Source organism: Pseudomonas saliphila (assembly GCF_008638345.1).
In the GTDB taxonomy this organism is placed as follows: Bacteria; Pseudomonadota; Gammaproteobacteria; order Pseudomonadales; family Pseudomonadaceae; genus Halopseudomonas; species Halopseudomonas saliphila.
The window spans coordinates 56,756-114,426 of sequence record NZ_VTVA01000012.1 but is presented as its reverse complement, the minus strand read 5'-3'; the positions used below and the strand labels follow the sequence as shown (position 1 = coordinate 114,426).

The 57,671-nt window shown below is 59.5% G+C and carries 49 protein-coding genes, 2 pseudogenes and 1 other annotated feature (2 of these 52 running past the window's edge); of the genes and pseudogenes, 27 read left to right on the top strand and 24 right to left on the bottom strand.

Annotation, left to right across the window (positions count from 1 at the left end):
• The 6 genes from FHK95_RS13855 to FHK95_RS13830 form a co-directional block, all read right to left on the bottom strand.
• Positions 1 to 882: the 5' portion of an acetyl-CoA C-acetyltransferase gene (locus tag FHK95_RS13855; protein ID WP_150305223.1), read on the bottom strand. The gene continues 297 nt to the left of window position 1, outside the view; the window shows 882 of its 1,179 coding nt (coding positions 1–882); the start codon lies at positions 880 to 882; the stop codon falls past the left edge of the window.
• A gap of 44 nt (positions 883 to 926) precedes the next feature.
• Positions 927 to 1,709: an SDR family NAD(P)-dependent oxidoreductase gene (locus FHK95_RS13850; protein WP_150305222.1), complete on the bottom strand. Its 783-nt coding sequence runs from the start codon at positions 1,707 to 1,709 to the stop codon at positions 927 to 929.
• 41 nt (positions 1,710 to 1,750) lie between these two features.
• Positions 1,751 to 3,901, bottom strand: a complete 2,151-nt coding sequence (gene fadB, locus FHK95_RS13845) for a fatty acid oxidation complex subunit alpha FadB (RefSeq protein ID WP_150305221.1) — start codon at positions 3,899 to 3,901, stop codon at positions 1,751 to 1,753.
• Positions 3,902 to 4,007: 106 nt separating this feature from the next.
• Positions 4,008 to 5,264: an acetyl-CoA hydrolase/transferase family protein gene (locus FHK95_RS13840; RefSeq protein ID WP_150305220.1), complete on the bottom strand. Its 1,257-nt coding sequence runs from the start codon at positions 5,262 to 5,264 to the stop codon at positions 4,008 to 4,010.
• 28 nt (positions 5,265 to 5,292) lie between these two features.
• Complete coding sequence (locus tag FHK95_RS13835; protein ID WP_150305219.1) at positions 5,293 to 6,498, bottom strand: acetyl-CoA acetyltransferase; 1,206 nt, start codon at positions 6,496 to 6,498, stop codon at positions 5,293 to 5,295.
• A gap of 14 nt (positions 6,499 to 6,512) precedes the next feature.
• Positions 6,513 to 7,970, bottom strand: a complete 1,458-nt coding sequence (locus tag FHK95_RS13830; protein WP_150305218.1) for a 3-oxoacyl-[acyl-carrier-protein] synthase III C-terminal domain-containing protein — start codon at positions 7,968 to 7,970, stop codon at positions 6,513 to 6,515.
• A gap of 174 nt (positions 7,971 to 8,144) precedes the next feature.
• Here FHK95_RS13830 and FHK95_RS13825 point away from each other — a divergent pair, with 174 nt between their 5' ends.
• From FHK95_RS13825 to FHK95_RS13720, 22 genes are all read left to right on the top strand, one after another.
• On the top strand, positions 8,145 to 8,960 hold the full coding sequence (locus tag FHK95_RS13825) for an SDR family NAD(P)-dependent oxidoreductase (RefSeq protein WP_235906786.1): 816 nt from the start codon (positions 8,145 to 8,147) through the stop codon (positions 8,958 to 8,960).
• A 19-nt stretch (positions 8,961 to 8,979) separates the two neighbouring features.
• Positions 8,980 to 9,789 (top strand): enoyl-CoA hydratase/isomerase family protein, encoded by an 810-nt coding sequence (locus FHK95_RS13820; protein ID WP_150305217.1) that lies wholly within the window; start codon positions 8,980 to 8,982, stop codon positions 9,787 to 9,789.
• A gap of 149 nt (positions 9,790 to 9,938) precedes the next feature.
• Complete coding sequence (locus FHK95_RS13815; RefSeq protein WP_150305216.1) at positions 9,939 to 10,817, top strand: SDR family oxidoreductase; 879 nt, start codon at positions 9,939 to 9,941, stop codon at positions 10,815 to 10,817.
• Positions 10,818 to 10,846: 29 nt separating this feature from the next.
• Entirely contained in the window at positions 10,847 to 11,620 is a 774-nt protein-coding gene (locus tag FHK95_RS13810; RefSeq protein ID WP_150305215.1) for an SDR family NAD(P)-dependent oxidoreductase, read from the top strand.
• Positions 11,621 to 11,633: 13 nt separating this feature from the next.
• A complete protein-coding gene (locus FHK95_RS13805) occupies positions 11,634 to 12,485 on the top strand; it encodes a MaoC/PaaZ C-terminal domain-containing protein (RefSeq protein ID WP_150305214.1) in 852 nt (283 codons plus the stop codon).
• A gap of 39 nt (positions 12,486 to 12,524) precedes the next feature.
• Positions 12,525 to 14,333, top strand: a complete 1,809-nt coding sequence (locus tag FHK95_RS13800) for an acyclic terpene utilization AtuA family protein (protein ID WP_150305213.1) — start codon at positions 12,525 to 12,527, stop codon at positions 14,331 to 14,333.
• A gap of 43 nt (positions 14,334 to 14,376) precedes the next feature.
• Positions 14,377 to 15,537 carry an acyl-CoA dehydrogenase family protein gene (locus FHK95_RS13795; RefSeq protein ID WP_150305212.1) on the top strand — a complete coding sequence of 387 codons (1,161 nt, stop codon included), beginning with the start codon at positions 14,377 to 14,379 and terminating at the stop codon, positions 15,535 to 15,537.
• A gap of 24 nt (positions 15,538 to 15,561) precedes the next feature.
• Positions 15,562 to 16,128, top strand: a complete 567-nt coding sequence (locus tag FHK95_RS13790; RefSeq protein WP_150305211.1) for a DUF2889 domain-containing protein — start codon at positions 15,562 to 15,564, stop codon at positions 16,126 to 16,128.
• 135 nt (positions 16,129 to 16,263) lie between these two features.
• Positions 16,264 to 17,043 (top strand): crotonase/enoyl-CoA hydratase family protein, encoded by a 780-nt coding sequence (locus FHK95_RS13785; protein WP_150305210.1) that lies wholly within the window; start codon positions 16,264 to 16,266, stop codon positions 17,041 to 17,043.
• A 2-nt stretch (positions 17,044 to 17,045) separates the two neighbouring features.
• On the top strand, positions 17,046 to 18,218 hold the full coding sequence (locus FHK95_RS13780) for an acyl-CoA dehydrogenase family protein (protein WP_150305209.1): 1,173 nt from the start codon (positions 17,046 to 17,048) through the stop codon (positions 18,216 to 18,218).
• 14 nt (positions 18,219 to 18,232) lie between these two features.
• Positions 18,233 to 19,312, top strand: a complete 1,080-nt coding sequence (locus FHK95_RS13775; RefSeq protein WP_178114794.1) for an acyl-CoA dehydrogenase family protein — start codon at positions 18,233 to 18,235, stop codon at positions 19,310 to 19,312.
• Between the two features lie 68 nt (positions 19,313 to 19,380).
• Entirely contained in the window at positions 19,381 to 20,181 is an 801-nt protein-coding gene (locus FHK95_RS13770; protein ID WP_150305207.1) for an enoyl-CoA hydratase-related protein, read from the top strand.
• Between the two features lie 124 nt (positions 20,182 to 20,305).
• Positions 20,306 to 22,129: an AMP-dependent synthetase/ligase gene (locus FHK95_RS13765; protein WP_150305206.1), complete on the top strand. Its 1,824-nt coding sequence runs from the start codon at positions 20,306 to 20,308 to the stop codon at positions 22,127 to 22,129.
• Positions 22,130 to 23,308, top strand: coding sequence for an acyl-CoA dehydrogenase family protein (locus FHK95_RS13760; RefSeq protein ID WP_150305205.1), 1,179 nt, complete (start codon positions 22,130 to 22,132; stop codon positions 23,306 to 23,308).
• Between the two features lie 45 nt (positions 23,309 to 23,353).
• A complete protein-coding gene (locus FHK95_RS13755) occupies positions 23,354 to 24,370 on the top strand; it encodes an NADP-dependent oxidoreductase (protein WP_150305204.1) in 1,017 nt (338 codons plus the stop codon).
• 56 nt (positions 24,371 to 24,426) lie between these two features.
• Entirely contained in the window at positions 24,427 to 25,839 is a 1,413-nt protein-coding gene (locus FHK95_RS13750; protein ID WP_206668578.1) for an MmgE/PrpD family protein, read from the top strand.
• Between the two features lie 28 nt (positions 25,840 to 25,867).
• Entirely contained in the window at positions 25,868 to 26,668 is an 801-nt protein-coding gene (locus FHK95_RS13745) for an enoyl-CoA hydratase-related protein (protein ID WP_150305203.1), read from the top strand.
• Positions 26,669 to 26,707: 39 nt separating this feature from the next.
• Positions 26,708 to 27,598 carry an SDR family oxidoreductase gene (locus FHK95_RS13740; protein ID WP_150305202.1) on the top strand — a complete coding sequence of 297 codons (891 nt, stop codon included), beginning with the start codon at positions 26,708 to 26,710 and terminating at the stop codon, positions 27,596 to 27,598.
• A 32-nt stretch (positions 27,599 to 27,630) separates the two neighbouring features.
• On the top strand, positions 27,631 to 28,431 hold the full coding sequence (locus FHK95_RS13735; RefSeq protein ID WP_150305201.1) for an enoyl-CoA hydratase/isomerase family protein: 801 nt from the start codon (positions 27,631 to 27,633) through the stop codon (positions 28,429 to 28,431).
• A 111-nt stretch (positions 28,432 to 28,542) separates the two neighbouring features.
• Complete coding sequence (locus FHK95_RS13730) at positions 28,543 to 29,541, top strand: VOC family protein (protein WP_150305200.1); 999 nt, start codon at positions 28,543 to 28,545, stop codon at positions 29,539 to 29,541.
• Positions 29,542 to 29,552: 11 nt separating this feature from the next.
• A complete protein-coding gene (locus FHK95_RS13725; protein ID WP_150305199.1) occupies positions 29,553 to 30,011 on the top strand; it encodes a MaoC family dehydratase N-terminal domain-containing protein in 459 nt (152 codons plus the stop codon).
• Positions 30,008 to 30,439, top strand: a complete 432-nt coding sequence (locus FHK95_RS13720; RefSeq protein ID WP_150305198.1) for a MaoC/PaaZ C-terminal domain-containing protein — start codon at positions 30,008 to 30,010, stop codon at positions 30,437 to 30,439. Before FHK95_RS13725 ends, FHK95_RS13720 begins: the two co-directional genes overlap by 4 nt.
• 19 nt (positions 30,440 to 30,458) lie before the next feature.
• Here FHK95_RS13720 and FHK95_RS13715 read toward each other — a convergent pair whose 3' ends face one another.
• The 15 genes from FHK95_RS13715 to FHK95_RS13645 all read right to left on the bottom strand — a co-directional run bounded on the left by FHK95_RS13715 (position 30,459) and on the right by FHK95_RS13645 (position 46,623).
• Positions 30,459 to 31,259, bottom strand: coding sequence for a hypothetical protein (locus FHK95_RS13715; RefSeq protein WP_235906785.1), 801 nt, complete (start codon positions 31,257 to 31,259; stop codon positions 30,459 to 30,461).
• 141 nt (positions 31,260 to 31,400) lie between these two features.
• Positions 31,401 to 32,102: a nitroreductase gene (locus FHK95_RS13710; RefSeq protein WP_150305197.1), complete on the bottom strand. Its 702-nt coding sequence runs from the start codon at positions 32,100 to 32,102 to the stop codon at positions 31,401 to 31,403.
• Positions 32,103 to 32,200: 98 nt separating this feature from the next.
• Positions 32,201 to 33,265 carry a phosphotransferase family protein gene (locus tag FHK95_RS13705; RefSeq protein WP_150305196.1) on the bottom strand — a complete coding sequence of 355 codons (1,065 nt, stop codon included), beginning with the start codon at positions 33,263 to 33,265 and terminating at the stop codon, positions 32,201 to 32,203.
• 30 nt (positions 33,266 to 33,295) lie between these two features.
• Positions 33,296 to 34,456 (bottom strand): CaiB/BaiF CoA transferase family protein, encoded by a 1,161-nt coding sequence (locus FHK95_RS13700; protein ID WP_150305195.1) that lies wholly within the window; start codon positions 34,454 to 34,456, stop codon positions 33,296 to 33,298.
• A complete protein-coding gene (locus FHK95_RS13695; protein ID WP_150305194.1) occupies positions 34,453 to 35,721 on the bottom strand; it encodes an acyl-CoA dehydrogenase family protein in 1,269 nt (422 codons plus the stop codon). The genes FHK95_RS13700 and FHK95_RS13695 overlap by 4 nt, the downstream gene beginning before the upstream one ends.
• Positions 35,722 to 35,791: 70 nt before the next feature.
• Positions 35,792 to 36,577, bottom strand: coding sequence for an SDR family NAD(P)-dependent oxidoreductase (locus FHK95_RS13690; protein WP_150305193.1), 786 nt, complete (start codon positions 36,575 to 36,577; stop codon positions 35,792 to 35,794).
• A 29-nt stretch (positions 36,578 to 36,606) separates the two neighbouring features.
• Positions 36,607 to 37,377 carry an SDR family NAD(P)-dependent oxidoreductase gene (locus tag FHK95_RS13685; protein WP_150305192.1) on the bottom strand — a complete coding sequence of 257 codons (771 nt, stop codon included), beginning with the start codon at positions 37,375 to 37,377 and terminating at the stop codon, positions 36,607 to 36,609.
• Positions 37,378 to 37,392: 15 nt separating this feature from the next.
• Positions 37,393 to 38,625, bottom strand: coding sequence for an MFS transporter (locus tag FHK95_RS13680; protein ID WP_178114793.1), 1,233 nt, complete (start codon positions 38,623 to 38,625; stop codon positions 37,393 to 37,395).
• 141 nt (positions 38,626 to 38,766) lie between these two features.
• Positions 38,767 to 39,945 carry an MFS transporter gene (locus FHK95_RS13675; protein WP_150305190.1) on the bottom strand — a complete coding sequence of 393 codons (1,179 nt, stop codon included), beginning with the start codon at positions 39,943 to 39,945 and terminating at the stop codon, positions 38,767 to 38,769.
• A 68-nt stretch (positions 39,946 to 40,013) separates the two neighbouring features.
• A complete protein-coding gene (locus FHK95_RS13670; RefSeq protein WP_150305242.1) occupies positions 40,014 to 41,273 on the bottom strand; it encodes an IS256 family transposase in 1,260 nt (419 codons plus the stop codon).
• 226 nt (positions 41,274 to 41,499) lie between these two features.
• Entirely contained in the window at positions 41,500 to 42,378 is an 879-nt protein-coding gene (locus tag FHK95_RS13665; protein ID WP_150305189.1) for an enoyl-CoA hydratase/isomerase family protein, read from the bottom strand.
• A 78-nt stretch (positions 42,379 to 42,456) separates the two neighbouring features.
• Positions 42,457 to 43,680, bottom strand: a complete 1,224-nt coding sequence (locus FHK95_RS13660; protein ID WP_150305188.1) for an acyl-CoA dehydrogenase family protein — start codon at positions 43,678 to 43,680, stop codon at positions 42,457 to 42,459.
• 32 nt (positions 43,681 to 43,712) lie between these two features.
• Entirely contained in the window at positions 43,713 to 44,756 is a 1,044-nt protein-coding gene (locus FHK95_RS13655; RefSeq protein WP_150305187.1) for an alcohol dehydrogenase catalytic domain-containing protein, read from the bottom strand.
• 59 nt (positions 44,757 to 44,815) lie between these two features.
• The gene (locus FHK95_RS13650) at positions 44,816 to 45,868 is read right to left on the bottom strand and encodes a phosphotransferase family protein (RefSeq protein WP_235906784.1); all 1,053 of its coding nucleotides are present in this window, start codon (positions 45,866 to 45,868) and stop codon (positions 44,816 to 44,818) included.
• Between the two features lie 14 nt (positions 45,869 to 45,882).
• Positions 45,883 to 46,623 carry an SDR family NAD(P)-dependent oxidoreductase gene (locus tag FHK95_RS13645; RefSeq protein ID WP_150305186.1) on the bottom strand — a complete coding sequence of 247 codons (741 nt, stop codon included), beginning with the start codon at positions 46,621 to 46,623 and terminating at the stop codon, positions 45,883 to 45,885.
• A 335-nt stretch (positions 46,624 to 46,958) separates the two neighbouring features.
• On the opposite strand from FHK95_RS13645, the gene FHK95_RS13640 reads away from it, so the two are divergent.
• The gene (locus FHK95_RS13640; RefSeq protein ID WP_178114792.1) at positions 46,959 to 49,712 is read left to right on the top strand and encodes a LuxR C-terminal-related transcriptional regulator; all 2,754 of its coding nucleotides are present in this window, start codon (positions 46,959 to 46,961) and stop codon (positions 49,710 to 49,712) included.
• Between the two features lie 121 nt (positions 49,713 to 49,833).
• Here FHK95_RS13640 and FHK95_RS13635 read toward each other — a convergent pair whose 3' ends face one another.
• Together FHK95_RS13635 and FHK95_RS13630 are read right to left on the bottom strand one after the other, a co-directional pair.
• The gene (locus FHK95_RS13635; protein WP_206668577.1) at positions 49,834 to 50,706 is read right to left on the bottom strand and encodes an SDR family NAD(P)-dependent oxidoreductase; all 873 of its coding nucleotides are present in this window, start codon (positions 50,704 to 50,706) and stop codon (positions 49,834 to 49,836) included.
• Between the two features lie 116 nt (positions 50,707 to 50,822).
• Positions 50,823 to 51,965, bottom strand: a complete 1,143-nt coding sequence (locus tag FHK95_RS13630) for a CaiB/BaiF CoA transferase family protein (protein ID WP_150305184.1) — start codon at positions 51,963 to 51,965, stop codon at positions 50,823 to 50,825.
• Between the two features lie 238 nt (positions 51,966 to 52,203).
• On the opposite strand from FHK95_RS13630, the gene FHK95_RS13625 reads away from it, so the two are divergent.
• The 4 genes and pseudogenes from FHK95_RS13625 to FHK95_RS13610 form a co-directional block, all read left to right on the top strand.
• A complete protein-coding gene (locus tag FHK95_RS13625) occupies positions 52,204 to 52,953 on the top strand; it encodes an electron transfer flavoprotein subunit beta/FixA family protein (RefSeq protein WP_150305183.1) in 750 nt (249 codons plus the stop codon).
• Between the two features lies 1 nt (position 52,954).
• On the top strand, positions 52,955 to 53,896 hold the full coding sequence (locus FHK95_RS13620) for an electron transfer flavoprotein subunit alpha/FixB family protein (RefSeq protein WP_150305182.1): 942 nt from the start codon (positions 52,955 to 52,957) through the stop codon (positions 53,894 to 53,896).
• A 130-nt stretch (positions 53,897 to 54,026) separates the two neighbouring features.
• A complete protein-coding gene (locus FHK95_RS13615; protein WP_150305181.1) occupies positions 54,027 to 55,805 on the top strand; it encodes an acyl-CoA dehydrogenase C-terminal domain-containing protein in 1,779 nt (592 codons plus the stop codon).
• Positions 55,806 to 55,957: 152 nt separating this feature from the next.
• Positions 55,958 to 56,943: pseudogene (locus tag FHK95_RS13610) on the top strand (IS3 family transposase); the annotation flags it as partial.
• Positions 56,944 to 56,949: 6 nt separating this feature from the next.
• Here the strand turns inward: FHK95_RS13610 and FHK95_RS13605 are convergent.
• Positions 56,950 to 57,671, bottom strand: a pseudogene (locus tag FHK95_RS13605) (IS3 family transposase) (its annotated part continues 135 nt past the right edge of the window); the annotation flags it as partial.
• Positions 57,463 to 57,579, bottom strand: a sequence feature (AL1L pseudoknot). Its footprint overlaps the pseudogene before it by 117 nt.

The window sequence follows — 57,671 nt, the reverse complement described above, 5'->3', positions numbered from 1 at the left end:
CGCCAGCGGCACGTCGAGCATTACCCAGGGGTCGCCGCCCAGCACGCTCATATGGTGCACTCGGGCCAGGGGAGTCAGACCCAGGGTCTTGAGGGCGCGTTCGCTGACCACCATGACGCCGCTGGCGCCATCGCAGATCTGGCTGGCGGTAGCGGCGGAAATGCTGCCGCCTTCGTTCAGCAGCTTGACCGCCTGGATGCTTTCCAGCGTTGTCTCGAAACGGATGCCTTCGTCCACCGTATGCAGTTCGCCGGGGCGGGTGCCGTCGGCGAGGCGCACTTCGACGGGGAGGATCTCCTTGGCGAAGCGCCCCGCTTGGGTCGCTTCAATCGCCCGCTGGGTGGTGGCGAAGGCGAAGCGTTCCAGGTCCTCGCGGGAGAAGCCGTGCCGTTGGGCGATGATCTCCGCACCGATGAACTGGCTGAAATCACCAGCGGGATAGCGCCGGCGGATTTCCGGGCTCATGTATTCGCCGAGGCCATTTTGCTGGGCGAGTTTTTGTGGAACGAACATCGGCACGCGGCTCATGGACTCCACCCCCGCCGCGATCACCACGTCCATGCTGCCGGACATGACCGCCTGGGCGGCAAAGTGCAGGGCCTGCTGCGATGAGCCGCACTGCCGGTCCAGGGTGGTGGCCGGCACGGATTCCGGCAAGCGCGAGGCGAGCACCGCATTGCGGCCGATATTGTTGGACTGTTCGCCGGCCTGCTGCACGCAGCCCATGATGACATCCTCGACCGTGGCCGGGTCGATCCCGCTACGGTCGAGCAGGGCATCGAGCACCTGCGCCGCCAATTCGACCGGGTGCCATCCGGACAGGCGTCCTCCGCGGCGGCCGCCGGCGGTGCGTACCGCGGCAACGATATAAGCTTCAGCCATGTGTGTTTCTCCTGTGGGTGGAAAGAAGGGGAGCGAGGGCCGGCTCAGCGAGGCGGCATGCGAATCGCGCCGTCGAGGCGCACCGATTCGCCGTTGAAATAGGTGGTGGTGATCATGGTTTCGGCGAGCGCGGCGAATTCGTCGGGCTGGCCAAAACGTTTCGGGAAGGGTACCGATGCTGCCAGTGCCTCCTTCACATTGTCCGGAACGTTCTGCATCAGCGGCGTGTCGAAAATCCCCGGCATGATGGTATTGATGCGAATGCCATCATTCATCAGGTCGCGGGCAACAGGCAAGGTCAGGCCGACGATGGCTGCCTTTGAGGCCGCATAGGCGGCCTGACCCATCTGGCCATCCCGGGCGGCTACGGAGGAGGTATTGATGATCACGCCCCGTTCGCCATCCTCGCGGGGTTCCAGGTTGAGCATGCCGGCTGAGGATCTGGCAATGCAGCGAAACGCGCCGATGAGATTGACCTGGATTACCCGTTCGAAGATATCCAGCGGGAAATGCCGGCCTTCGCCGCTGGCCTTGTCTCGGCTGGCGGTTTTCGCCGCGCCGCCGATACCGGCGCAGTTGACCAGGATGCGCTCCTGTCCGTGGATGGCGCGGGCTTTGGCGAAGGCGTCGGCCACCTGCTGGTCCTCGGTGACATTGACCTGGCAGAACAGGCCGTCGATTTCCTTGGCCAGGGCTTCGCCAAGCGACTCGTTGAGATCGAACAAAGTGACCTTGACGCCTCGGGCGGCGAGCCGGCGTGCTACTGCGGCTCCCAGACCGGAGGCGCCGCCGGTTACGATGGCCGATATGCTGGAATCAAGTTTCATTGCAGGGTTCCTTTCTGATATTTGCCGTTCTGCCCAGGCAGTCAGGCGCCATGGAATGTTTGTCGGGAAGCGGCCAGCGCCCGCATGGACCCGGTGGGCGCATAGTGCTGGCCAAGCGGCATGTAGCGTTCGCAGCGATGGAGCAGATTGTCCAGGCCCAGCCAGTCCGCATACTTCAAGGGGCCGCCGAGGTAGGCGGGAAAGCCCAGACCGAGGATCATGGCCATGTCCAGCTCGGCGGCGCTTGCCACCACCCCTTCTTCCAGGGCATGGGCGGCCTCGACGATCATCGGCAGCATCATGCGCTCGATGATCTCGCTGTCCGCGAAGGAGCGCTGGCCATCGGGTTGTATGGTCGATAGCAGGGCATAGGTCTCAGCCGTTGCGGACTTGCGCGTCTTGCCGGTCGCGTCGGCCTCATACCGGTAAAAACCGCTACCGCTTTTCTGGCCATAGCGTTGGTGTTCCACCAGCAGACGCACGGCATCATGCTCGGGCAGGGCCATGCGCTGCGGATAACCGGCGCTGATGACCTGCCAGACGTGGGCGCCGGTGTCCATGCCGATCACGTCCTGCAGATGAGCTGGCCCCATGGGCCAGCCGAAGTCCTCCATCACCCGGTCGATCTGGGCGAAATCGGCTCCTTCGGCAAGCAGTTGCAGGAAGGCGATGACATAGGGAGTCAGGATACGGTTGACCAGGAAGCCGGGGCAGTCCTTGACCACGATCGGCGTCTTGCCCAGCGCCAGGGCGTAGGCGACCGCCGTGGACACCGTTTGCTCATGGGTTCGGCTGCCCCGGATGATTTCGACCAGGGCCATGGCCGGCACCGGATTGAAGAAATGCATGCCGACAAGATTCCCCGGACGTGCCAGGGAGTCGGCGATGTCATCGATCAGCAGGCTCGAGGTATTGCTGGCGATGACGGTGTCGTCGGATAGCCGGGTTTCCAGCGCGGCCAGCACCTGGCGCTTGATTTCCAGGCGTTCGACGATGGCCTCGACCACTATGTCCAGGGTATCGAAACCCGCCTCGTCCTGCTGCGGGATGAGTGAATCACGCACGCTTTGCGCCCGGCGGGCGTCGATCCGGCCACTGCTGATCTGGCGTGACAGTTGCTTGTCGGCCTCGGCCATACCGAGATCGAGCTGGGCCGGGGCCAGGTCTTTCAGTCGGGTCGGGATACCATGCAGGGCGCTGGTGAAGGCAATGCCGCTGCCCATGATGCCGGCTCCCAGCACCGCTGCCCGCTGTACCGGGCGTCCGTCGCGGCTGTGCTGGCGGAACAGCTTCTTCAGCGCCTGGTCATTATGAAAGGTCTGGATCAGCGCGTCCGCGGCCTGGGTTTTCGCCACCAGCGCGAAGCTCTCGGCTTCCAGCACCAGCGCGACTTCGCGGCTTTGGGTCGCCGCCTGGGTCATCAGATCAATCGCGACCAGCGCCGCCGGCTGGTGTTTCAGGCTACGTGCGCTGACCTCTTCGCGGTGGGCCCGGAATACTGTCTGCTGACGGGCGGCTTCATCGGCCGGCAGGTGCCGCTTGCGAGCCTGGCGCTGACGCCAGTCGATCCCGCCGTCGCAGGCCTGGCGCAGCAGGTCGAGGGCCGTTGCTCGCAGCTCTTCGGTGGCGCAGACCGCATCGACCAGGTGCAGGGATTCCGCCTCGGATGCGGTCAGCGACTTGCCGCCGGTGATCAGTCGCAGCGCCACCTCGGCACCGGCCACGCGGGGTGTTCGTAGCGTTCCGCCGAGGCCGGGGATCAACCCCAGGGTGACTTCCGGCAGGCCGATTCTGGCCCCGTTCGCCATCACTCGAAGCGCCGCCGCCAGTGTGAGTTCCATGCCGCCGCCAAGGGCAATGCCGTTGATCGCCACCACGCTGGGAACAGGGAGATCCTCCAGGCCGATGACGCCATGATTGAGCCTCAGGTTGCGTGACGCGAGGTCGGCCTCCGACAGGCGAAACGCCGCGGCGAATTCATTGATATCGGCGCCGACCACGAACGTCTGCTTGGCGCTGGTGACCAGAACGCCGCTGACAGTAGCCGCAGCGGCGATCAATTCGACTGCCTCGGCCAACTCCTTCAGTGTATGTTCGTCGAGTTTGTTGATGGAACTGTCGCGGCGATCAAAGCAAAGCTCGATAAAGCCATCTTCGATCCGCTGCACGGTGATGCTCTTTCCCTGAAACACAAGCGATCCTCCTGCTTGGGGCAAATGCCGGAGCAAAGCTCCAGTGCTGGGGTGGACAACAGTCTAGGTTGGCCGCCCGCCGTTCGGCACCGTCGAAAACGACGATTCACAGATCTCGTGCAATGTTTTCCCAGGCTGTCTGAAGGGATGGACGAAATTCCGGCGCGGCGACACCGATTAGTGCCTGGGCGCGTTCATGTACGCTGGCGCCGCGCAGGTCGGCGATGCCGAACTCGGTGACGACCTGGTCGACGTCTATACGCGACAGGGATGAAATAGACGAGCTATTCAGGCAAGGCACAATGCGCGAAACGCTGCCGCGTTTGTAGGTGGCGTTGAGCGCGATAATGCTGCGCCCTTCCGGGGCAAGCCGAGCCGCCCGGGCGAAGTCTGGGGCGCCGCCGGCGCCGCTGACCGCCCGGCCTTCGGCGTGTTCCAGATTGCATTGGCCGAACAGGTCGACTTCAAGGGCCGAGTTGACGGCGGTGAAGCGCTTCAGACTTGCCAGAGTGCTGGCGTCGTGGGTCACTTCGCAGCCGAGCACCCGCAGCGGCTCGAATTCGCTGGACCAGGAGTAGAGGTCTCGACTGCCGGCGACGACGCAGCCAGTGTGGGCAAAATCCAGATCCAGGGCTCCAGCCTCGGCGAGATCGCGCAGGCCGTCGGAGAGCATGCCGGAAAACAGCCGAAGGCCACGATGATTGCGCAAAGCATTGGCCAATGCCGTAGGCACCTTGCCCAATCCCATCTGCAGGGTGCTGCCGTCGGCTATGAGGCTTGCGATATGGAGGGCGATGGCAAGCGTCGGCTCATCGATATCGGTGCGGTATTCGGGCAGCGGCGAGTCGATTTCGCAGAGATGATCGAAACGTTCGTAAGGTAGACTGACGGCACCGGGGATACGTGGCAGCGACGGATTGATCAACGCCAGCAGGCGCTGACTCTTGCCCACTGCCAGCGGTAGGAACTCCACTGATGGTCCGAGTGAACAATAACCCTTTTCATCTGGCGGAGTGACCTGGAGCACTGTCAGATCGAAATCCATCGTGTCCAGCAGATGGCGCACGAAGCCGCCATAGCTCATGGGCAGCAGGCGATAGCGCCCCTGACGCTGGGCATTGCCCAGCGACGGTTGCATGAACAGTCCACTGACGATGGCGCTGGGGTGGAGACGCTCCACCTCCAAGGGGGTATCGATGCCGGGTGCTATGCTGGTCAGTATACGCAGGTCGCGGCTGCGCTCCGGCCGGCTCTGAAGATCGGCGAGGAACGTCAGCGGCACCGCGATGCCGCCGGGTATATACACGGATTGGCCGGGCGTGAGAAGGTCGGCTAGGCGATCAGCGGGAAGATGACGACTCATGAGAGATTCCGGTATAAGGATGGGTCATTCACTTGCCGGCGTAAAGGCCGAGGATGGAAACCGCTGCGATGCCGAGATAAGGCACCCCACCGAGGTTATGGGTCAGGCCGATGTCCGGATTGACCAGTTGCCGTTCTCCGGCCCGGCCCTGCAACTGGTTGTAGACCTCATAGGCCATGCGCAGCCCCGAGGCGGCAATCGGATGGCCGAAGCATTTGAGCCCACCATCCACTTGGCAGGGTAGGCCACCGTCCCGATCGAAGAAGCCATCGAGAATGTCGTGCACCGCACGACCGTCCGGGGAGATGAACAGGTCTTCCATGGTCGACAGCTCGGTGATGGAAAAACAATCGTGTACTTCCATCAGGCTCAGCTCGGAGCGTGGATCCTGGATTCCAGCTTCGGCATAGGCCTTTTGTGCCGCTGCCCTGGTGGTGCGTATATAGCTGCCGTCCCACTGTGAGGTGCCGGATTCGACACCGGAACTGATCGCCAGTTGAATGGACTTGATGGTGACCATGTCTTTGCGCCCTAAGGCACGAGCGATCTCGGGCGTGGTCACGATGGCTGCAGCTGCGCCATCACTAACACCGCAGCAATCGTAGAGGCCGAGTGGGTCCGCGATCATGGGGGCATTGAGAATCTGCTCCATACTGATTGCTTTACGCAGGTGAGCCTTCGGGCTGAGCAGTCCATTCTGGTGGCTTTTCCATGACACATGCGCCATTGCTCGTTTCAGGTCGTCTTTGCTGGTGCCATGTTTGGCCCGATAGCCAGCAGCCAATTGGGCGAAGCCCGCCGGGGTGGAGCCTAGCGGCAACCACAGATCATTGAAGGTGCCCTTGTAGACAAACGGCAATCCTCCGTAGCCGGTATCCTTGAGTTTCTCCGCGCCGATTGCCAAGGCGAAATCCACTGCGCCGCTGGCCACCGCATAGGCGGCGGCCCGCAGCACTTCGCTGCCAGTGGCGCACATGTTTTCCATGTGGCTCACTGGAATGCCGTCCAGACGCAGGGCCATGGAGGCGGGGATTGCTGAATTGCCGACACTGATGGGATCGGAGCAGGAGCCATACCAGGCCGCTTCTATCTGTTTGCGTTCAATGCCGGCATCTTGCAGGGCTTCTTCAAAGGCCTCCGCCATCAGTTCCGAAGGGCCAATATCCCAGCGTTCGCCGAATTTGGAACATCCCATGCCGATAATAGCGACTTTGTCCTTGATTCCTGTTGCCATGAAACTATGTCTCCTCAAGCTTGAATCGGTGTGGCTTTCCAGAAGTAGCGGGGATAACCACGGACCTTGTCCACATCCTTGATGCGGAACACCATCCGGAGCGGTGTCCCGACATCCAGTCCGGCGGCACCGACGTCGACCATCTCCATAAGCAGTCGGGCGCCCTGGTCGAATTGTACGAACCCCACATACAAGGGCGGAGCCGGATAATAGCTGAGCCAGTCGCCGGTAAAGGTCAAGACCTGGGCCGGTTCGTCGAACAGTGGTTGCGCCTCGAACTCCGCCCGGGAGGCATTACAAGCCGGGTTTACGCAGTACGGTAATTGTGGGAACTGAATAGTTCCGCAACCGTTGCAGCGGCCAGCAACGAAGCCAGGCAACTGATCGCTGGCGCGGTACTGTTCGGTAAGCGCGGTTTTGATCGATTTCTCAGCGCGCATGCCCCATTCCAGGTCAATGGCATTTTCGTAGGAGGCAAGGCGCAGATAGGCAACGTGATCCTGCGCATCGGCCAGCGCGCCACTCACGCCGCGTTGTGGCCTGAATGATCCGATGGCGTCGGTGGTGCGTAGCACCAGTACGTCCACGCCCTGGCCGAAACCGGCGAGGACGATGATCTGGTTCGGTTCGGCCCGCTCCAGGACATGGGCGAGCATGAGCAGACCATGGGCGCTGCCGCTGTAGCCGCAGTCGGCTTGTAGTTCATCGGCTTCGGCTTCCGCAGCAATACCGAGTTTCCTGATAACCGCCGTGGCGACCCCCTTGAACGGTGCAGCGAGGATGAAATGATTGACTTCAGTGGCGGAAATGTCGGCTTCTAGCAAGGTGGTCTCGACAGTGTCGACAACCAATTTCAAATAGCCTTCATCGCGGATCCAGCGCTCTTCCCAGTAATAGTCGTAACTGGCGCCCTCGCCCCGGAAGTGGTCGACGAACAATGCTGTACGGCTACTTGAGGCCAACAGAGTGGCGATCACCTTGTCGCTCCCGAGTGTAAAGGCTGCGGCGCTGGCACCAAAGCCAATTTCCTGACCGCTGGCGGGTTTGCCGCGGGGGCGGTCGCTGGCGATGAACAACGCTGGTGCGTTGCCTTGGCGCAAGGCGGCGATCAACCCGCTGGTGCCAGCTCGCTGTGAGTGTCCGACGTCGAGGGTACGAACCTCTGATGCAAGACCGAGAGCTCCGGCCACTATAGTGCTGTTCTGTAGATCGGCGAACGGGAGGGTGGTAGAGGCCAGGGTGATAGACGCTATGGTATCGCGCGGATGGTTTTCCAGTGCATCGCGGGCGGCTTCGACGGCCATAGTTATGCTGTCTTCATCCCAGCTGCAGAATGCCCGCCGGCCCTTGGCATGGGAGCGCAGCCCGGGGGCCATCCATTGATGCGCGGCGGCAATCGCCGAGCGTTGCATGCGCAATCGCGGAACATAGCCGCCAAAGCCGGTGATGCCGAATGATTGGGTCTTGGACATCAAAGTACCTGCTGGTTTGCTGTCGTTATTCCCTACAAGTTTCACCTTTCGCGGCGCTGCTGCGCATCGTCCAATCCGACATTTAGACCGTGGGCGAACAAGTTCCAGCAAGCAAGTGCTTATATCGCTTGCATGTCATCCCCCTTCTTTGTCGCTTTGGACGATTCCAAGTGCATGACGTTTATCTACTCTGAGTCACGAATTATTACTCGTGTCATCAACAATGGGAGACTGAGCAATATGACTCAGAAAGTAGCTTTTGTAAGTGGATCTGGGCGCGGTATTGGTCGGGCGATTGCAATTGCCCTTGCGGAAAGCGGTTATGCCGTTGCGGTCGGTGATCTGCGCGAACCAGAAGGTGGCGAGACGGCAGAGCTGATCCGCGGTGCCGGTGGGAAGGCATTGTTTGTGCAGCTCGATGTGGCTGACTCGGCTTCGGTCAGTGCTGCGATTATGCGTGTGCAGGATGAGCTGGGGCCGGTGGATGTACTGGTCAACAACGCTGGCTGGGATGAGCTAAAACCCTTTACCGCCACTGATGAGGCTTTCTGGCAGAAGGTCGTCGATATTAACTATCTGGGCACCTTGCGTCTGATTCACGCTGTGCTTCCCGGCATGCTGGAGCGGAAGTGGGGGCGAATCATTAGTATCAGTTCCGATGCTGCTCGTGTGGGGTCTTCGCTGGAGGCAGTTTATTCCGGCGCTAAAGGCGCGATTATTTCCTTCACCAAAACGTTGGCGCGTGAAGTGGCGCGCAAGGGTGTGACTGCTAACTCGGTCTGTCCCGGCCCGACACGCACTCCGGGCTTCGAGTCTGTCATGGATCCAACGAACGTCAAGGTGCTTGACGCCATGCTCAAGGCGGTTCCAATCGGACGTCTGGGCGAGCCGGAAGACATTGCTGCCGCTGTGGCCTATCTGGCCTCGGAGCGGGCTGGCTATGTGACCGGGCAAACATTGTCGGTCAGTGGTGGATTGACGATGGCCTGATCGCCCAAGGAGGTCATCAATGTCTGACAAACCTATTTCGCGGGGTGGCGGAGATGCGGTGCTTTATGCCCTAGACAGCCGGGGTGTGGTAACGATCTCTCTTAATCGTCCTGAAACGCGCAATGCCATTGACGATGTGATGATCGATGGCTTCCTGGAGGCGCTCGCATGGGTCGAGAACGAGCCGGCGGCACGCTGCGTCGTGCTCACCTCGACCCACGAGCGCGTCTTTTCCGCTGGAGGTGACCTCAAAGGGTTTGCTGTCGAGGAAGGGGCGCTTGCCAAGCATGCTCGCAACGGCCGCTTCCCTGGTGTAATTGAGGCGATGATGAGGCTCAAGGTCCCGCTGCTATGCGCATTGAATGGTCATGCTCTGGCGGGAGGCTTGGGGTTGGTGATGGCTTGTGATTTGGTGCTGGCCAAGGAAGGGGTTCGCATCGGCACGCCGGAAATCAATGTAGGTGTATTTCCCTTCATGATTTCAACGCTGATGCTGCGCAATATTCCGCGTAAGCGGGTCGCCGAGCTGGTCTTCCTGGGTGACCAGCTGAGCGCTGAGGAGGCTCAGGAGATTGGTATCGTCAATCGAGTCGTTGCCGCCGATCAATTCTCTGACACGGTAGCCCACTGGTCACAACGGCTGGCTGCGAAGTCTCCATTAATGCTCAAGCTAGGCAAGCGAGCGTTATTCGAGACCCAGGATCTGCCGCTGCAAGGTGCACTCATCTTACTGCAGCAGTATCTGACGCTGGCCCAGGGTACATCTGATGTAAAGGAAGGGGTGGCGGCTTTTATGGAGAAGCGCCCCCCGGTCTGGCGTGGCGAGTAAAAGTGGCATTGAAGAGTGTCGCTTTCGACGATGGAACCCCTAGTACTTGTTGGCAATATGGTTTCCAAACGAGGGTGCTGTTGCGCTGCCTGTCGTGAATTGATCCATCGAACTGGTGCCACCATCAGGTGGTTTGTGGAGAAGAATAAATGAGTGCAAGTTCATATCGTTCAGTTTTTCGTTCCGGCCTCTTCGCCGGTCAGGTAGCCATCGTTACGGGCGGAGGGAGCGGCATTGGGCGCTGCACTGCTCATGAGTTGGCGTCTCTCGGAGCGAAAATCGCCATTGTCGGACGCGACAAGAACAAGTTGGAGAGCGTTCGAGCCGAGTTGCTGGAAAGTGGCGCGGAAGCTGAAAGCTATGTGTGTGACATCCGTAACGAGGAAGGCGTGCGGGGAATGGTCGCGGAGATAATCGCACGCTTCGGTCGCATCGATCATCTGGTCAACAATGCTGGCGGGCAATATGCGACGCCATTGGAACATATTTCCAAGAAGGGATGGGAGGCAGTGATCAGCTCCAATCTGACCGGTGGTTTTCTGATGGCTCGGGAGTGCTATCTGCAATGGATGCAGGAGCACGGCGGAGCGATCGTCAATATGGCCGCAGACATGTGGAATGGCATGCCTCAGATGGCTCATTCCGGGGCGGCTCGTGCAGGCATGGTCAACTTTACCATGACTGCCGCGTTGGAGTGGGGGGCTGCCAACGTACGCGTTAACGCCGTGGCGCCAGGTCTGGTGTTCTCCTCTGGAGTGGACACCTATCCACCGGAAATCCAGGAGCGGCTATTGCGCTTCAAAGAGGACGTGCCGCTTGGGCGTACCGGCACTGAGGCGGAGGTCTCATCGGCCATTGTTTTCCTGCTCTCTGAAGGGGCAGCCTATATATCCGGTACGACCATCTGCATCGATGGCGCTTTCGCCATGGCCACACCCAACTACACGTTGCCGACCAGGACGTCGCAATCGCCGGTGTACGACGGTTTTCATCTGTCAGTCCCGCCCGCCTTGGTAAGCACTCGATGAGTAATGTCAACCCATGTGTAGGAGCGTTCATGATTAATCCCATGAGTTTGGCTGGTGAAACCATCGTTATTACTGGAGCTGCTCAGGGTATTGGCAAGGCGGTTGCGGATCTGGCCTATAACCTGGGTGCCTCGGTGGTGTTGATTGACCTGCAGGAGGACGCTCTGGAGGTGGCTGCCAGCGATTATGCCGCCGAGCGGGTGCTGACCTGCGCCGGCAGTGTCGGTGACGCTAACTTTATCAAGGTAGCGTTCGACTGCGCCGTCGAGCGTTTTGGCACCTTGAATGGGTTGGTCAACAGTGCCGGCATCATCCGTCCGGCGATGATTGAAAATATGACGGAGGAGCAGTGGCGACAGGTCATCGATGTCAACCTCACTGGCAGTTACTACTGTGTCCAAGCCTTCGGGCGTATCGCTTTGGAGCAGGCGAAGGCCGGTCATTCAGCGCGTCGCTCCATTGTCAATATTTCCTCTGATGCTGGGCGCATGGGCACCATAGGACAGATCAATTATAGCGCTGCCAAATCGGGCCTGTTCGGTATCACCATGAGCGCCGCTCGCGAATGGGCCAAGCATGACATCCGCTCCAATGCCATCTGCTTTGGCGTGGTTGAAACGACAATGACCGAGACCGTGCGTGGGAAGAAGTTCCGCGAAGGACTGCTGGCACGTATCCCAATGGCACGCTGGTCGTCCGTGGAGGAAGCTGCACAGCCGATCTGTTTCTTCTTGTCTGCAGCTTCGTCGTACATCACAGGCCAAGTGATCTCCGTTGATGGCGGCGGATTCATGAGCGCATGAGAGAGGGAAGGACATGAACGTCGATTGTCTGCTCAAGTGGCCGTTCCAGGATGTATGGGAGACCTATACGGTGCGGGATAGTCTGCTGTATGCCCTCAGTGTCGGTTTCGGCAGCGACCCGACCGACGCGGAGCAATTGCGCTATGTATTCGAAAAGGACCAGCGGGTGGTGCCCAGTCTGGCTGTGGTGCTGGGGCATCCAGGCCCCTATGTGACCGATCCTGCCGCAGGCATCGACTTTCGCAAGATCGTCTATGCCGAGCAGTCGATGGAGCTGCCGCGGCCTCTACCACCAGCGGCAACCGTAAGGGCACGCGAGCGCGTCGTCGCGATCCTCGACAAAGGCCTGGACAAGGGCACCCTGCTGCGCACCGAACGGACCATTTTCGACGACGCCAGTGGAGAGCTGCTGGCGGTGTTGCACGCCACTCTGATGTGCCGGGGCGATGGTGGCAACGGCGTGTCCCACGGAGAAGCCAGTCCGACGCATCGTATGCCGGATGAAGAACCGCAGCGAATAGTTGAGATGGTGACGCTGCCCCAGGCGGCATTGCTCTACCGTCTCAACGGCGACACCAACCCGCTGCATGCCGATCCCGAACTGGCCCACCGTGCCGGTTTCGAGCGACCGATTCTACATGGGCTGTGCAGCTATGGCCTGGCGGTCAACATGCTGCTCAAGACCTGGTGCGAGTACGACGCGACGCGCATCACCAGTGTTCGCGCCCGCTTTTCGGCCCCGGTGTACCCGGGGGAGACGCTGATTTTCGAGACCTGGCGTGATGGGCAGACGCTGTCCTTCCGGGCTTTGAGCAAGGAGCGTGGGGTGAAGGTTCTGGACAACGGCTATGCCCTGCTGCGCTGACAACCGGCGCACGCAACTGAATGGATGGAGAACTGACTGATGAACGATCGCATCGTGCGAATCGGCGGCGCCTCGGGTTTCTGGGGGGATAGTGCGGAAGCCGCACCGCAGCTGGTCAAGAGCGGCAATCTGGATTACCTGACTTTCGATTACCTGGCGGAACTGACCATGTCGATCCTGTCGCGCGCACGCGCCCAGGACCCGGCGGCGGGCTATGCCCGAGATTTCGTCGAGGTAGCCATGGCCAGTGTGTTGCGTGAGGTAGTCGATAAAGGCATCAAGGTGTTGAGCAATGCTGGCGGCGTCAACCCGCGTGCCTGTGCCGAGGCGCTGCAACGCTTAGCGCAGGCGCAGGGGCTGGCGTTGAAGATCGCGGTGGTGGAGGGTGACGATGCTCTCTCCAGGCTCGACGAGTTTCGTGCAGAGGATGTGCGCGACATCCACTCGGGCCAGCCATTGCCGGCCAGGGTGATGAGCGCAAATGCCTATCTGGGCGCCTTACCGATCGTCGAGGCACTGCAACAAGGTGCGCAGGTGGTGATCACCGGTCGCTGTGTGGATAGCGCACTGCCACTGGCGGCATTGATGCACGAGTTCGGCTGGTCGGCACAGGAGTATGACCTGCTGGCCGCTGGCAGCCTGGCCGGACACTTGATCGAGTGCGGCCCCCAGGCCACCGGCGGGCTGTTCACTGACTGGGAGATGGTGGAAGGCTGGGACAACATAGGTTATCCGATCATCGAATGCAGCGCCGACGGCAGTTTCGTGCTGACCAAACCAGCTGGCACCGGCGGCTTGGTCTCGCCGGCAACCGTCGGCGAGCAGATGCTCTATGAGATTGGTGATCCCGCAGATTACCTGTTGCCTGATGTGCGTTGTGACTTCACTGCCGTGCGCATGACCGCGGTTGGTCCCGATCGGGTGCTGGTCGAAGGGGCCAGGGGGCAGGCGCCCAGCCCCAGCTACAAGGTCTCCGCCACCTATGCCGACGGCTGGCGCTGCGTTGCCAATATCACCCTGATTGGTGGGCTTGCGGAGCGCAAGGCACAGCGGGTCAGCGAGGCGATTCTTGCCCGTACGCGACGCATGCTCGGCGAGCGTGGGTTGGACGACTACAGCCTAGTGTATTCCGAGGTGCTTGGCACCGAGGCAAGCTTCGGCCCGCACTCGCGGGTTGCTACTAACCGAGAGGTGGTGCTGCGTCTGGTGGTGGAGCACAAGGATCGCAACGCGCTGGAGCTGTTCGCCGCCGAACTTGCGCCCGGCGGTGTTTCCTGGGCGCCCGGCATGACCAGCATCGGTGGCGGTCGGCCAAGACCTTCGCCGATCGTCAAACTGTTTTCCTTCCTGGCGCCGAAAACGCAATTCCAGGCCCAAGTATGGATAAACGATGAGTGCTGGTCAGTGGCTATTCCCGCGGTTCCGCAGGTGGCGACGCAGGCTTGTCCGCCTACAACCTATACCGAACTTCCGACGGGGGCAGAGGTGGGAGCAGTAGTGGTGGAGGTGCCCCTCTTGCGCATCGCCCACGGCCGCAGCGGCGACAAGGGCAACAGTGTGAACATCGGCATCATTGCCCGCGAGCCGAAGTGGCTCGGGGTGTTACGCGACCAGCTGACGGTGGAACGGGTACGTGAGTATTTCGGTCATTTTGTCGAGGGGCAGGTAAGCCGATTCGATGTGCCAGGCATCGCCGCCTTCAACTTCCTGCTGCAAGGCGCGCTGGCCGGTGGCGGTATGGCTTCGCCGCGCAGTGATCCATTGGGCAAAGCCTTCGCCCAGATGCTGCTGGATATGCCGATACGGGTTCCAGTGAAGCTTCTAGAATCGCCATCAGCCGCTGAATGACAGCGGCTGGAAAAACAAAAAATCACTTATTGAGGAATACACAATGGACTTTTCGTTGAATGATGATCAGCGGGCTATTGAAGAAGCCATCGGTGCCATCTGCGATGCCTATGACGCCAATTACTGGCTGCGCGCCGAGAACGAAAAGCGCTTTCCCCAGGAGTTCGTTGACGATCTTGTAAAAGCTGGCTGGATGGGCGTGACCATGCCCCAGGAATATGGCGGAGCCGGTTTGGGCATCACCGAGGCAGCAATCATCATCAAGCGCATTTCGCGATTGGGCGCAAACGCCTCCTCGGCGGTGCACATCAATATGTTCGGGCCGCATCCGGTGGTGGTGTTCGGCACGGCGGAGCAGAAGGCGCGATTCCTGCCGCCGCTGATTGCAGGCAAGGATCGCACTTGCTTCGGCGTCACCGAACCCAACGTCGGGCTCGACACCACTCATATTAAGACCTTCGCCGAGCGTAAGGGTGACCGCTATGTGGTCCATGGTTCCAAGGTATGGATCTCCACTGCGCAGATTGCCAACAAGATCCTGCTGGTTACCCGCACCACCAAGTTCGAGGACGCGAAGCGACCCACCGACGGCCTGACTCTGTTCTATACCGACCTGGACCGCAGCAAGGTCACGGTGCGGGAGATTCCCAAGATGGGCCGCAACGCCGTTGACTCCAACGAGCTGTTCATCGATGGCCTGGAGATTCCGGTCGAGGATCGCATCGGTGAGGAGGGAAAAGGCTTCGAGTATCTGTTGCATGGCCTGAATCCGGAGCGGGTGTTGATCGCCGGGACCAATATCGGCGCCGGCCAGGCGGTGATCGACATGGCAGCCCAGTACGCCAAGGAACGTATCGTGTTCGGTCGCCCGATCGGCAAGAACCAAGGTATCCAGCATCCGCTGGCGGATTGCTGGATCCGCTTGCAGGCGGCGGAAACCATGATGTTCAAGGCGGCAAGCCTATATGACCAGGGAAAGCCCTGCGGGCTCGAGGCCAATATGGCGAAGTACTTGGGCGGTGATGCTTACTTCGAGTCGGCGGCGCGCGCGGTGCGTACCCACGGTGGCTTCGGTTACGCCAAGGAGTTCCATGTCGAGCGCTACTACCGCGAAGCGATCATGGGACTGATTGGTCCGGTCAGCCACGAGCTGGTGCTGTGCCATATCGCTGAGCGGGCGCTGGGCCTGCCGAAATCCTATTGAGCTGGCCATCGGCGAGGAGGGGGCATGGACTTCAGTCAGCCGGTGAAGAGGGCGTTGTTGCATCGCCGTGACATTCGTTGCGAAGGTTACGAGCGCGAAGACGGTCTGTGGGATATCGAGGCGAGTTTGCTCGATATCCGCTCCTCACCCGTGCCGCTGCCCTTCGGTTCCACCCTGGCCCCGAATGAGCCCCTTCATCAGATGGGACTGCGCATCACGGTGGACCGGGATGCGATCATCCGCGCAATCGAAGCGCTGACCGCTCATGGGCCTTCACCAGAATGCCGGGATATCGCCGGGGCTTACCGGCAACTGCTCGGACTGCGCATCGGTACAGGCTTCTCCGCCGAGGTGAAGCGGCTGTTCGCCGGACGCCTGGGCTGTACGCACCTGAGCGACCTGCTCGGTCCGTTGGCGACCACTGCGATGCAGACCCTGTGGGCGGCGCAGATTCGCAATGCGGCGCAGGGTGTCGAGGTGCCGATCAGTATCCGCAAGCCGGAAAAGCTGATCGACAGCTGCCATGCGTTCCGTAGCGATGGCGATATCGCCCGTGTGCACTGGCCCGATTCCTACACCGGCAAAAAATGAGCATAGGGCCGCTATGGCAAGTATGTCGCTTTGGACGATGGTGGGTTGAGGGCAATAAAGCAGAATGGTCCTTGAGTCGCTGGCCCGGGCTTGTCCAGGGCTTGATTCGGATTCCACTGAGAGGAAAAGCTTAAGATGAATGCTTCCGTACTTGACGATGCTCCAGTCTGTGTGACACGTGATGATGGTATTTTGATCGTTCGTCTCAACCGGCCGGCGGAAAGCAACGCAGTGAATGGAGCCCTGGCATGCGTTGTCTCCGCTGCCATGGATGAACTCGATAATGATCCGTCGTTGCGCATTGGCGTGATCACCGGTAGCAGCAAAGCCTTTTGCGCCGGGATGGATCTCAAGGCCTATCTGCAAAACGATGTACCGGCCACGGAGCGCGGGTTTGCCGGAATTACACGTAAACCACCGGAAAAGCCGCTGATCGCGGCAATCGAAGGCTTCGCCGTGGCTGGCGGACTTGAGATAGCTTTATCTTGTGATCTGATTGTGGCGGCACGGGGTGCCAAACTGGGTGTGCCGGAACCCAAGCGTGGACTGGTGGCGGCGGCGGGCGGCCTGATCCGCCTGCCCAAGCGTATTCCTTATCAGGTCGCGATGTATCTGGCTATTACTGGTGATTACATCGACGCCGAACGTGCCTACGAAATCGGCTTGGTGAACGAGCTGTGCGAACCTGGCCAAGCGCTGGAACGGGCATTGCTGCTGGCGCGGCGGGTGGCGGACAACGCGCCGCTGGCCGTCCGGGCGTCCAAGGCCATCGTGCGTGGGGCACTGGATTTGGATGAAGAGGGCGGTTGGGAGCTGCAGGATCGGCTAGGCCTGCCAGCCCTCGACACCGAGGATGCGCGCGAGGGTGCCAGCGCCTTCGCTGAAAAGCGCCAGCCAGTCTGGAAGGGGCGCTGATCATGGATTTCCGAGATTCGCGGGTGGATGCCCTCTTTCGTGATGAAGTACGAACCTGGCTGGAAAGGGAAGTGCCTGTCCTCGGACAGGCACCGGACAGGCTGGAGGAACGCGTTGAATGGTGGCGGCCCTGGCAGCGTCGGCTGCACGATGCTGGTTATGCGGGCCTGGCCTGGCCGCGTGAGTATGGCGGGCGTGGGGCGAGCGTGTTGCAGCAAGCCATCTTCTATGAGGAGTGCGACCGCGCCGGGGCGCCCGATCGGCTCGATGTGATCAGTGCCGGATTTGCCGGACCGACGCTGATTGAGCATGGCACTAGCACTCAGAAAAACCGTTTCCTCGACCGCATCCTGACCGGCGAAGATCTCTGGTGCCAGCTCTTTTCCGAGCCGGGGGCCGGTTCCGACCTTGCCTCGCTGACCACTCGTGCTGTGCGTGACGGGGGGGGCTGGCGCATTCACGGCCAGAAGGTTTGGACCAGCGCTGCCCAAGTGGCCGAATATGCCATTCTGCTGGCGCGTACCGGTGAAGGTGAACGGCACCGTGGGATCAGCTTTTTTATCCTGCCCATGCGCCAATCTGGCGTCGAGGTGCGACCGTTACGGCAGATGCTGGGCGGCGCTGAGTTCAACGAGGTGTTTCTCGATGGTGCTTATGTGCCGGATGAGCTTCTTGTAGGCCCGCTGGGTGGAGGCTGGAAGGTCGCAATGTCGACGTTGGGTTACGAGCGCGCGGCAATCGCCACCGGCCGGGTTAATACCTTACGCCTTCTCAAAGAGCTGATAGCGCTAGTCAAGAACACCAAGGACCCTGATGGGCGTGCCCTGGGCCAGGACGCTTTCATACGTCAAAAAGTGGCCGAGCTTTACGGGCGGATGACGCTGCAGCGTATTACCGGCAAACGCATTCTGAGCACCCTCGCGGAAGGTGGGGCGCCTGGCCCGGAGGCTTCAACAGCCAAGCTGTTCATTACGCCGTTGGTTGAGGATATCTGCGATTTCGCGCTTTCGGTGATCGGAATCGAAGGTCAGGAGGAACCCAATGATGCGGATCCTGCCAGGGCCAGATGGTTGCGGCTGGCTTACCAGGCCCGTGGAACGAGCATTGCCGGTGGGACCACGTTCATTCAGCGTAACATCTTGGCTGAGCGTGTTCTTGGAATGAAGCGCGACTGATGGGGCGAACGACGATGCGATTTGCTTTCAGCGAAGAACAGGAAATGCTGCACGACATGATTCATGCCGCTTTGCAGCGCGAGGCGGGGCTGGACAAGGTTCGGTGCTGGGTCGAGGGCGAGAACCTGTTGCCATTCGATGAGTTTGTGGCACGCAATGCCTGGGCGGGTATCGGCGTTGGGGAGGAGGTGGGTGGCCAGGGGGGCGGCCTGATTGAGCAGACACTGATGTTCGAGGTGTTGGGTCGCAGCGTCGCGCCGAGCGGGAGTTTGCTCGCCGGAGCGGGTGTCTTGGGATTTGCCTCGCGTATTCCAGATGGTGTTGAACAGCTGCATGGGCTGCTTGAGGGCAAGGCGACGGTTGCTCTGTGCGTCAATGCTGGTAGGCCCGCCGATCAGGGGGCAAGCCAGGTTCAGGTAAGCGGGGAGTGTCTGTCCGGCATCGTGCCGATGGTGCTGGAAGCCCCTGGTGCTAGCCAGTTGCTGGTGCCCATCCCGGCCGACGATGGTTTGGAGCTCTGGCTGTTGCCGGCAGATGCGCCTGGAGTCGAGATTCGGTCGCGACGCCTGATCGACCGTACCCGCCGCTTCGGCGATGTACACCTGCAGGATGTCCAAGCCAGGCACCTGGGTCGTTTGCCGCGGGATGCAGCGCGGGAAGTCAACGCCGTCATGGCGCTGCTGATCGCTGCGGAGTCCCTCGGCGCGGCGCGGCGCATGCTCGATATGACTGTCGAGTACGTCGGCCAGCGGGTCCAGTTCGGCGTAGTGGTCGGTTCGTTCCAGGCAGTCAAGCATGCGGCCGCCGAAATTCTGGTTGAACTTGAAGCTGCTCATTCGGGCATCTATTACGCAGCCTGGGCCTTGCAGGAAGGTCAGGAGGACGGTGTGCAACAAGCTTGGATAGCCAAGGCGTTCGCTACTGACGCCGCTGTGCGTACGGCCGATCGGGCGCTGATGTTACATGGTGCCATTGGCTACACCTGGGAGCATGATCTGCAACTGTTCTACAAGCGCGTCAAGCTCAATCAGGAATTGCTGGGCTCTGCGCGTACTTACCGGGAACGGTTGGCCGATGCGCTGCAGCTGCACTAAGCGCTGTTCCCATCACTCCGCCGGGCCTTCAGCGCGGCATCTACTAGACGAATGAAAGAGGAAACACCATGGAGTTCCAGGATATCAGTTACGAAGTCGATAACGGTCTGGCCACCATTACCATCAACCGTGAGAAACGCTTGAATGCATTTCGCGCTGAGACAGTGGATGAGCTGGTCAAATGCTTCAAACGCGCGTGGGCTGACCCCGAGGTTGGTGTTGTCTGCCTCACTGGTGCCGGTGACCGCGCCTTTTGTGCCGGGGGGGACCAGAAGGAGCGGGCCGAGACGGGCAGCTACGGTCAGTCGGAAAGCGGACTGTTTGAAATTCTCGCCCTGCAGCGGGTCATCCGTGATATCCCCAAACCGGTAATTGCTGCTGTCAATGGCCTCGCCATCGGCGGCGGGCACGTACTGCATGTATTGTGCGATATGTCCATCGCCGCCGAACACGCGCGCTTCGGCCAGAATGGTCCGCGCGTTGGCTCTTTTGACGCTGGTTGGGGCACCGGCATATTGGCGCGTATCGTCGGTGAGAAACGCGCCCGGGAAATCTGGTTCATGTGCCGCCAATACGATGCCGCCACTGCGGAGCGCTGGGGGCTGGTTAATGCTGTGGTCCCTGCCGATCAGCTGAAATCGGAAGTACGTAAATGGGCTGATGAAATGCTGGTGATGTCACCCACTGCGCTGCGTTTCCTGAAACAATCATTGAATACTGATACCGAACATTTCGTCGCTACCGGCAGTGTGGCCTCCACAGGTCTGCTCAACTTCGGCGATACACCGGAAGCCAAGGAGGGTGTGACGGCCTTCGCAGAGAAGCGCGCCCCGAACTTTGGCCAGTACCGGGACCGGGTTTCGGTATAACTGAACCCGTTTCTCGGGACTGCTTTGAGCGGTCTCTCCGGACCGGGATCGACTTCCGGTCCAAGATCATGGATGTGCCGCTCATTTCGGTGAAGACAATCAGATAAGAACAAGAGGATAGGTCATGGAACCCACCGTAACGCAGCGTGAGAAGTCTGCTGCATCCATCCCACCCCGACACTCGGAGACAGTGGTGAAGGGGTTTCTTCGTACGGTCGAACAATATGGTGACAGCTTGGCCGTCAACAGTCTCGACGGCAGCATTCGCCTGACCTGGCAACAGGTGCGTGAACACGTCGAGGCTTTGGCCGCGGGCCTGAGCCAGCTTGGCGTGAGCCGTGGCGACACGGTAGCGCTGATGCTGAAGAATCGGCCAGAATTTCTCTTCGCTGATCTGGCCGTAATGAGTCTCGGCGCGACGCCTTTCTCAATCTATGCCACCTTGCCGGCGGCACAAATAGTGCCTCTATTGGACAATTCGGACGCCACGATCGTGCTGTGCGAGCGTGCCTTTCTTGATCAGGTACAGGGTGCGCAACAGGAATGGCCGGCACTGTCCACCGTTGTGCTGCTCGAAGGAGGTGGCGGTGCGGGCACTATCGATTGGACCGAAGTGGAGAAAAACGGCGCAGAGGACTTCGACTTCGAGACCTCGGTAGCCTCGGTACGGCCCGACGATCTGGCGACCATCGTGTATACCTCGGGAACCACTGGGCCGGCCAAGGGGGTGGAGCTGCCGCATTCTAGTGTGATCGCCTTTGCCACCATCGTTGAATACTGGCTAAGGTACTTCCCTGGGCAGCGGATATTGTCGTGGCTGCCAACGGCCCATACCACCGAGCGGGTCGCCGGGCATTATCTGCCTGTACTCAACGGCTGTACCATCACTTATTGCGACGACACTGCAAACATCATGGCCGCAGTTAAGCAGGTGCGCCCGCATATCTTCTTCTCTCCACCACGGCTCTGGGAGAAGATCAAACAGGGCATTGAATCTCAATGGGCGACCTTGCCTGAGGATATCCGCCTGGAAGTGCAACAGGCACTGCAGCAATCATTGGAGAAGGTGCATCTGGAGCAGGCGGACCAACCGGTACCGGCAGCGCTGGAGCAGGCCTGTGCGGAAGCTGATGCCAAGTTCTTTGCCCCGGTGCGCCATTCACTGGGCCTGGATGCGGACGGACTGTTCGTTGGTTCAGGCGGCACTATGGCGCCGAGGGTCTTGGTGGAGTTCTTCCACGCCATCGGCTTGCTGCTGGACGAAGCCTATGGCATGACCGAATCGGCTGCTTTGGGCACACGCAGTCCGAAGGGTAAGATCCGCATCGGCACTGTAGGTAAGGCGCAGCCGGGTGTTGAGGTGAAACTGGCCGAGGATGGTGAGGTGCTTATTCGCCATGCCGGAATCATGCGCGGCTACCGCAAGCAGCCGGAGGCCACCGCTGAGGTCAAGGATGCTGATGGCTGGTTACACACCGGTGACATCGGAACCGTGGACGCCGATGGTTACTTTCGCATCGTCGACCGCAAGAAGGACATCATCATCAACTCCTTTGGCAAGAACATGTCGCCATCAAGCATCGAAGGCGCTTTGACCAACTCAGGCAGCCTGATTTCCCAGGCGGTAGTGGTAGGGGATGGCCGCAACTATAACACCGCTTTGCTTACCATCGACTCCGTGCATCTATGGGCATGGGCCATGGAACACCTGCCGGTGGCATCCCTGTGCGAACTCCCCGAAGTGCGCAAGGCGGTGGAGGAGGAGGTGTCGCGAGCCAACCAGCAACTGAGCCGGGTTGAGCAAATCAAGAAGTTTCAGATCGTCGGTGGCGAATGGGCACCGGGCTCGGAGGCCGTAACGGCGACTATGAAAATCCGCCGTCAGGCGATCCTGAAAAAATATGCCGATGATATCGAGACTATGTACGGCGAGGAAGGGAAGAACTGAATGTCCAGAGAAGCCAACAACCGTTTCAAACGCGAGCTTTTCGACGAGGACCACGGTGCGGTTCGCGAGGGCTTTCGCCGCTTCCTACTCAAGGAAATCCAGCCACACTATGCGCAATGGGAGCGTGACGGCATCGTCCCCCATGAAGTGTTCGAAGGATTGGGGGACAGTGGTTACCTATGCATGGCGGTACCTGAGGAGTACGGCGGGCAGGGGTTGGACGACTTCCGCTTCAGCCTGGTGCTGACCGAGGAGTGCTTGGCCTTGGGAATGACCGCCTTGGCCTCGGGCATTGCCCTGATCAACGACGTCGCCTTGCCTTATTTCCTGGATTATTCCACTGAGGAGCAGAAGCGTCGCTGGTTCCCCGACATGGTTGCTGGCAGGCTGATTACCGCCATCGGTATGACCGAGCCCAGTGTGGGTTCCGACCTGGCAGCCCTGCGTACCACTGCGCGGTTGGATGGCGATGCCTATGTGGTGAATGGCTCCAAGACTTTCATCACCAATGGCATTAATGCCGACTTGGTTCTGACCGCTGTCAAGACCGATCCCGGCAACCGTCATGGTGGTATCAGTCTGCTCGGTATTGAGCGTGGCATGCCGGGGTTCGAGCGCGGGCGTAATCTGGAAAAGCTCGGTCAGCATGCTCAGGATACCGCCGAACTGTTCTTCAACGATGTGCGCGTCCCCTGCGACAACCTGATTGGCACGGAAAATCAGGGCTTCGTGCACATGATGACGAACCTGCCCCAGGAACGACTGAGCATCGCCAACTCTGCGGTGGCTTCATCTCGCGCAGCTTTGGAGTGGACGCTCGCTTATGTTAAGGAACGCATCGCTTTCGGCAAGCCGATAGGCACCTTCCAGCAATCGCGCCAAGTGCTGGCGGGGTTGCGCACGGAAATCGAGATCGCCCAGATTTTCATTGACAGGTGTACAACTTTGCACCTTACGAAAGAACTGACCGCTGAGCAGGCGGCCATGGCCAAGTGGTGGTGTACCGATCTGCAGGGACGTCTCATGGACCAATGCCTGCAGCTGTTTGGCGGTTACGGCTACATGACCGAGTTCCCCATTGCTCGGGCCTGGGCGGATGCGCGGATCATGCGGATCTTCGGCGGCACCAATGAAATCATGAAGGAGATCATCGGCAAGGCGGAAGGACTGTCAGGCTGAACTGATGATTGGTAGTTTTTCTCACGAACAACAAGGAGGCAGAAGATGCCCGCAACCGATGTCAATCGCCAATGGATATACGCGCAACGCCCGACCGGGGCGGTTGGGCTCGAACACTTTCGCTTGCAGGAAACATCAATTCCTGTTCCCGGCCCCGGCCAGGCGCTGGTGCGCCTGCGCGGGCTGTCAGTTGACCCCGCGCAACGCGCCTGGATGATGACCCGCACTTACCGTCCCCAATTGCAGCCTGGCGAGGTCATGGCGGCTTTCGGCATCGGTGAAGTCATGGAGTCCAATGTCCCCGACCTGGCGCCCGGTGATCTGGTAGACGGTGATCTGGGTTGGCAGGATTTCGCACTGGTCACGCCAGAAAGCGTTCGGGTGAGGAACAAGAACGAGTCACTGGAGCATCTGATCGGCGTTCTTGGCATCACCGGCCTTACCGCTTACTTTGGCCTGCTCGAAGTCGGCAGACCCCGACCGGGAGAAACCGTAGTGGTGTCGGGCGCTGCAGGGGCGGTTGGTTGTATCGCGGTTCAGATCGCCAGGATCGCTGGTTGCCGAGTAGTGGCCGTTGCCGGAGGGGCGGAGAAGTGTCGCTGGTTGACTGAAGAGCTAGGGGTCGACGCCGCCGTCGATTACAAGGCCGGCAATCTTCGCGAGGCTTTGAAGGCGGCCTGCCCCGATGGGATAGATGTGTACTTCGACAATACCGGCGGCGAAATTCTGGAAGTTAGCCTGAGCCTGATGAACGCGCATGGCCGTGTGGCCTGTTGCGGCGCGGTGTCGCAGTACAACCAGGCGGACTGGGGCGGTGGCCCGAGCGGGGTGCCAGGTGTGCTGGTGGCTAAACGCATTCGTATGGAAGGCTTTCTGGTTATGGATTTTTACAAGCAGCGCAAAGCCGCCGAGAGGACTCTGTCGAACTGGATCCGCCATGGCCAACTCAATCCCAGCATGGATATTGTCGAGGGGCTGGAGAATGCACCAAAGGCCCTGATTGACCTGCTCCATGGTACGAACCGGGGCAAAATGATGGTGCGTATCGGGGCCACGAGATAGCGCGGTGCTTGTCGCACAGTGGAGTTGATCCTTCAGACTTACTTGTGGAGATTACAATGAATACATTCGAACCGATCAAACCTGAACAGGATCCTGCTGGCAAACTGGCCGAGATGGTGGTTACCACGGCATTCGAGGATATTCCGACCGAGGTGATCGAGCTGGCGAAAAAGGCGATTCTCGACACCCTGGCCGTCACCATCGCTGGCTCCAAATGGGAAGTCAGCCCGCAGATCGTGGAGCAGGTGGTGGAGTGGGGCGGCGCGCCGCAAAGCCCGATCCTCGTATACGGTCACCGGGTACCGGCGCCGCAGGCGGCGTTCGCCAACGGCGTCATGGCCCGCGGCATCGATATGGGTGACGTGCATGTGACCGGCGGGCATGTCACCGAATGGAATATCCCCGCCATGCTCGCCGCGCTGGGCATCGCCGACAGGCCGGTAACGGGCCGGGAATTTCTCGCCGCTTATGTGACCGGCGGTGAGCTGGGTGTCCGGGTCAATACGGCAATAAATGGCACTTCTCATGCTTCTTTTGGCGTGCCCGGCGAGTACATGGGGCCTCTTTGCGCCACGGCCTCGGTAGCGCGGCTGCTCGGCCTGAGCGTCGAGGAGACCTGGAATGCCCTGGGGATTACCTATTCGAACCACGGCATGTCGGAAATGCAGAAGTACGCCGAGGGCACGCAGATGGCGCGTGTCCAGCATGCCTTTGCCGGCGAGACCGCGATCAAGGCGGCGCTGCTTACGCGCAAGGGGGTGACGGGGCCAAAAGGGATCTTCCTCGGTGTGCCGGGAGGATCGTTCCGGCATATCGGCTGGAGCGACGTCCGCCCGGAAATACTGACCGAGGATCTGGGCAAGCGCTGGATCTACGCCGAAGGGCTGTCGCTGAAGCCCTATTCAGCCTGCAAATACACCCACTCGTTCATCTCCGGCGCCATCGAAATCATGCGGCGTGATCAGCTCGACTACCGGGATATTGCCAGCGTGCTGTGCATTGGCAGCGATGGGGCGCGGATGACCATCGAGCCGAAAGACGCGAAATGGAACCCGAAAACCTGCGGTGAGGCCTTGTACAGCACGCCCTACACGGTGGCGACCGCGATCATCGGCGGAGATGTTTTCCTCGGCGACTTCACCATCGAGGAAGTCAATCGGGCGGACAAGCGGGAGCTGATGCAGAAAATCACCGTAGAGACCGATCCTGCGATAACGGATCAGTTCGAGGGCTTCAGCGTCGAGATTACGCTGCAGGACGGACGGGTGTTCCGGCAGAGCACCCCCTATGTGCTGGGGCACACCAATAACCCGATGAGCTGGGATGACTTGCAGCAGAAGCTCTGGAAATGCGCAGCCTATGCCGCCGTGCCGTTGTCGGAAGCCAAGCTGAACAGGCTCGTCGAGCTGTGCACGGACCTGGACGAGGTTGAGGACGTATCGGAGCTGCTCGGCGCGCTCACGCCCTGAACGCCATCCTGATTGAGGAGACACCGCTATGACGTTCTCGACGATCAATGTGGACATTTCCGATCATATCGCCACGCTGACGCTGAACCATCCCGACAGCCAGAACAGTCTGTCGGAGGCTACCCTGGGGGAAATGATCGAAGCGCTGGAGTGGCTGTGCACACAGGATGATGCGTGGGCATTGATTCTCACCGGTGCGGGGCAGGCATTCTGCTCCGGCGCCGACCTCGGAAAAATGGATGCCGTCGATGTCGATGGCAGGTCCCTCGGCGAGCGTGCTGCGGTGACCATGGATGCGCTCGCCAATCCGCTCATTCTGGCATTGCAGCAGTTTCCTCTGCCGGTGGTGGCCGCCGTGAATGGCGTTGCCGCTGGTGGGGGAATGGCTCTGGCGCTGGCGGCGGACATCGTGATTGCCACACGCTCGGCCTATTTTCTCACACCGTTTCTGCCACGTCTGGGCATTGTGCCGGACATGGGCGCAAGCTGGTTTCTGCCGCAACGGATCGGGCGTGCACGAAGTCTTGGTTTGCTGCTGCTGGGCGACCGCTTGTCGGCGGAGAAAGCGCGGGAATGGGGACTGATCTGGGCCTGTGTCGAGGATGATGTGTTGCTGGACGAGGCGAGAAGGATTGCCGGGCGGCTGGCCCAGGCACCGCCGCGTAGTGCCCTCGAAGCGCGTCGCGCGCTGGATGCGGCTGATAGCCAGGACCTGGTGGCCCAGCTCGGCTATGAACGGGATCGGCAGCGCGAACTGCTGGACGCACCTGCCTTCAAGGAGGGCGTGAAGGCGTTCTTCGAGAAGCGCGCCCCTGTCTTCGAGCGTTGATCCTGAATGCCTGTGCATGAGCAATGAGAGGAGGCACCAATGCTGCTTGACGACTTGATGTTCAAACCGGGGCTGATGCGCGGGCAGCGCATCCTGATCACCGGTGGCGGGACGGGGCTGGGGCGGGTCATGGCCGAAGCCTTTCTGCTGCTGGGTAGCGAGGTTTATATCTGCGGGCGTCGTGGAGACGTGGTCGAACAGACTGCCACCGAGTTGATGGCGCGGCATGGCGGCAAGGTAGTGGCTCTGACCTGCGACATCCGCCAGCCCGAGGCCATCGCGGCCATGCTCGACAGCATCTGGACCGACGGCGGCGCGCTGACCGGCCTGATCAACAACGCCGCCGGGAACTTCGTCAGCCGTACCGAAGACTTGTCTCCCCGGGCCTTCGACGCGATTGCCAATATCGTCTTCCACGGCTCCTTCTATGTCACGCTGGAGTGCGGCAAGCGCTGGCTGGCGGCGGGCCAGCACGCCAACGTCCTGTCGACGCTGGTCACCTGGGTCTGGAACGGTTCGGCGTTCACCGTGCCCTCTGCCATGTCGAAAGCCGGTCTGAATGCGATGACGCAATCCCTTGCGGTCGAATGGGGTGGCCGTGGCATACGCGTCAATGCCATCGCGCCGGGGGTCTTTCCCACCGAGAGTGCTGCCGCCAGGTTGGATCCCACCGGGGCCGCCAAACCCGGCGACGATGTGCCCATGCAACGCGCCGGGGAGATGTCCGAGCTGGCGAACCTGGCGGTCTACCTGATGGCACCGGGCTCCGACTACATCAATGGCGAAACCATCGTGATCGACGGCGGGCTGTACCCGGCGACCGGCGGTAACTTCGCCAAGCTGACCAGCTTGACCGACGAAGACTGGCGGCGTACCCGCCAACTCATCGACGAACGCAATTCCGCCGACAAGGCCAGGCGCACGACTTGAGCAGCAAACAAGGTATGGAGGCAGCAAAAAATATGACATACAACTGTCTCGAACTGGACGAGCGAGGCCCTGTGCTCTGGGTCACGCTGAACCGACCGCAAGCCCTGAATGCGCTGAACCTCGAACTGGTCGACGAGCTGGGACGCCTCTTCACCGGCTTGTACGTGCGCGAGGATATCCGGGTCGTGGTCATGCGCGGTGCGGGTCGGGCTTTCTGTGCCGGACTCGACCTCACGGAACACGCTGCGCAGACCACGACGCTTTCGGTGTCGGAGGGGTTGGCATCTACCCGCCGCTACCGCGATATCGTCATCGCCATGCGCCGCTGCCCGCAACCGATCATTGGTTTGCTCAACGGTCCCGCCTGCGGCGGCGGTTTTGCCCTGGCCCTAGCGACGGATGTGCGTATCGCCACACCCACCCTGCGCCTGAACGCCGCGTTCATCCGTATCGGCTTTAGCGCCTGCGACATGGGGCTCAGCTATTTCCTGCCGCGTATGGTCGGCAGTTCGGCCGCTGCGGAATACATGCTGACCGGGCGCTTCATCGACGCGCGGCGCGCTTGCGAACTGGGGCTGGTTAGTCGCGTGGTCGAGCCGGAACAACTCGATGGGGAAGCCAATGCCCTGATCGAGGATATGCTCAGAACCGCTCCTCTGGGGCTGCGCCTGACCAAGGAGGTGCTGGGCCATGCCATCGACGGCCCGAGCCTGGAAGCGGTGATCGCCATGGAAGATCGCAACCAGACCCTGTGCGCCCATGGTGAGGACTTCCGCGAAGCCATGACGGCGTTTATCGAAAAACGCCCACCTCGTTACGGTACTGCGAAGTAGGCGAGTGCTCGTGCCTGGCGATGTGATTAAGCCGCCTACGGGCGGCGTTTGGCCGGCAGGTCTGGCTATGCGGCGCGAATGAATAACACCAAGCTGGGTAAAGGAGGGTGCATGCCAGTACAACTTTCGGTTCTAAGCCATATCAGTGCAATTGTGGGTGACGCGGGCGACGCGGTACGGTTGCTCGGCGAGGTTTTTGCCGCCTCGGGGTTGGTGCGGGCGTCCTCGTCTTTCCATCTGACGAGTTCGGCGCGGATACTGCACGTGGGGCTCGGCGATGTCACGCTGCAGTTCGTCCAGCCAGAGCCGGCGGGCGGACGACTTCATCGGCTGCTCAGGGAGCAAGGTCCACAGGTTCATAGCCTTGCGTTTTTCGTCGACGATCTTGAGTCCATGGTGATTGAGTTCGCGCAGGAAGGCATTGCTATCCTCGAACGCTCGAGAATTGCGTTGCAGACCGCCACCGGTTCGGTCGAGGCGCCGGTCTGTGTGTTTGCGACGATGGACCGCCTCGGCTTCAACCTCGAACTGATCGAGGGCGCCATTGGCAGCTCGAAGGTCGCGGGCGATGATGAGCAGCCGGGCGCCGCGCTTTTTGGTAATTTGTCTCCCCTTCTGCATGTCGAACTCGCCGTTGACGATCTGGACGACCCCTGTGGCCTGTTACGTCGGGTGTTTGGCTCCGGGAAGGTCGAGAGCCGCTTCGCCGAGTTTCTCGGCAGCTTGGGTTCGCTCGATATCGTTCATGTGAATCTGGGTGATGTGGTTCTTCAATACTGCCGTCCGAAGACGGAAGATTCCTCATGGGCGCAACTGCTTGCGAGGAGAGGCCGTGCCATTCACAACATCACCTGGTTGGTGCGCGACATGCCCGAGACCGTAGCGGTGCTGACGCGACAAGGTGTGCAGGATCTGCGCAGTTTCTCGCTCGATTTCGGCAAGCTGGTCGGTAGCGAAAACGTTCCGGAAAATCTCGCTCCGCAGCGGATCGTCGATCTGATGCCAAGGCTCGGCTTCCATATGGAATTGACCGAAGCCTTTGCAAGCAATATCGACGACTTCATTTTCAATCCCTTCGCCAACTGGAAAGCGCGTCCGCAGCTATCATGATGGGGAACAGCATGCTGGACAGGACTCTGATTGGCCATTGCCTGACGCCGCACAGCGTCGAGGTGGAAAAGGGCCGTTTGCGATTTTTCGCCAAGGCCACGGGGCAACTCGATCCGGTCTATCTGGACGAGACCGCGGCGCGAAATGCCGGCTATCGACATATTCCGGTGCCGCCAACATTTCTGTTCTGCCTGGAGAACGACTCCCCCGATCCCTGGGCGCTGCAACGGCTGCTCGATATGGACCTGGGGCGTCTGCTGCATGGCGAACAGTCGTTCGTCTATCACCGGATGGCCTGCGCCGGCGATGTGCTCACCTTCGAGCCGCGCCTGAGTGACATTTACAGCCGACGTGACGGGGCTTTGGAGTTCTTCGTACGTGAAACGCGGGTCACCGATGCCAACACGGGCGTGCATATTGCCGATCTGCGTTGTGTGGGTGTGCAGCGCAATGACAGGAGGTCGGCATGAGCCGGATCGAACGCGACCAGCCCACTGACAACCCTGCTGGCCCGCAACCATTGCGGTTAGCTCCCCTCGACCGAACCACGCTGGCGCTGTACGCGGGCGCATCCAGTGACCACAACCCGGTGCATATCGACAGCGACTTTGCCCGGCGGGCCGGGCTGCCTGATGTCTTTGCCCACGGCATGCTGTCGATGGCCTACCTTGGCCGTTTTCTCACCGACTGGATACCGCAATCGCGGATTTGCCGGTTTGGCGTGCGTTTCGTCAGCAGGGTGGAGTTGGGTACCGCGCTGGTATGCAGTGGCGAGATTGTCGACATGGCCGAGCATGACGGGGAACGGCTGGCGCGAGTAGAGGTGCGTGTGACCTGCCAGGCCGGGGAGCTGAAAGTGGTCGGCGAGGCCAGCGTACTGCTGCCCGCCGATGACTGATGGCGCCACTTGCTACAGTTCAATGTCGTGCCTCCGCATCCAGCGCCTGCATGGCCCGCATCAGGTAACGCTCGACGGCATTCGGGGCCCATTGTCCGGGTCCGGGTCCGGGTGTGAGCAGGCGCTGGCGTACGAAGTGATAATTCCGAACCGGCCCCTCCAGGGCCTGCGCCAGCCTGGCATCCTGCGCTGATAGCGCGGCGAACCGGTGTTCCAGCGAGGCATTCAGCGCGACAATGGCCTGGTCGTCGGGAAGCCAGACGGTGGACAGGTAGGGGAAGGATGCCCGCTGATAGTCAAGCAGCAGATGGCCGATATCATGGCTGAGGTCATGCAGTGCACGGCGAATCTCCGATGTTGGCGCCAAGCTGTCGTAGAGGGCACTGAGCGAGCTGTCGAACTGAGCATGGGCGTCGATAACCGGGGGCAACCAGCGGGCATAGGCCGGCAGCGCCGAGCGCGCTTCAGTTCCGGACTGCGGCAGGTTCTCCAGATCGGCGATGGCTGTGCCCAAGAGCTGGGCCTGCTCGGTGATCGGGCCGTGGCCAAGCTGTCTGGACAGTTTCAGCAGGTGCGACATGTCACGCCTGTAGGCTTCGCCATTGCCGATATCGTAGGGGGTACCATTGATGAGATTGAAATAGACCAGCACGTTCGCTGTCACCGATGTCGCCAGCGTTCTCATCTCCTGGATATCATCCTGGCGACTTGTCGAGCCCTCGGCCTTGGCGGCCGGAGAGGATGTCGACAGCGCCAGGCACAGGCACAGACAGCCGAGAAAATGAAAATGGTGTTTTTTATTGTTTTTGTAGTGTTCCAAACAGGGTTCCCCCGTGGTTTTCATCCATAAAAGCGCCCTTGTCCCTCCCACGGGACAGCCGCCGCCGGTTGCCTGCCATACTTCTGGGATCGGTCCTGGGTGTCATCGTCCGAAACGACAGCTTTATACCCGTCACATGATTCAGCGGTGGAATCGTACGGATTGGGACAGCGTTCCCCGGCCAACACGGGCGGCGTTCGCTTTCACCTCGATATCCTCATAACCGAAGGAGATTCCCAGCAGCAATCGCTGTTGCGCTGAAATGCCGAGCTGTTCGCGTACCAGGTCGGGATACAGAGTCAGGGCGCCCTGGGCGCAGGAATCAATCCCGCGCGACGTCATTGCCAGCATCAGCGTCTGGGCATACATGCCACAGTCCGTTGCCTGGCGGACATCGAAGGGCACCGGCAAGAAGATGAAGGCTACGTGGGGCGCGTCGAAAAAGGCGAAATTGCGCAGGAAGGCTTCATTGCGCCCGGCCATGTCCTGTCTTTCCACACCCATGGCGCCATAGAGCTGGATGGCGGCATCGAACTGCCTTTCCCGGTGGACACCTTCATACTTGATGTCAACGGGCCAGTCTGGATGCATGTTTTCAGGAAACCTAGCCGCTGCGAGCAATCCCTCCTGGAGAGTATTCCGGGCCTGGCCCGACACCACATGGACTATCCAGGGTTGTACATTGCAGTTGGATGGCGTCTGCTGAGCAAGCGCGAAGACCTCCTGCAACCTGTCGTCGGGTACTTCATCGGGAAGGAAGCCACGAACCGAGCGTCGTTTGAAGATTACCTGGTCAAACGGCTGTGTGCCATGCGAAGGGGGCAGAGCGGTTTCTTTTTTCATGTCGGCGGCTCCTTATCTTTTGCTCAGTGTGTTGGTGATCGGGTGCGGCAGGATGGTCTTGCGCCGACGCCCGGTGCATGTTTGCCACGTTAGCTCCTCTACCAGTCGAGCGGCCTGCGGGTCAAGGCCATGGCGTGGTCGAGGGTGGAGGCGAGGACGGCGGGCATGTCGATGGTGCTGGCGTTCGGCATGGCCTCGCGCTGGTAAAGTACGATCAGTTGGGCCAGTGCGCCGATGTTGCGAAACATCGCCAGCAGCCAGTAGAACTTCACCTCCGGCTCGGGCAGGTGGGTGCCGGTCTGCTGTTGATAGGCCTCCAGCGCCATGCGCCGGGTCCACCAACCGGGAGCGGTGCAGGGCATGCACCACTGCCGTGCATAGACCAAGCTGTCCGCCGGCTCGCCCCAGACGCTGAGCATCAGCATCAGGTCGTAGTAAGGGTCGCCGATGGTCGCCATCTCCCAGTCGACGATGCCCTGCACGGTCAGGCTGTCTGGATCGACCAGCACGTTGTCCAGCTTGAAGTCCAGATGCACCAGGGTCGTCGGCCGTTCGGCCGGCTGGTGGGCGACCAGCCAGTCCCGAAGCACGTCGACCATCCGCATCTGCTGGCCCGACATGACCCGCGAGGCGCGCTTGTGCCAGCCGTGGATTTGCCGGGCGATGAAGCCTTCGGCCTTGCCCAGGTCGGCGAGCCCGGCCTCGGCAGGGGAGATGCGGTGCAGTTGCGCCAGGGCGCCGACGATCAGCGCGCTGAGCTTGCCGCCGATGTCGTCCACCCCAGCGAGCCGCGCCGGCAGTTCGCGGGAGATGGCGACCCCCTTTCGGAACTCGCTGATCAGGAAGGGCACGCCGATCACGCTGGTGTCGTCGCAATACGCCAGCCCGAGCGGCGTGGTCGGCAGGCACTTGCCCAGCCGCGAGAGGATCTTGTGCTGGCGGGCGAAGTCGTAGGCGCCGGGGGGCGCGTCGTTGTTGGGTGGTCGGCGGAACACCGCCGGCTTGCCATCGAGCGAAACGAGGTAGTTCATATTGGCGATGCCCGAGGCGAACTGGCGAATCTCGATGTCGCGGTCGAGGGTTATATTTTGCCCGGCGAGGTAGCGGGAGATGGCGTCCCAGTCCTGTACCGCTTCCCGGCTCTTGTCGATGAACATGGTCATGTGTCTTCCTGTTGTCGGAGGGGGCTGGATTCAGGTACCCGGCTGCGGCGGTAGCGCCCCGCTGGCGCGCAGCGCGTCGATCCGGCCTGGATCGAAGCCCCAGTCGCGCAATGCCGTTTCGGTATCGGCGCCGGGGGCGGAGGGGGCGCTGGGCCGTGGCGGCGAGCTGCGGCTGAAGCGTGGCGCCGGTGCCGGCTGGGTGACGCCATCAATGTCGATGAACATGCCGCGTGCGCGGTTGTGCGGATGGCCGGGCGCTTCATCCCAGTCGAGTACCGGAGCGAAGCAGACATCGCTGCCTTCCAGCAACGCACACCATTCGGCGCGGGTCCTGGTCTTGAAGATCCCGGCGAGCCGCTCCTTGAGTTCCGGCCAGCGCCGGTGGTCGTGTTGCGCATCGAAAGCCGGGTCGTCCAGCCCCAGTTTCTGGCGCAGCAGGGCATAGAACTGCGGTTCGGCCGAGGCGATCGAAATGCAGTGACCATCGGCGCAGGCGTAGGCAGCGTAAAAGTGGGCGCCACCATCATTGACGTTGCTGCCGCGCTCGTTGCGCCACAGTCCGGCGGCCTTGAAGCCCCAATTCATGGCGGCGAGCAGCGCCGAGCCTTCGGCCATGGCCGCGTCGACCACCTGGCCGTGGCCGGATCGTCCTGCTTCATGCAGGGCACAGAGGATGCCGAAGGCCAGCAGCATGCCGCCGCCACCGAAGTCGCCGATCAGGTTCATGGGCGGCAAGGGCGGTTCGCCCAGCGCGCCTATGGTATGCAGCACACCGGCCAGGGCGATGTAGTTGATGTCGTGGCCGGCTGCCTGCGCCAGCGGGCCGTCCTGGCCCCAGCCGGTCATGCGCCCGTAGACCAGTTTGGGGTTGCGCGCCAGGCAGGTGTCCGGGCCCAGCCCCATGCGCTCCATCACACCGGGACGGAAGCCTTCTAGCAGAATATCGGCTTGCGCCACCAGGTCGAGCACGGCCTCGGTGGCGCCCGGTTTTTTCAGGTCGATGGCCACCGAGCGCCGCCCACGGGCCATGACGTCGAAACGCGGTTCGACCAGTTTCATGATCTCGCCGCCGCCCGGCCGGTCGATGCGGATCACTTGCGCGCCCATATCGGCCAGCATCATGGCGCAGAACGGCGCCGCGCCCAGGCCGACGATCTCGACGACCTTCACCCCTGCCAGTGGCCCGCTCATGCTTCGCCACCCAGCTTCATGAAGCCGAACAGGTAGCCGGCGACACGGCGCATCTGGATTTCCTCGGTGCCTTCGGTGATGCGATAACGGCGATGGTGGCGGTAGATGTGTTCGAAAGGCTTGTGCCGGGAATAGCCCAGGCCGCCATGCACCTGCATGGCCCGGTCGGCCGCTTCGCAACAGAGCCGGTTGGCCCAGAAGTTGAGCATCGAAACCTTGTCGCCTTGCGCCGCCGCTCCGTACTTGTCCATCATCCAGGCGGTCTTGTGCAGCAGGGCGCGGACCATTTCGCACTGGGTTTGCAACTCGACGAGCGGGAACTGGATGCCCTGATTGCTCGCCAGCGGCTTGCCGAAGGGTGCCCGCTGCTTGGCGTACTTGACCGACTCGTTGACGCAGTATTGCGCCGCGCCGAGGCTCGCCGCCGCCTGGCGGATGCGGTTTTCGTTGAAGAAGCGCTGGGCGATCGCCAGGCCCTGGCCTTCACGACCGACGATATCGTCGTTGTGAACCTTGACGTCGGTGAGGCTGACGCTGGCGTGATCGGTGGGCATGACGAAGGTCCATAGCAGCTCCTCCACCACATGCCCTTCGGGTTGTTGGGGCTTGAGCGGCACCAGGAAGGCGGTGATGCCTGTGGCGTCGCCGGCCTTGCCGCTGGTGCGGGCGAACACCATGTTGGTGTCGGTCCAGTTGGCGCCCGAGTTCCAAGTTTTGCTGCCGTTGATGATCCAGTGCTCACCTTCGCGCCTGGCGACGGTCTCCATGTGGGTGGCGTCCGATCCGTGATCGGGCTCGGTGATCGCCATGGCCATCGCCGCGGAACTGTCGAGGAGCGACGGCAGGTATTTCCGCTTTTGCGCTTCGCTGCCAAACTCGATCAGCAGTTGGGCGGTGAGTACCTGCACGGAAACGATGGCGTGCTCGCTGGCGGCATCGTTGTGCAGGCCCAGGCCCTTGGCGTTCAGGTGCTCGCGGATCACTGCCATGTCTAGGTTGCTGCCATCCCGGCCGCCATAGGCCTTGGGCAAGGCGTAGCGGTAATGGCCCGCCGCGTCGGCGCGGCGTACCACGTCGGCCAACAACGCCTTCCAGTCCTTGGCGTGCTGGCCATCCTTTTCCCAATCGGTGCGCGAGTTCTCGCGGCGGTGATCGAAAAAGCGGATGTTGTCGTTTTCATTTTCGAGCGGTTTGATTTCACGTTCGATGAAGTCATCCAGCTCGGCGAGGTAGTCGGTCAGTTTCTTCGGCAGTTCCAGGTCCACGGGATAGCTCCTGCTTGATGGAGTTGGCTTCCAGTGACACCAAAGTCAGGCGTCTTGGGTTGGCGTTAGATCAATTGAGGCGGCCGAACGGGTGCGTGCTCGATACCCCACCATCGATCGCGATGGCCTGGCCGTTGACATAGGACGCATCTTCGCTGGCGAGGAATGCCGCCATGGCGGCGATTTCCTCGGGTTGTCCGGGTCGCTTGAGCGGATTGACCTGCCCGAGTCTGGATGCCGCGCCGCGTGCTTTGGCTGCGTCGAACAGCGCCCGGGTGCCTTCCGTCTCGATGAGCCCCGGCAGAATGGCATTGACCCGTACGCCGGTGCCGGAAAGCTCGTTGGCGGCCACTTGCGCCAGGGAGTTGATGGCGGCCTTGCTGGCGCTGTAGGCCGCATCCCCGGCATTGGCGCGCAAGGCCGCCACCGAGGAGGTGAATATGATCGAGCCGAGGCCTTGGGCGCGCATGTGACGGCCGGCATGCTTAGTGGCGAGAAAGGCGCCGATCAGGTTGACCTGCAGAACTTCCTGCCACTGAGCAACGGTCTGCTCAAACAACGAGACATTGCCAACCCAGGTTGCCGCATTGACGAAGAATATCTCTAGGCCGCCGAATTCAGCGATGCAGCGGGTGACCATAGCCTCGACGTCGGCCTCGATCGATGCATCCGCCGCCATTGCAATGGCGTTGCCGCCGGCGGCACGGATCAGCTCGGCGGTTTCCTCGACCCTGGCTGCGGTGCGGCCGGTGACCAGCACCTGGGCGCCTTCCTGGGCGAAGCGCAGGGCGCTGGCCCGGCCGATGCCACTGCCGGCGCCGGTGATGATCGCGCGTTTGTTGTGTAACCGTTGCATGTGTTTGTCCTCATGGGCCAATGACTGGCTCAGGTGCCTGCTATGGTCAGGCCGCCATCGGCCATGATCAGGGCACCGTTGATGTAGCTGCTGTCCGCCGAGGCGAGGAACGCCACCACCGCGGCAATTTCGCTGGCGTCGCCAAAGCGGCCGATGGGTACGTTCTGCTCTCTGGCGTGCAGGGTGGCCTGGTCGAATTTCCCCAGCGAGGCCGGTGTGCCGATCATGCCGGGGGCGATGGCGTTCACCCTGATGCCATAGGGGCCGAGATCGAGTGCCGCGGCCCGCGTCAGACCCGCTACCGCCGCCTTGATGGCGCAGTAGGCGACGGAGTCCTTGAGTGCCAGAACGGCGGCCGCGGAGCTGAGGTTGATAACTGTCCCGGAGCCGCGCCGCTTCATCTGCGCCGTTGCCGCCTGGGTTGCCCAGATGATGCCTTTAAGGCCCACGGCGAGCATCTTCTCCAGGGTCTCTTCGTCGATCTCTTCGATCGATTGATAGCTTGCCCAGACGGCGTTGTTTACGAGCGTCGCCAGCGGCCCGCCGAGGTCGGCTTCGATGCGCTGGAATACTTCACGCACCTCGCTGCGTCGAGCGACATCGAGCACATACGCGTGGACGTCCAGGCCATCGGCGCGCATTTGCGCGACGGACGCCTCGAGGCGCGCCGGGCTGATGTCGACGCAGGCGACGCGAGCACCTTCTCCGGCAAGGCGTTCGGCGATGGCGCGCCCAATCCCGCGCGCCGCGCCGGTTACCACGGCGATGGTTCCCTCCGGTTTCTGCTTGATGTTCTCCATGCGAGAACTCCTATCCTAATTGATGGATGCGACGGTGTCGGTTGTCTGGCTGGTTAAGATGGTCTTGGGAATGCGGTCGCTCAGCCTGACGGCAATGACGGTCAGGGCGGCGGAAATGGCGACGAAACCTATTCCCACGAGTAGCATGGTGTCGTAGGAGCCGGTCAGGTCGTAGGATGTCCCGAACAGTGGTGGCCCCGAGGCAACCCCGAGACAGGCCAGGGCAAACGCCGTGCCGTAGAGGGTGGCGAAGTCCTTTGCACCGAACATTCTCGATATCAGCAGAGCCGGAAAAATGGTTTGGTAGGCGTAGCCAAAGGCATAGGCAACGAGCAGCGCTATGACGGTGACCGATATGACCGGCTGCCCGTCTATCTGGGTAAACAGCAACAAAGCCACCGACCCGAAGAACAGGCAGACGAGATTGGAGTTGACCGTCCCGATACGGTCATTCAGCCAGCCCAGGATTATTTTGGCGCCTATCATGCAAAGCATGCACAGGCTGATGAAGGTGCCGACTTCGACCGGGCTGATACCTTTGCTCACCAGGTGAGCCGGGGCGTGCTGGATGAATCCGGTGATGGCTGCATTCGCGAAAAACATCCCCGTGCAGATGAGCCAGAACGATATTGACCGGTAAGCTGCCCTGGTAGTGATACCGGGAGGCGCGTCGAGTGGTTGGGTAGATGAGGTTTCTTCTTCTTTGGCGCCATAGGGCTTCAGGCCCACCTCCGACGGCTGGCTGTGCAGGAACGGTATGGTCGGAATCGTCAACGCCAGCACGACTATTCCGAGAAGCAGATAGGCGGGCTGCCAGCCGGCTTCCATGATCATGCCGGGAAGGAATGTGCTGGCGATGGCGGAATACACACCGGTAAAGGCCACGGCGATGCCCATGGCCATTCCCCTGCGGCGCTCGAACCAGTTGGTGATGATGACCGACACGGACAGCAGCGAGCAGCCGGGCAATGTCAGGCCGATGACAATACCGGCAACATAGAATTGCCACAGGCTGGTGAAGTACGACATGGCTATGAATGCCAGGCCTGCGCCCGTTCCGGAGATGGCGACCGTGGCTCTGACGCCTATCCTGGGCAGCATCCTGCCCCAGAACGGCATGGAAACCAGGGGCATGAGCGACATGATGCTGGTATAGAGAGTGAAGGCCGCCCGCGGAACCTCCAGGTCCGTGGAGACAGGCAAGGTAAAGAAGGACAGCAGGGTTATCGTTCCCAGCGGTGCGGCCAACAGGCAACTGCAGGCCAGCAACAGCCATGCTCTGTGAATCTTTTTCTTCATCATCATGGACAAGCCTCTATTTATTATTGTGACCAGCTCGTGTGGGTGAACCGGGCCTGAAGCCCAGGCAACGCCTGTCGCCTGGCTGGCTTACAGTGTCTTGGGAATGCGGTCGCTCAGCCTCAAGGCAAGGATGGTCAGCACTGCGGAGATGGCGACAAAGCCGAGACTGATGATCAGCATGGTGTCGTAGGAGCCGGTCAGGTCGTAGGATGTACCGAACAGGGGCGGGCCTGCGGCGACACCGACACAGGCGAGGGCATAGGCGACGCCATATATGGAGGCGAAGTCCTTTGTCGCGCCGAACATCCGCGATATCAGAAGTGGTGGGAAGATGCTGTTGTAGGCGTAGCCAAAGGCATAGGCAACGAACAACGTTATGCCGATAACCGATATGACCGGCTGCCCGTCCATTCTGGTAAACAGCAATAACGCCAGTGATCCCAAGAACAGGCAGATGAAATTGGCGTTGATCGTCCCGATACGATCATTCAGCCAGCCCAGCATCACTTTCGCGCCTATGAGGGAAAGCATGCACAGGCTCATGAAGGTTCCGGCTTCGACCGGGCTGACGCCCTTGCTGGTCAAATGGGCCGGGGCATGCTGAATGAAGCCGATGATGGAGGCATGTCCGAAAAACAGTGCCGTGCAAATCAGCCAGAACGCTCCCGATCTGTAGGCTCGTCTGGCGGATATGCCCGGCTGGGTGTCGAGTGGCTCGGATGCCGGGGCTACCTTGGCGCCATATGGACTCAAACCAACCTTCGACGGATGTATGTGCAGGAAAGGCGCAATGGGTATCGTCAGGGCCAGCACCACTATTCCCAGGAACAGGTAAGCGGACTCCCAGCCGGTTTTCATGATCATGCTGGGTAGGAATGTGCTGGCAATGGCGGCATAGACACCGGTAAAGGCCATGGCAATGCCCATGGCCATTCCCCTGCGATGCTCGAACCAGTTGGTGATGATGACCGATGCCGGCAGGAACGAGCATGCTGGCAAGGTAAAGCCGACGACAATGCCGGCAACGTAGAACTGCCATAGGCTGGTAAAGTATGACATCGCTATATAGGACAGACCGGCGCCTGCACCGGAGATGGCGACCATGGCCCTGATGCCTATCTTGGGCAGCATCTTGCCCCAGAAAGGCATGGAAACAATGACCATGAGTGACATGATGCTGGTATAGAGAGTAAAGGCAGCCCTTGGAACGTCCAGTGCGGTGGATACCGGCAAGGTAAAGAAAGACAGCAAGGTCGTCGTGCCCATGGTCGCCAGGGACTGTCAGATTTTTTGTGTTCGGGCTGTTATGGCCCGTCACCTGACAGGCCGGTAAATCACCAGGTTGGCCTGATGAAACGGTCTTCATATAAAATCGCAAATTGATTCATCGCATTCTTCCAGTCGTGTGCCGCATGCCCCCAGTTCGCCGTGATGTTGCGTAGTCCCAGCCAGATCAGCTTGGTCGCAGCCTCATCATTAGGGAAGTGCCCGCGCGTTTTGATGATCTTGCGCAACTGCGCATTGATGCTTTCGATGGCATTGGTGGTGTAGATCACCTTGCGGATCGCTTGGGGAAACACGAAGAACGGTATCACGCGGTCCCAGGCCCTACGCCAGGCCGCAACGATGGTCGGATACTGCTTGCCCCACGGCCCGGCTTCAAATTCGTCCAGAGCCCGCTCGGCAGCCTCTGCATTCAAGGCCTGGTAAATAGGCTTGAGCGCCTTGACCAGCGCTCTGCGCTTGTCCCAGGGGGCATAGTCCAGACTGTTGCGTATCAGGTGGACGATGCAGGTCTGCAGTGTCGTTTCAGGGTACACAGCGCTCAGCGCCTCGGGCATACCCTTCAAGCCGTCCGTGACTGCAATCAATATATCCTCAACGCCTCGGTTGCGCAGATCGTTGAACACCTTCAGCCAGAACTTGGCCCCTTCGGTGTTCTCGATCCAGATACCCAGAATGTCGCGAGTACCGTCCGGTAAGACGCCCAAGGCCAGATAGATCGCCTTGTTACGCACCATGCCCTCGTCACGGATCTTTACCCGCAAGGCATCGAAGAAGATCACCGGATACATCGGTTCCAAAGGCCGCTGTTGCCATGAACCAACTTCCTCCATCACGGCATCGGTGACTGAGCTGATGAAATCATGGGAAACGTCTGTGCCGTATTGCTCAAGCAAAAAGGCGCGGATATCACGCACCGTCATGCCTCGGGCGTACATGGCAATGATCTTGTCGTCGAAGCCGGTAAAGCGTCGCGCATGCTTGGGGACCAGGATCGGCGCGAAGCTGCCATCACGATCCCTCGGGATATCGAGACCGAGTGGGCCATCGTCAGTCAGTACGGTCTTGCTGCTTGTGCCGTTACGCTGGTTTTTGGCGCCCTCTGGACGTTCGGCACCCGGAGGATAGCCAAGATGGTGGCCCAGCTCGGCTCCCAGGGCGCGCTCGACCAGCGCTTTCTTGAAAGCCATAGAGGCATCCTGAATGGCCTCAGCGGTCATTGGGCCTTTGACGAACTGATCGATCAGCTCTTTCGGAATGGATGTCAGGTCCTGCTTGGCCTCGGCGGCCGATTTCTTTTTGCTTGGCATCATGCACCTCTAAACGCATGTTATGCCCAAACACAAAATTTATGACAGTCCCGGTCGCCACCAACAGGCAACTGAAGGCCAGCAACAGCCATGCCCTGTGAATCTTTTTTTTCATCATCATGGGAAAGCCTCTATTTATTATTGTGACTGCTCTTGATTGAAAGCCGGGCCTGGGACTCAAGCAACTTGCCATGAATACGGTCCGGTGGTAACCAGCAGTTGCTGCTCAGGGTATATGGTCCTTATTTTTCGTCTCCGACTCGGTAGCCAGAGCCTCTGCGACCTTGATGAGCAATGCCCCCATGCACGCCTCGCCATCGCGGGTATGCGCACCCAGTTCCATGAATTTGCGCAGCAGTCTTTTTGTCGCGGGATCGCGTACCGCGTGCGCAGCGAGCAACTGTTCTTCCAGCAATCCCTGCCGCCATGGGAGATCGATGTTGCCCACCGACTCCTTTGCCAGCGCCACCGCGTGGGGCGGCCATTTCGCGATACGAAACGCCAAGGTATCGACGAAGCTGTTCATTTCCTCAACGGTGTCGAAGATGCGGTTGAGATACCCCCATCGCTCTGCCGTCTCGGCATCGAGATCGTCACCGCCGAGGATGACTTCGAGCGCTCGCCCACGGCCCATGAGCCGAGGCAGATTCTGCGATCCCGACGCACCAGGTAGTAGGCCAAGCGGCACCTCCATCTGGTTGAGCAGGGTTTTGCCGCGCACACCAAATCGCATATCACAGGATGAAGCCAATTCGCTGCCGCCACCGCCGGCGCGGCCGGCAATTTTCACCAGACTGGGTTTCGGGTTGTCTCTGAGCACTGCACACATGGCCTGCAGCGGGCTTAATTCCCTGGACCGTTTGGGCAGCCCCTCGATCGACTTCTGGATGACGACGAGGGTATCGAAATGCACGACGAAAAACTCCGGGTCCAGGCTCTGCAGCACCAGGACACGAACGCTGTCGTCCGTAGCGATCTTTCGACCTAGTTCGGTCAGATCGGACATCACCTGCAGCGTCATCACGTTGCAAGGCGGATTGTCGAGCGTGGCGAACAAGACGCCGCGCTCGAGCGTACCGGTTATCGTGTCGAAGCGGTAAGTCACCAGAATCCCCAGAAGAACCCATATGCCAGCATGGGCTCAAGCATGTTTACGGGTGTACGAGACACGACGTGAGCTGTTCTATGCGTCGTCGTAGCGCGCCAGCTCCAGTTTGGCGATGGCGTTGCGATGTACTTCGTCCGGGCCATCGGTAAAACGGATGGCTCGCTGCAGACCGTACATTTCGGCCAGTGGTGTGTCATCGCAAAGGCCGGTAGCGCCGTACATCTGGATGGCCCAGTCGACGATCCGGCTGGAGACGTTGGGCGCCAGTACCTTGATCATGGCGATTTCGCCGCGCGCCTGCTTGTTGCCGACGGTGTCCATCAGGTAGGCGGTCTTGAGCACTAGCAGGCGGGCCTGTTCGATCATGATGCGCGCCTCGGCGATACGTTCGCGCCAGACGCCCTGCTCGGATAGCGGGCGACCGAACGCCACGCGGCTCTTGGCGCGCCGCACCAGGAGTTCCAGGGCACGCTCGGCGACGCCGATGCAGCGCATGCAGTGATGGATGCGCCCTGGCCCCAGGCGGCCCTGGGCGATCTCGAAGCCACGGCCTTCGCCGAGGAGCAGATTGCCGACCGGCACCCTGACGTTGACCAGTTCGACGGCCATGTGACCCGAGGGAGCGTGGTCGAACCCGAGTACCCGCAGCGGCCGCACCACGGTGACGCCGGGGGCGTCGGCGGGAACCAGGATCATCGATTGCTGCAGATGGCGGGCGGCGGTCGGGTCGGTCTTGCCCATGATGATGAATATCTTCGTGCGTGGATCGCCGGCGCCGGAAATCCAGGATTTGCTGCCGTTGATGACATAGTGGTCGCCATCACGCTCGATCCGGGTTTGCACGTTGGTGGCATCCGAGCTGGCCACATTCGGTTCGGTCATGACGAAGCTGGAACGGATTTCACCGCGCAGCAGCGGATCGAGCCAGGCGTCCTTCTGAGCCTCGGTGCCGTAGAGTTCCAGGGTTTCCATATTGCCGGTATCCGGTGCTGAACAATTGAATACCTCGGGTGCCCAGTGCACTTTCCCCATGATTTCGCAAAGCGGGGCATAGTCCAGATTGGACAGACCTTCCGGCGCCCGCGCGGAATGCGGCAGGAACAGGTTCCACAGGCCCTCGGCTTTTGCCTTGGCCTTGAGTTCCTCGATGATATCGGTCGCCAGCCAGGCGTTGCCGGCCTGACGGTTGGCTTCCACTTCTTCGCTAAAGCGATGCTCGTTGGGGTAGATGTGCTCGTCGAAAAAGCGCAGTAGCCGTTGTTGGAGTTCTTTTGACTTGGGGCTGAAATCGAAATTCATGGTGATTCTCTCGTGGTGATGACAGGTCTGGGTTATGGCGTCATGAGCATCTTCAGCGCGCCATCGGTGCGCGCGTCGAACATTCGGTAGGCTTCCGCGCCCTGGCTCAAGGGCAGGGAGTGGCTGACGAAACGCTCGGGGTGCAGCCGCCCTTGCTGAATGAACCGGATCAGTGATTCCCAATGCTCCTGTACCGAGCACACGCCGGCGCGGAAAGTGAGGTTGCGGATCAGCAACTCGCGGATGGGGAAGTCCTTGCTGGTCGCGGTGCCCGCGCCGACCACCGAAACGGTGCCCTGCCTGGCGACCAGTGCGATGGCCAGCTGTATGGTGGCGTCAAGGCCGACGGCTTCCACCGCGCAGTGCGCCATACGCCCGTCGGTGGCGTCGTGGACTTCGGCGAGTGCGGTGGCGGGCTCCAGTGGAGTGGCTCCCAGGCTTGCTGCGATCTGGCGACGTTCCGGTACCAGGTCAATCGCAAAGACCTGGCTGGCGCCGAGTACGAAGGCGCTTTCCACGGCCATCAGGCCGATCGGGCCGAGCCCGACGATCACCACCGTGTCACCAGGCCGGATGCCGGCGTTGATGCATCCGAACCAGGCGGTGGGGAGGTTGTCGGTCAGCATGATGGCCTGCTCGACGCTGATGCCCTCCGGGATCAGGCGGGCATTGACGTCGGCGGCCGGCACGCGAATGGCTTCGGCCTGGCAACCGGCCAGCCCGCGACCGATGCCATAGATGCGCATGGGGGCGTTGGTGCATGCCAGGACATTGCCTATCAGACAGTTCCGGCAGGTGCCGCAGCCTACCGAGGCGGAGAGCATTACCCGGTCACCGGATCTGAAGCGACGCACCGCCTTGCCGACTTCCATGACTTCGCCGACGGCTTCGTGGCCAACGCTGAAACAGGGGGTTTCGGTTCCGGAAAAGGGCTGGCCGTGGTAGATGTGCAGATCGCTGCCGCATATTCCGCATGCTTCCATGCGCAGCACGATATCGCTATCGTCTTCCAGCCTGGCGTCCGCCACCGACTCATAGTGGATGGTGCGTGGACCTCGGTAACAGAGTGCTTTCATCGATCAATTCTCCTCATTACAGGTCGGGCGAACGCCGGTGGAAGCGGAGCAGCGCGCGCTTAGCGTCTTTCCATCCAATCCTGGGCGCGTTCGAACAGGCGGAGTGTGGCGGCATGCAGCGACAGGCCCACATCCATCGGCGCCTTGCCGGCGCAGCCACGGGCATAGCTGCCTTCCAGCAATATGCCGAGCTTGTAGCAGGCCAGTACCGTGTACCAGCGCAGGTCCGATAGATCCCGCTGGCTGGTTTGCGCATAGCGGTCAATCAGTTCATCGGTGCGGACAAAATGCTCCCAGGGAGACGCTTCGAGTTTGGGTACGATGCCGGCGCCGTCCTCGTCGGGCCAAGTGGCGATCAGCCAGCCAAGATCGATCAGCGGGTCGCCTATGGTGGTCAGCTCCCAGTCGACTATCGCCGCCAGTTCCGGCCGTTCGTGCTGGAACATGACGTTGGCCAAGTGATAGTCGCCGTGCACGATACCCGGCTGGAAACGGGCCGGTTTGCTGGCTTCCAGCCAGGCTCCTACCGAGTCGATACCCGGAATGCTTGCTGGTCCGGGCCAGCCTGGATAATCACGATAGCCTTCGAGTTGGGACAACCAACGGCCCACTTGGCGTTCCAGATATCCGTCGATCTTGCCGAAATCGGCAAGGCCTGCTGCCAGGTAGTCAACATTGCCGAGTTCGGCGATGGCTTCCGCCATGGCCAGGCCGATCCGCTGGCGGTAACCGGAGTGCTCGACGAAGAGCGCAGGCAGCGGCCCGGTGGGGGTGAAACCCTCCACCGGCTCCATCAGGTAGAAGCCGGCGCCGAGTACCGCTCTGTCGTCGCAACTGGCGATCAGGCGCGCATGGGGTACTTGGGTATCAGCCAGGGCGCCCAGCACTCTGGCTTCACGCTGCATCGTCGCGGTGCCGTCCATGCGTGGATGCTGCGGTGGGCGGCGCAGCACGAATAGTCGTTCGCCGCGCCGGAAGCGCAGCAACAGGTTCTGGGTTCCGCCGGTCAGGGGCCTAGCATCTTCGATTGGCCCCTGTTCCAGGCCGCGGCTGTCCATCCAGGTGGCAAGCCGATCAACATCCACCAGTTGTCGCCAGGTGTCGCTCATCATCTCGTTCTCCCGAATTAGCGCAAGGTCAGACCGCCGTCGACCGGAATGGTCTGGCCGATCACATACGAGGCAAGGGGGGAGGCCAGGAACAAGGCGACTCCGGCGACTTCCTCGGTCCTGCCAAGGCGGCCCAGGGGGATTTGTGCGCACATCGCCTCGACCCGTTTCGGGTGGTCGGTAGTGGCCTTGGTCATCTTGGTGGGCACCATGCCGGGGGCGATGCCATTGACTCGGATGCTGTCCGCTGCCCAGGCATCGGCGAGGTTGCGGGTCAGGCCCATGGCTCCGGTCTTGGAGGCCCCGTAGGCCGGGTTGCCGCGGGTGGAGTGGAAGGCGGAGGAGGAGCTGATGACGATAACCGAACCGGCACTGGCCTTAAGCATGTGATGAAAGCGTGCGCAACAGTCCATCAGGCTGTTCAAGTTGACTTCGATCACCTTGCGGAAATTGTTGGGTTGAAACTCGGCCCGATCATAGAGAACGATACCTTGGCTGAGTACCAATACGTCGAGGCTATCAAAGGCTGGCAAGCAATTCTCGATCGCTTGGGAATCAGACAAATCAACTTGTTCATACTGTAAACCGGCGAGATTCGAATCGGGAGAATCAGCATAGGCATCAGCATCGGCACGTGTGCCCCAGACATGGACACTTGCGCCCTTGGCTAGAAAAGCCTGGGCAATAGCATTACCGATGCCGCTTGATCCCCCCACTACCAGCACTGTCTTGCCGGAAAAATTGAGTTCCTGAGTCATCTGCTAATCTTCCAAATTGCGTCGGTCTGTTAGTCATGACTAAAAGGCGGGTCGCCAGAGAGTCATGCCGCCTGTTTGCTTCTCACTGCCTAGTTTGGACAGAATGGAGAGGGTGGGCATCGTCGTATTAGACAGTTTCATTTGACGGTGTATATGGGACTATCCATAAGAAAGCAGCAGTCGTCATCGCCATGACGGATCTTGTGCATCCTGTGTGATTTTTGACATGCTGGTTTTGCTTGGTCCGTCAATTCAATCGTCCCGCATCCGGCTTGTCGCATCCGGGTACCTTGATGGGATCGACGACTAGTCAAATAACAAAAGGGAGAAACTGTATGCAGAATAACCCAGCGATTGATTCGGTCGGATTGCAGCTAGAATTGTCCAACTATGTCCGGCGAGCCAAGTTAGCTGCGCCATCGTTGGCCTCCCGAAATGTTACACGCAGTGACATCCCAGAATTGGCGAGGCGGGCTGCCGATGCCAAATTGGTTCTATTCAGGGCGCCTGCGGGTTTCGGCAAGACTACAGCAATGCGCCAGTATCTTGATTATCTTCAGGCCGAGGGCAGGCGTGTCGTCTGGTTGACGCTGGACTATCGAGACGATGACTTCCGTCGATTCCTGGCTTATCTCATCGATGCTTTCGATCTGATATTGAGACCGGCGGAGTGCGATGCTGAGCGCTATGTTGCACCTGTGGTAACACAGGGAATCGATCAGCTGGCGCTGAAATTGGTGGATCGCGTGGCTGATTGTGAACATCCATTCACGCTTTTTATTGACGAATTCGAGTCGGTTTCCAATCATTCCATTGATGACCTGCTGAGAGTGATCATCAATCACTTGCCAGCAGGAGGACAGTTGGCGATTGCCTCCCGCGAGACACCCAACTTGCAGCTTGGCCGCCTACGTGCCCAGGGCCAATTGGTCGAGGTGGACCAAATGTGGTTGCGCTTCTCCCGGGCGGAGGCTGAGTTTTTCTTTCGTACTCAAAGAGGATTGAAACTTTCCGAGGCGGGTATCTCCAAAGTCTACGGGGATACCGAAGGCTGGCCAGCGGCTCTCTGGTTGGTCTCTATGGCGCTGGAAGTTCGGGAAGATCCGGAAGCTTTTATTTCTACATTTTCATCTTCCAGCTCAATCATGACCGAATACCTCATCGAGGCTTTTCTCTCGAGCCAGCCGGAAGATATACAGAGTTTCCTCCTCAAGAGCAGCATCCTGAGCGAACTGAGCAGATCCCTGTGCGACGCTGTATGCGGCCGCAATGACAGCGATAGGGTGTTAGCGCGACTGGAACACTCCAACGTCTGCGTCACAACCTTGGACGGGGGCGAGCGGAACCTTTATCGTTATCATGGTCTTTTTGCTGCCTTCTTACGAGACCAGCTTCAACGTCAGTACCCTCAGGAGATTGCCAATCTTCATTTGAACGCGGCCAAATGGTATGAGGCGGAAGGACGGCCGATTCCGGCAATCGAACACGCGCTTGCCTCGGGCATGACCGATTATGCTTTGTCTCTGATTGCTTCCCGTAGCGATAGTCTGCTTTTTGACGGTCGTTTCCGACTGCTGGCGCGTTGGCTTGATGCTCTACCCGATGAGTCGCTTCGACTCAAACCCCGATTGCGGCTTGCCCGCATATGGGCGCTGACCTTTACTCGGCGCGGCACTGAGGCACTGCGACGTCTGGAGGAATTGGATAATGATAAGGGGGCGCTGGCGAATGATGAAATATCTACTGAAGTTGACGCCTTGAGACCATATATTCTCGCGATTCTTGATCGCCATGAGGAGGGCTTTTGGCTAGCGGAGGAGGTCCTCCACACCATTCCTAAGCGGGAGAGCTTTTGCTATGCGGTTCTCTCTACTACGCTGGCTACTTGGCGAGTAGCCGCTAACCGCTACTCCGACGCGATAGAATTACTCACTCATGCGAGTTTAGGAGGGGGAGGCCAGAACGCGACTTTCCCGACCGTTTATACGATGTGTCTGCAAGGCCTTGTAAGCCTAGCGCAGGGACGTGTGAGAGAAGCCATTGCACATTTTCGTGTGGCTCTTGGCGAGGCAGAAGTTGCTTTTGGCAGTCGTAGCGTTGGACGTTCTATCGCAGCGGTATATCTTGCCGAGGCTCTGTACGATACTGATGAGCTAGAAGAGGCGGAGCAGTTGCTGGCGCTCTATCTGCCAATTGTCAAAGAATATGCTTTACCAGATCAATTGATTATCAGTCATGTTATCTACGCACGCATAGCTCACAATCGTGGCGACCTCGATCATTGCTATCATAGTTTGAGCGAACTGGAATACTTTGGTCGGCAGAACAACCTGCCGCGTGTGATTGCGTCTGCTCACTTGGAAAGAGCCAGAATGGCCTTGTTGAGAGGAGACCTTATAGAGGCAAAGAATCAGTGTGAGCGAGCCGAGGATCCGGCTGCATGGACTAGTCTGCGAGGGATGGTGATGCCGGCCAACGACCTGGAAACTACAGAAATTTGTCGCTTCCGTCTGTTTGTGTATGGCTATGGAGAGGTGAGTATTGTTGATTCGATCAAAGCTGAAATCCGAACAGCTCAAAACCACTCTCGCAACCGGCGGGTCTTAAAGCTCAAAATTCTATTGGCTAAGGCATTACATATGTCTGGGCAGTTGAGGATGGCCATGCGGATGATTCAGGAATGTGCCGAAACGGCTTGCAACGAAGGACTGAGCCGTACTTTCCTGGAAGAAGGTCCCCCAATTTTCGAGCTGATACGTGAGCTGCGTTTGGCGATGCAGATAGAAGGCAAAGAACAAGGTGATGAGCTGACTCTGTTCATTGATCATATTTTGTTACGTGGAGGATACAATCTCGATCTAGACGACGGGGAGGGTCGGATATTGGACGCTTCGATTTCTCTGTCTGAGCGGGAAGCGAATATCCTTGAGTTTGTATCCTTTGGTTTGTCAAATAATAGCATTGCTGAAAAGCTCTTCGTGACCGAGAGCACGGTCCGATCACACCTTCGTAAGATAAATAACAAGCTCGGCGCCAACAACCGTACCCAAGCAGTGAATATGGCCAGACGTCTGGGGTTGATTCGCTGAGGGTTCCCACTTTCAGTTGATGGTTAGCCCAGGGTAGTTTGAATGTCGGTCTGTGCTATGCATGAGAGAAAGCGCCGCCTACCGATAAGGTCAAGCGGCGTTTAAGGAGGCGCATCCGGCTCTAATTCTGCCCAACATTACCGGCGCTAAAGCTTTGGTCTTCATTATAAATACCGCCAAAGGGAAATAGACCTGGCCCCCACGCTAGTAAGCCTCCGTCGATAAGCAAGGTAGTTCCCGTACAGAAGCGCGACTCATCACTCGCCAGAAACAGGGCTGCATTGGCTATGTCTTCGGGGAGGCCGATCTCCGGCCATGGCATGCGGCCTTTCATGAAAGCATGCATTTCCTGTTCACTTTTCGCACCGCGAATCAGTGGAGTATAGATGCCGCCAGGCGCAATATTGTTGACCCGGATGCGGGCAGAGGCGAGTTCTACAGCCGCACTTTGGGTCAGGTTGACAACGCCTGCTTTCGCCGCCGAATAGGCTGCTGGTCCACTGCCGGCATTGAGCCCCGCAGTGGACGAGGTATTGATGATTGAGCCGCCGAAGCCTTGCTGTTTCATTGCCTTGCCACCATGCTTGATGCCAAGGAAAACAGAACGCAACAACAATGCGTTGGTTTGATCCCAATCCTCGATCGAGGTATCGGTGATTGGGCTCATAGCACCGCCGGCACCGGCATTGTTGAAGAGGCAGTCGAGACGGCCAAACTTATTCAGGGCCAGGGTGATCACCGCTTCGATATCTTCTTCGCGGGAGACATCCGTACGCAGGAAATTGATCGACGCTGCATGTCCCTTTTCGGCAGCTAACGCCAGGGTCGATTCGGCAGTGTCAGTATTAAGATCAGCGATTATCACTTTGGCGCCCTGAGCAAGGAAGGCTAGCGCCGAAGCGCGGCCTATGCCGCTAGCGCCGCCAGTGATTATTGCCACCTTGCCCGCGAGACGCCCCTGTATTCTTGCCGCTGCATTTGTATCATTGTTCATATTATATTCCTCCAATGTAATTCAACTTTCCCGTTGCGCGGGTTATTGACGGGTCATAAGGGGCGGCATATAGCAAAGCGTGATTTGGTCAACCTATTCTTGCGGCCGCTCCGACATCAGATGATGTCTGCGGCAGAAAAATCCGCCACCTCGGCTTCTGAGAACCCTGCTTCGAACAGAACTTCACTAGTGTGTTGCCCGACGCTTTCCGGTAAACGACCGGCGCTGCCGGGGGTGCGGCTGAATCTTGGTGCTGGTGCAGGCTGAGGTATGCCATCGATGTTGATGAAAGTATTGCGGGCTTGGTGATGTGGATGTTCCAAAGCCTGATCGAAGTCCAGGACGGGTGCAAAGCAGGCATCCGTTCCTTCCAGCAGAGCACGCCATTCTTCTTGGCTGCGAAGAAGAAATGCTTTGCGAAGCTTCTCTTGAAGTCGAGGCCATGCCGGTTTGTTCCATTGATCGGTAAACGCTGGATCATCCAGGCCACACAGATCGAGAAGAAGGCGATAGAATTGTGGTTCGATGGAGCCGATGGCGATATGGCGACCGTCAGAGCATTCATAACAGCCATAGAAGGGCGCCCCGCCGTCCAACAGATTATCGGCCCGCTGCTCGCTCCACTGCTTCTTGGCGCGCATGCCGTAATACATGCTTGCAAGGCTGGCGGTACCGTCCGAGATGGCAGCATCAATCACTTGACCCAAGCCTGAACTCTTGGCTTCAAGCAGGGCGCAAACGATGCCGAATGCGAGCATCATACCGCCGCCACCCATGTCTCCGACCAGGTGCAACGGGGGCGTCGGTGGGCGGTCGGCATATCCCATGGCGCCAAGGACGCCGCTGATGGCGATGTAGTTGATGTCATGCCCGGCGCTTTGGGCCAGAGGGCCATGTTGGCCCCATCCCGTCATGCGGCCGTAAACGAGGCGCGGGTTGCGAGCCAGACATAGGTCTGGGCCCAGCCCGAGGCGTTCCATGACACCGGGCCGGAACCCCTCGATGAGCACATCGGCAGTATCTATCAGGCGTAGTGCCAAATCGGCGGCGCCCTCTTTTTTTATGTCCAATGCGATTGATCGGCGCCCTCTGTCGGTGACGGTTCTCTTCATTTTGTCGAATTCGCTTTGCGCGGTAGTGGGTTTGCGTTCGATACAGATAACCTCAGCACCCATATCCGCCAGCATCATCCCGCAAAAGGGCCCGGGGCCGAGTCCGGCCATTTCTATCACGCGAATTCCGTGGAGGGGTCCAGCCATATGTTTTAGCCCTGAATAGTAGTAAGTGTTACTTCATATATAGGCTTGCGCCCCTGTCACGGCATCGGCGGATACGACGATTTTTTGAGATTCTGTGGCGCAGTGAGGGATTGATGCATGAATGATTTGTCGGTTCCGACGATGAGACTACCGGGCGCGCTGGTTACCTTATTACAGACAAGCCCAGCGGTACCGGTTCATAGCGCGCCAGGGCAGATTACAGTTTCTGGAGTGGAGTATGAAAATTCTTGTACCAGTAAAGCGGGTGATTGATCCTAATGTAAAAGTGCGGCTAAAAAACGATGGTTCCGGAGTTGATCTGGATAACGTCAAGATGAGTATCAATCCGTTTGACGAAATCGCTGTTGAAGAGGCGGTACGCCTTAAGGAGGCTGGTGAAGCAAGTGAAGTGATCGCAGTTTCCTGCGGTGGTCATGTTTGCCAGGAGACCCTGCGGTCCGCACTGGCACTGGGGGCCGATCGCGCCATACAGGTGGAAACCGATTGCGATCTGCAGCCACTTGCCGTTGCCAAGCTGCTTAAAGCCGTTGTGATCAGCGAGTCAGCTTCATTGGTGATCTGTGGCAAGCAGGCCATTGATGACGATGCAGGTCAGGTCGGTCAAATGCTTGCAGCGCTGTTGGGCTGGCCGCAGGCGACCTTTGCTTCCAACGTCGCCATTTCCGAAGGGCTCGCTAAGGTCATGCGGGAAATAGATGATGGTGTCGAGACCCTGGAGATGCGACTTCCAGCGCTTATTACTACAGACCTCCGGCTTAATGAACCTCGTTATGCCAGTTTGCCGAATATCATGAAGGCTAAGAAAAAGCCGCTGGAAGTGGTGGCGGCGGCTGATCTGGGAGTAGATATTTCGCCACGCCTCACCGTGCTCAAAGTAACGGAGCCTGCCACACGCAAGGCAGGCATCTTGGTCGAGGACGTGACTCAACTACTCGATAAACTGAAGAACGAAGCTAAGGTGATTTGACATGACCATTCTGGTAATCGCTGAGCATGACAATGCCTCCCTCAAGGCCTCTACCTTCAACACTGTCGCGGCGGCCATCAATCTTGGTAGTGATATTCATGTGCTGGTAGCCGGGAGCGACTGTGCGTCGGTCGCGACGGCTGCTGCAAGGCTTGACGGCGTACAAAAAGTACTGATAGCAGACGCTCCCCACCATGAGGCGCAGCTCGCCGAGAATCTGACGGCGCTGGTCGTGTCCATCGCATCCGATTATAGTCACATCCTGGCGCCCGCTAGCTCCCTCGGCAAGAGCGCGTTGCCGCGGGTAGCGGCCTTGCTGGATGTTGCCCCTATTTCTGAAATCGTTGGCATCGAATCGCCTGATACTTTTATCCGGCCAACCTATGCGGGTAATGTGCTGGTTACCGTCCGATCGGCTGATGTCTTGAAGGTCATTACAGTCCGCGCTACCGCTTTTAATGCTGTGGATACCTCGGGCTCCGCTGCGATTGAAGCCATATCCGCAGGCACTGATGTGGGGCTATCAAGTCTAATCGGGCGGGAGTTAAACAAGTCCGAACGGCCCGAGCTCGGCGGTGCGAAGGTGGTGGTTTCCGGTGGGCGGGGCCTGGGCAGCAGTGAAGATTATCAGCGTCTGCTTGAACCTTTGGCCGATCAGCTCGGTGCCGCGCTGGGCGCCAGTCGGGCGGCGGTGGATGCGGGCTACGCGCCCAACGATTGCCAAGTAGGCCAGACTGGCAAGATAGTCGCGCCACAGCTCTACATCGCTATCGGGGTCTCCGGGGCCATCCAACATCTGGCTGGAATGAAGGACTCAAAAGTCATCGTGGCGATCAACAAAGATTCCGAGGCGCCGATTTTCCAAGTCGCCGATTACGGTTTGGTAGCTGACCTGTTCGACGCAGTTCCTATGTTGACCGACGCGCTTCATAGCGGCAACTGAGCTCCACTGCATACCCCCATTTCCGTTTGGGTGGCTTTCGGCCCACTGACATGTGCTTTGGGCCTTTTTTTATTCACGCTAGATGTCAAGCACGGGTAACTTGAATATCTTCTTTGCGAGGTTTTTCTTTATGGTTGACTACCAAGCACCGTTGCGCGATATGCGCTTTGTACTGAATGAGGTATTTTCTGTGCCACGACTTTGGCAGACTCTGCAGTTGCTCTCAGATACTGTGGATGAGCAAACTGCTGAAGCAATCTTGGAGGAAGCGGCCAAGATAACCGGGAATTGCATCGCCCCACTGAATCGAATGAGCGACGAGGAAGGTTGCCGCTGGAACGATGGGATGGTATTGACGCCAGTCGGCTTTCGTAAGGCATATCAGACCTATGCCGAAGGCGGCTGGGTTGGTGTCGGGGGAGATCCGGCATATGGCGGCCTGGGTATGCCAAAGGCTATTTCTGCCCAGGTAGAGGAGATGATGCATGCCTCCAGCCTATCGTTCGGTCTGTACCCGATGTTAACAGCGGGTGCTTGCCTGGCAATCAATACCCATGCCAGCGAAGAACTGAAGCAGAAGTATCTACCAAATATGTATGCAGGTACTTGGGCCGGCTCCATGTGCCTAACCGAGGCGCATGCAGGCTCCGACTTGGGCACCATCCGTAGTAGGGCCGAGCCCCAAGTTGACGGCAGCTACGAGATCAGCGGCACCAAGATCTTTATCACCGGTGGTGAGCACGATCTTACCGAGAACATCATTCATCTGGTGCTGGCCAAGCTGCCTAATGCTCCGGCTGGCTCCAAGGGTATCTCGCTATTTCTGGTGCCCAAGTTTCTGGTGAATGCGGACGGTTCCTTGGGTGAGCGGAATACGGTGAGCTGTGGTTCGATTGAAGACAAAATGGGGATCAAAGCCTCAGCAACCTGCGTGATGCACTTCGACGGAGCCACTGGGTGGTTGGTCGGTGAAGCAAACAAGGGGTTGGCAGCGATGTTCACCATGATGAACTACGAGCGTTTGGGGGTCGGTATACAGGGCCTGGCAGCTGGGGAGCGTTCCTACCAAAATGCTGTTGCGTATGCTCGGGAGCGTCTGCAGGGGCGAGCTCCGGGCAACCTGGTGGCAAAGGATGAGATAGCCGATCCAATCATCGTTCACCCCGACGTGCGACGTATGCTTTTAACCATGAAAGCGTTGAACGAGGGCGGTCGGGCCTTCTCCAGCTATGTAGCTATACAATTGGATGCCGCAAAGTTCAGTGAGGACCCCGTCGTAAGCAAGCGTGCCGAGGAACTGGTAGCCATACTTACGCCAGTAGCCAAGGCTTTTCTGACTGATATGGGTCTGGAAACCACGATTCATGGTCAGCAGGTGTTGGGCGGCCATGGTTTTATCCGCGAATGGGGTCAGGAACAGCTTGTACGCGATGTGCGAATCACCCAGATCTACGAAGGTACCAATGGCATCCAGGCCTTGGACTTGGTCGCTCGCAAGGTAATCGGCAGCGACGGCGCTTTCTACCAGCACTTTGCAGAGGAGATAATAATGTTTATTGACTCTAGTGGTAGCTCGTTGAGTGAGTTTACCGTACCTCTGAAAGAAGCCATCGCTAACTTGGAGAACTTAACCGCCGATCTGTTGGAGCGGGCCAAGGCTGACGCAAACGAAATCGGTGCAGCCTCGGTCGAGTATTTGCATGTATTTGGCTACACCGCCTATGCTTATATGTGGGCGTTGATGGCTAAAGCCTCCCTCGGTAAAGAGTCGCAGGACGAGTTCTATGCCAGCAAACTGGGCACCGCACGCTTCTACTTTGCACGCTTGTTGCCGCGTATTTATTCACTGAGTGCATCGGTCAAGGCTGGCAGTGAAACTCTCTACCTGTTGAATGCCGAGCAGTTCTAGACTGCATGCAATGGAAAACATTGCCCGCTAGAACTGCGCAAGCATCAATCTACTGAGCTTGGTATGTGGGCGCAGATTTAATTGCTGGAAGCGCAACTTTTCACAAGGACCAGACCGAGCTGTTGCACGGTTTGGCCTTGGTGTAAGCATTGGCAGGCAACCCGCGAGATGAAGAACTTGCCCGCCTCAAGCGCGAGCTGGCCCGAGTGACGAAGGAACGTGATTTTTTAAAAGACGCGGCAGCGTACTTTGCCAGGGAATCATCGAACGGTACTCGGTGATCCAGCGCTGCCGCAACGAGTACCCAGTCCGACTGATGTGCCGTTGTTTGAAGGTGTCTGCCAGTGGCTATTACGACTGGCAAGATCGTGAGCCAAGCCCACGCGCTCAGGATAATGCGCGCCTGATAAAGCGTATTCGTGAGATCCATGAGGATAGCCGCGGTGCAATAGGTGCGCCTCGCATGCACGAGGATCTCCTATTCGAAGGTGAAACCGCCAGCCTGAACCGTGTTGCTCGCTTGATGGCCGCAGAGCAAATTCAAGGTTGGCCGCGCAGGAAGAGACGTGGCTTTGGCCGAGTAACGTCTGGCCGCCCAGCAGGTGTGGAAAATCTACTGGAACGCGACTTCAATGCCTTGGAGCCGGAGCGCAAATGGGTCACGGATATCACGGAGATAGCCACGCTGGAGGGCAAGCTCTTCCTGTGTGTAGTGCTGGATCTGTACAGCAAGCTAGTGATTGGCTGGTCGATGCATCATCGCCAAGATAGGCAGATGGTCATCCGGGCAGTGGAGATGGCGATTTGGCAGCGTCAGGGTAACTGGTCGGTCATTTTACATTCTGACAGGGGAAGCCAATTTACCAGCGTCGACTATCAGCGCTTTCTGAGCCGAAACACGCTGGTTTGCAGCATGAGTGCCGTTGGCCATTGTGGCGATAACGCGGCTTGTGAGGGCTTCTTCGGCCAACTCAAGCGCGAGCGTGTTGCTCATCAATCGTACCGGACACTTGATGAAGCGCGAGCGGATCTGTTCGACTATATTGAGCGGTTTCATAACCCACGAATGCGTCGTAGAGTTGCTCAGCAAGATCTGAAGTTTTCGGCTCTTTTAAAACCGTCCGTGTTAGCGGGGTAGAACCCGGTGTATCAGGCCGTCCATACGGCTCGGCTGTCGAGCGTGCAGCGCTTGCTCCAGGGCATCCAGAACGAAGTCTGTTCGCATGCTGTTGCTCACCCGCCAGCCAACGATACGCCGGGCAAATACATCGACCACGAAGGCGACGTAGAGCCAGCCTTGCCACGTTGAAACATAAGTAAAGTCGGACACCCATAGCTGATTGGGTCGATCCGCATGGAACTGGCGTTGGACCCTATCCAGCGGACAAATCGCGTTCTCATTCGGGATGGTGGTGCGGATCACATGACCGCGACGAACGCCCTGCAGGCCCAGTTGACGCATCAGCCGCTGTACCGTGCAGCGAGCAATATCAATGCTCTCACGCTTGAGTTGCTTCCAGACTTTCACGACGCCATAGCACTGCATGTTGTCATCCCAGACTCGCTGGATTTTATCGCTCAACAGCTCGTCCTGTTTGGCACGAGCGCTTCGCAGTTCGGGTTGACGGGCTTTGGCTGCATGCACGTAATAACCGGACGGAGCGATCTGGATTACCCGACAGATCGACTCGACTCCGTAGCGGTCACGGTACTCGTCAACGAAGGCGTTCAGGGTTTGTTGCGGCGGTCGAGCTCCGCCTGGGCAAAATACGCACTGGCCAGGCGCAGAATCTCGTTCGCTTTGCGCAGTTCCCGGTTCTCGCGTTCCAGAGCCTTGATGCGTTCTCGTTCCTCGGTCGTCTGGCC

Excerpts from the sequence above, each read along its gene's own strand:
- FHK95_RS13850 (WP_150305222.1), bottom strand. The coding sequence starts at position 1,709 with ATGAAACTTGATTCCAGCATATCGGCCATCGTAACCGGCGGCGCCTCC.
- FHK95_RS13840 (WP_150305220.1), bottom strand. The coding sequence starts at position 5,264 with ATGAGTCGTCATCTTCCCGCTGATCGCCTAGCCGACCTTCTCACGCCC.
- FHK95_RS13835 (WP_150305219.1), bottom strand. The coding sequence starts at position 6,498 with ATGGCAACAGGAATCAAGGACAAAGTCGCTATTATCGGCATGGGATGT.
- FHK95_RS13830 (WP_150305218.1), bottom strand. The coding sequence starts at position 7,970 with ATGTCCAAGACCCAATCATTCGGCATCACCGGCTTTGGCGGCTATGTT.
- FHK95_RS13825 (WP_235906786.1), top strand. The coding sequence starts at position 8,145 with ATGACGTTTATCTACTCTGAGTCACGAATTATTACTCGTGTCATCAAC.
- FHK95_RS13820 (WP_150305217.1), top strand. The coding sequence starts at position 8,980 with ATGTCTGACAAACCTATTTCGCGGGGTGGCGGAGATGCGGTGCTTTAT.
- FHK95_RS13815 (WP_150305216.1), top strand. The coding sequence starts at position 9,939 with ATGAGTGCAAGTTCATATCGTTCAGTTTTTCGTTCCGGCCTCTTCGCC.
- FHK95_RS13810 (WP_150305215.1), top strand. The coding sequence starts at position 10,847 with ATGATTAATCCCATGAGTTTGGCTGGTGAAACCATCGTTATTACTGGA.
- FHK95_RS13805 (WP_150305214.1), top strand. The coding sequence starts at position 11,634 with ATGAACGTCGATTGTCTGCTCAAGTGGCCGTTCCAGGATGTATGGGAG.
- FHK95_RS13800 (WP_150305213.1), top strand. The coding sequence starts at position 12,525 with ATGAACGATCGCATCGTGCGAATCGGCGGCGCCTCGGGTTTCTGGGGG.
- FHK95_RS13795 (WP_150305212.1), top strand. The coding sequence starts at position 14,377 with ATGGACTTTTCGTTGAATGATGATCAGCGGGCTATTGAAGAAGCCATC.
- FHK95_RS13790 (WP_150305211.1), top strand. The coding sequence starts at position 15,562 with ATGGACTTCAGTCAGCCGGTGAAGAGGGCGTTGTTGCATCGCCGTGAC.
- FHK95_RS13785 (WP_150305210.1), top strand. The coding sequence starts at position 16,264 with ATGAATGCTTCCGTACTTGACGATGCTCCAGTCTGTGTGACACGTGAT.
- FHK95_RS13780 (WP_150305209.1), top strand. The coding sequence starts at position 17,046 with ATGGATTTCCGAGATTCGCGGGTGGATGCCCTCTTTCGTGATGAAGTA.
- FHK95_RS13775 (WP_178114794.1), top strand. The coding sequence starts at position 18,233 with ATGCGATTTGCTTTCAGCGAAGAACAGGAAATGCTGCACGACATGATT.
- FHK95_RS13770 (WP_150305207.1), top strand. The coding sequence starts at position 19,381 with ATGGAGTTCCAGGATATCAGTTACGAAGTCGATAACGGTCTGGCCACC.
- FHK95_RS13765 (WP_150305206.1), top strand. The coding sequence starts at position 20,306 with ATGGAACCCACCGTAACGCAGCGTGAGAAGTCTGCTGCATCCATCCCA.
- FHK95_RS13760 (WP_150305205.1), top strand. The coding sequence starts at position 22,130 with ATGTCCAGAGAAGCCAACAACCGTTTCAAACGCGAGCTTTTCGACGAG.
- FHK95_RS13755 (WP_150305204.1), top strand. The coding sequence starts at position 23,354 with ATGCCCGCAACCGATGTCAATCGCCAATGGATATACGCGCAACGCCCG.
- FHK95_RS13750 (WP_206668578.1), top strand. The coding sequence starts at position 24,427 with ATGAATACATTCGAACCGATCAAACCTGAACAGGATCCTGCTGGCAAA.
- FHK95_RS13745 (WP_150305203.1), top strand. The coding sequence starts at position 25,868 with ATGACGTTCTCGACGATCAATGTGGACATTTCCGATCATATCGCCACG.
- FHK95_RS13740 (WP_150305202.1), top strand. The coding sequence starts at position 26,708 with ATGCTGCTTGACGACTTGATGTTCAAACCGGGGCTGATGCGCGGGCAG.
- FHK95_RS13735 (WP_150305201.1), top strand. The coding sequence starts at position 27,631 with ATGACATACAACTGTCTCGAACTGGACGAGCGAGGCCCTGTGCTCTGG.
- FHK95_RS13730 (WP_150305200.1), top strand. The coding sequence starts at position 28,543 with ATGCCAGTACAACTTTCGGTTCTAAGCCATATCAGTGCAATTGTGGGT.
- FHK95_RS13725 (WP_150305199.1), top strand. The coding sequence starts at position 29,553 with ATGCTGGACAGGACTCTGATTGGCCATTGCCTGACGCCGCACAGCGTC.
- FHK95_RS13720 (WP_150305198.1), top strand. The coding sequence starts at position 30,008 with ATGAGCCGGATCGAACGCGACCAGCCCACTGACAACCCTGCTGGCCCG.
- FHK95_RS13710 (WP_150305197.1), bottom strand. The coding sequence starts at position 32,102 with ATGAAAAAAGAAACCGCTCTGCCCCCTTCGCATGGCACACAGCCGTTT.
- FHK95_RS13705 (WP_150305196.1), bottom strand. The coding sequence starts at position 33,265 with ATGACCATGTTCATCGACAAGAGCCGGGAAGCGGTACAGGACTGGGAC.
- FHK95_RS13700 (WP_150305195.1), bottom strand. The coding sequence starts at position 34,456 with ATGAGCGGGCCACTGGCAGGGGTGAAGGTCGTCGAGATCGTCGGCCTG.
- FHK95_RS13690 (WP_150305193.1), bottom strand. The coding sequence starts at position 36,577 with ATGCAACGGTTACACAACAAACGCGCGATCATCACCGGCGCCGGCAGT.
- FHK95_RS13685 (WP_150305192.1), bottom strand. The coding sequence starts at position 37,377 with ATGGAGAACATCAAGCAGAAACCGGAGGGAACCATCGCCGTGGTAACC.
- FHK95_RS13675 (WP_150305190.1), bottom strand. The coding sequence starts at position 39,945 with ATGGGCACGACGACCTTGCTGTCTTTCTTTACCTTGCCGGTATCCACC.
- FHK95_RS13670 (WP_150305242.1), bottom strand. The coding sequence starts at position 41,273 with ATGCCAAGCAAAAAGAAATCGGCCGCCGAGGCCAAGCAGGACCTGACA.
- FHK95_RS13660 (WP_150305188.1), bottom strand. The coding sequence starts at position 43,680 with ATGAATTTCGATTTCAGCCCCAAGTCAAAAGAACTCCAACAACGGCTA.
- FHK95_RS13655 (WP_150305187.1), bottom strand. The coding sequence starts at position 44,756 with ATGAAAGCACTCTGTTACCGAGGTCCACGCACCATCCACTATGAGTCG.
- FHK95_RS13650 (WP_235906784.1), bottom strand. The coding sequence starts at position 45,868 with ATGATGAGCGACACCTGGCGACAACTGGTGGATGTTGATCGGCTTGCC.
- FHK95_RS13645 (WP_150305186.1), bottom strand. The coding sequence starts at position 46,623 with ATGACTCAGGAACTCAATTTTTCCGGCAAGACAGTGCTGGTAGTGGGG.
- FHK95_RS13640 (WP_178114792.1), top strand. The coding sequence starts at position 46,959 with ATGCAGAATAACCCAGCGATTGATTCGGTCGGATTGCAGCTAGAATTG.
- FHK95_RS13635 (WP_206668577.1), bottom strand. The coding sequence starts at position 50,706 with ATGAACAATGATACAAATGCAGCGGCAAGAATACAGGGGCGTCTCGCG.
- FHK95_RS13630 (WP_150305184.1), bottom strand. The coding sequence starts at position 51,965 with ATGGCTGGACCCCTCCACGGAATTCGCGTGATAGAAATGGCCGGACTC.
- FHK95_RS13625 (WP_150305183.1), top strand. The coding sequence starts at position 52,204 with ATGAAAATTCTTGTACCAGTAAAGCGGGTGATTGATCCTAATGTAAAA.
- FHK95_RS13620 (WP_150305182.1), top strand. The coding sequence starts at position 52,955 with ATGACCATTCTGGTAATCGCTGAGCATGACAATGCCTCCCTCAAGGCC.
- FHK95_RS13615 (WP_150305181.1), top strand. The coding sequence starts at position 54,027 with ATGGTTGACTACCAAGCACCGTTGCGCGATATGCGCTTTGTACTGAAT.